The following is a 57531-nucleotide window of genomic DNA, read 5'->3' on the forward strand; positions in this document are numbered from 1 at the left end:
GATTCGTCGGCGGCGTCAGACGTGTATAAGAGACAGCCTCCGAGTCGCCCGCCGCGGAGAAGGCCAACACCGCCGTCCCCGTCCGCCCGCAGCCGAAGGATACGTTCACTGGCGCCGCCGACGCGCTCCAGCGCACCGCGAAGGTGTCGGGCGCGCCCGCGGGTGACCACGGCAAGCTGATGAAGGAGTACCTCACCGGCGCCCGTCCTCCGCCGGCGGACTTCGAGCAGGTCATGGGTTACAAGCCCTACGCCATCCAGACGAAGCACGGCCAGCGGATGCAGGACCCGCACGGCTACGCGTCGGCCCCGGGGCGCATCGGCCCGGACAAGGAGTTCGACCCGGCCGCCAAGACGCACGACTACGGCTACGACCTGCTGCGCTACTACGACAAGAAGGGCACGCCGCTCGGCGACGACGCGCGCAAGGCCGCCGACGCCCTCTTCCGCAAGGACCTGTTCGACTACGCCAACGACCAGAAGGGCCTGGGCGACCGCTTGAAGTTCCGGGCCTGGGCGCAGATCTACGCCACCGCGGTGGAGCTGAACTCCAGGGTCCAGGGCTACGGCCCTCCGTGACGGGCCGCCGCGCTCACTGCATGCCGTAGCGCCGCAGCTTGTCGTAGAGCGTCCGCAGGCCGATGCCCAGCCGCTGGGCCGCGCGCTTGCGGTTGCCGCCTTCCGCCGCGATGGCCTGCTCGATGGCCATCCGCTCCAGCTCCTCCAGCGTCGTGTCCGGCACCCGTCCGCCTCCGTCTCCGGAGGCGGGTGCCGCGGACGAAGCCACCTCCGCCGCCGGAGCCGCCGCGCCCGAGGGGTCCAGCCACAGGTGCCGCGGCTCCACCACCGGCCCGTCCGCGAGGATGGCCGCGCGCTCCAGTGCGTTGCGCAGCTCGCGCACGTTGCCCGGCCACGGGAAGGACACCAGCCGCTCGGAGGCCTCGGGTGACAGCCGCAGCCCCGGGCGCCCCAGCTCCTCGCCGATGCGCTTGAGCAGCAGCTCCGCCAGCGGGCGCAAATCCTCGCGCCGCTCGCGCAGCGGGGGCAGGCGGATGGGGAACACCGCCAGCCGGTGGTAGAGGTCCTCGCGGAACTCGCCCCGCGCCATCATCGCCTTGAGGTCGCGGTTGGTGGCGGCCACCCAGCGCACGTCCGCCTCCAGCGTCCGCGTGCCCCCCACCCGCTCGAATCTCCGCTCCTGCAACACCCGCAGCAGCTTGGCCTGCAGCTCCGCCTTCAGCTCGCCCACCTCGTCCAGGAAGAAGGTGCCGCCCTGGGCCAGCTCGATGCGCCCGCGCCGCTGGGCCACCGCGCCCGTGAAGGCGCCCTTCTCGTGGCCGAACAGCTCGCTCTCCAGCAGCGTCTCCGTGAGCGCCGCGCAGTTGACGGCCACGAAGGGCCCGTCGGCGCGCTCGCTCCACTGGTGCAGCGCCCGCGCGGTCACCTCCTTGCCGGTGCCGCTCTCGCCCGTCAGCAGCACCGTGGCCTGCGTGGGAGCCACCTTGCGCAGGGCCTCCACCACCGGCCCCATGGCCGGCGCGCCCCAGCTCAGCACCACCTCACCCGCGACGTGGCGGGCCTCCGCCTTCAGGTTGAGCAGCGCGCGCCGCTCCAGCGCGCGGGCCACCGTGAGGCGCAGCTCGGCCGGGCTGCTCACCGGCTTGGTGAGGTACTCGAAGGCGCCCGCCTTCATCGCCGCCACCGCGCTCTCCACGGAGCCCACGGCGGTGAGGACGATGACCTCCACGTCCGGCTGCTCCTCGCGCACCTTGCGCAGGAGCGTCAGCCCGTCCATGCCGGGCATCTTCAGGTCCGTCAGCAGCAGGTCCACGCCCTGCTTCGCCAGGATGCGCGCCGCCTCGTCGCCGTCGGCGGCCGTCGTCACCGTGTGCCCCTCGAACTCCAGCGCCTCGGCCAGGAACGAGCGCACGCCCTCTTCATCATCCGCCACCAGGATTCGCGCCATGGCTCCGTCAGCTCCCCTTCATTGGAACGGTGAGGCGGAACTCCGCGCCCCCACCGGCATGGCTGCGCGCGCTCACCGTGCCGCCGTGCAGCTCCACGATGCGGCGGGTGATGGCCAGCCCCAGGCCCACGCCGCGCAGCCTCCCCGTGACGAAGGGCTCGAAGATGCGCTCCTCCTCCCCGGCGGGGATGCCCGGCCCGTGGTCCTTCACGGTGAACACGAGCGACTTCCCCTCCTGCTCCACGCTCGCCTCCACGCGCTGCCCCGCCGGGCTGGCCTGCACGGCGTTGCGCAGCACGTTCTCCAGCGCCTGCTGCATGCGGCCGGGGTCCAGCTTCCACTGCGTGCGCGCCGGGAGGTAGCGGGCCTCCACGCTCGTCTCCCCCGTGGACTCCACCGCCGCGCGCAGCACGTCGTTCGGGTCCGCGTCCGCGCGGTGCAGCTCGCCGCTGCGCACGAAGGCCAGCAGGTCATTCAGCAGCTGCTCCAGGCGGACGGCCTCGCCCACGACCCGGTTCGCCTTGGGGTGCAGCACCTCGTCGCGCTCCACGCGCTCGGCCAGGAGCTGCGCGTGTCCCTTGAGCGAGGCCAGCGGGTTGCGCAGCTCGTGGGCCAGCACCGCGGACATGGTGCCCAGGGCCGCCAGCCGGCGCCCCCGCTCCAGTTCCTCCGACAGCGCCTCGCGCTGCGCCAGCGAGCGGGTGAAGGCGAAGGCCAGCACGAGGATGCCCGCGCACGAGATGATGGCCACGCCCAGCAGCCGCTCCGAGCGCGCCTCCAGCTCCAGCGCGGTGAGCGGCTCGAACTCGTAGGCGATGCGCAGCGGGCGGCGCTGCTCCTGCGCCCGGTCCGCGGCCTCCGGGGGCGCGGGCGTGGGCACCACCGCCCCCGTCTCGCCCGGTCCCGGCTCGGGACGGGACCGGCGGATGCGATGGACGAACCGCGCCCGGCCATCCTCCAGATAGAGCTGCGGACCCGCGTCCAGGGGGATGCCCTCGATGGAGCCCTCTCCCGCCGAGACCAGCACCCGCGAGTCCTCCATGATGGCCACATAGCGAAGGCCGCCGGCCTGATGAGCCTCCAGGAAGGCGTCCAGGTCCGCCTGTGTCGGAAGCCCATGGCTGTGGCGGAAGGCCTCGATGCCGGCGCCCGTCAGCACGGTCGCCATGCCGCGCGCCACCAGGGAGTACGCCTCATTGGCCGTGCTGCGGCTGAACAGCGCGGCGGACAGCAGCACCGCGCACATCAACACCGCCGCCGCCCACGGCATCCAGGGACCACGCGGGCGCCACCGGGCCGGGCCGCTCATCGGCGACCTCCCTCGCGGTGTTGCCAGCTCCAGGGGACTGTCTCGCACACTGCGAACTCTGCATGGGGAGTGCGGAATCCGCACTCCCTTCCCATCCGGCCCCCTGGCCGGTGGCTTCCACCGCGTTCCGTCATCTCCGCCCACGTCATGCGACTCTCTCCAGGGGAAGCGAGCGCGACCCGGAGGCCGCGAGCCGGGAGGGCGGGCGAGCGCACCGGCCCGCCGCGTCCCTCGTCCATCCCCCACCACTGCAATGACGGGGCCCACGTGTTCGCCCCTGGACGGCGCCTCGGGCGCGCGGGGCCCGCATGGCGGGACGTGCGGAATCCGCACCCAGGCTGCTGTTCCCGCAGCGGCCCTTGGACTTTTACTTCAGATTTCAATGGGTTGAGCGCTGGCAGGCCGTGTGCAATCACTCTGTCCGGTATGAGAAAGCTCCCGAGAACGTGGTTCATGAGTAGGCCCCACCGGATGCCGGCCCTGGCCCTGGGCGTCCTCGGGCTGGCGGTGACTCCCGAGGTGGCCCTGGCGCAGGCGCCCGCGGCGCAGCCGACGCCCTCCGCGCAGGCCGCGCCCTCCGCCGGGCAGCCGGCCCGGGCGGCGCCCGCGGTGGAGCTCGAGGCGCGAGCACAGCAGCCGCTGCCGAGCGTCACCCTGGAGGAGGCCATCGCCCGGGCGGTGAAGGTCAATCCCCAGGTCGCCCAGGCGGCGGGGACCGTCACCACCTCCAACGCGGCCGAGCGCAGCGCGTTCGGCGCCTACCTGCCCACCCTGTCGGCGAACGCCAACGGCTCCCTGGCGAGCACCCAGCGGCTGGACCCCACGACGGGCGCCGTGCTGTCGGGCTCCAGCGATACGTACAGCGCGGGCCTGTCCGCCGGGTGGGACGTCTTCACGGGCTTCCAGCGCAGCGCCACCCGCCGGCAGACGCGCGCGCAGACGAACGCGGCCGAGGCGCAGCTCACCGCGCAGCGCTCCACTGCGGTGCTGGACGTGCAGCGCTCCTTCTTCGAGGTGCTGCGCGCGGCGGGCCTGGAAGAGGTGGCGCGCTCCCGAATCGAGCGGGCGAAGCAGAGCGCGGACGCCGCGGAGCGCAGGCTGGCGGTGGGCTCGGCGACGCGCTCGGACATGCTGCGCGCGCGGCTGGAGCTGACGACGGCGCGCGAGTCCCTGCTGTCCGCGCAGACGCAGCGCCGGGCGGCGTCGCTCGCGCTGGGGCGCTTCATTGGCGAGGACGGCCCGGTGGACGCGAAGCCGCTGGAGAGCCTGGAGCCGAAGTCGCTGGCGCTCACCGACGAGGCGCTGACGGATGAAATCACCGCGCGGGCGCCGTCCGTGCTCGCGGCGGAGGCGAACCTGCGCTCCTCGGAGGCGGGTGTGGGCGTGGCGAAGTCGGACTACCTGCCCACGGTGCGGCTGTCCGCGGGCTACGACTGGTTCAACCAGGACCTGGCCCTGACGGGCGGCCGGACGAGCTGGTCCGTGCGGCTGGGCCTTTCCTACCCCATCTTCGACGGCTTCCTCCGCGAGGAGCGCGTGGTGCGCGCCAGGACGCAGGAGTCGGTGGCGCAGGTGCAGCTCGCGGACACGGTGCGCTCGGTGCGCTCCAGCGTCGGCCAGTCGCTGAGCCAGCTGCGGCTCACCTCGGACCGCATCACCTTCGCCCAGGAGTCCGTGGAGGTGGCGCAGGAGGACGTGAAGGTGCAGCAGGAGCGCTACCGCCTGGGGGCCACCACCATCCTGGAGCTGCTGACGTCCCAGGAGAGCCTGGTGCAGGCGGAGATCAACCTCATCGCCGCCCGCTTCGACTACCAGATTGCCCGCGCCGAGCTGGAGGCGCTGGCCGGGAGGCCGCTGTGAGCACGTCGACGAGCACCGAGGCGGGCACGGCGCCCGCGCAGGCGGCCGGCCGGGACATCTCGGACGTGGTCATCCGCGTCGAGGGACTGCGCAAGGAATACAAGATGGGCTCGGAGGTGGTGCGCGCGCTCCGGGGCGTGGACCTCACCATCCGCCGCAACGAGTACGTGGCCGTCATGGGCCCGTCCGGCTCGGGCAAGTCCACCTTCATGAACCTCATCGGCTGCCTGGACGTGCCCTCGGGCGGGCAGTACTGGCTCAACGGGCAGCCGGTGGCGGGCATGTCCGAGACGGCGCTGGCGCGCATCCGCAACCGCGAGCTGGGCTTCGTCTTCCAGAGCTTCAACCTGCTGCCCCGCGCGTCCGCGCTGGACAACGTGGCGCTGCCGCTCATCTACGCGCGCGTGCCCAAGAAGGAGCGGCGCGAGCGCGCGGCGGCGATGCTGGAGAAGGTGGGCCTGGGCGCGCGCATGGACCACCGGCCCAACGAGATGTCCGGCGGCCAGCGCCAGCGCGTGGCCATTGCCCGCGCGCTGGTGACGCAGCCGGCGCTGCTGCTGGCGGACGAGCCCACGGGCGCGCTCGACAGCCGCACGGGTGAGGAGATCATGGCCCTCTTCGGCGAGTTGCACACGCAAGGCCAGACCTTGATGCTGGTGACGCACGAAGCGGACATCGCGGCGTATGCGCAGCGGGTGCTGTTCCTGAAGGACGGCGTCATCGAGCGGGACGAGCGGAAGCGGGACTGAATCGGTCCGCGCCTTCGCGCGGCGACCTGGAATTGGAGGAACGTCGTGAGCAAGACGAAGAAGTTTGTCATCTCGGGCGCCGTGGTGGCCTTGCTGGGAGCGGGCGCGTACACCGTCACACGCGGTGACGCCGAGCCGCCCGCCCAGGAGCGCTCGGCCTCGCTCGCGGTGGTCGAGCGGCGGGACATGGAAGTGGTGGCCGAGTCCTCCGGACTCGTGGAGCCCCTGCGCGTGGTGGAGGTGAAGTCCAAGGCCTCCGGCGAGGTGCTGCGCGTCCACTTCGACACCGGCGACAAGGTGGAGAAGAACGCGCTGCTGGCGGAGATCGACCCGCGCGACGTGCAGAACGCGCTGGCCCAGGCCCAGGCGGACGTGGATTCCGCGCGGGTGAGGCTGAACACCACCGAGGCCCAGCGCCAGCGTCTGGAGGAGCTGCGCAAGTCGGGCTACGTCACCCAGCAGGAGTACGAGACGGCGGTGGACGCCGCCGCGAGCGCGCGGGCGGCGAAGGTGCGGGCGGAGACGAACCTGCAGCTCGCCCGCGAGCGCAGCGGCGACGTCACCATCCGCGCGCCCATCGACGGCACGCTGCTGGAGCGGACGATTCAGCCCGGGCTCATCATCGCCTCCGCGACGTCCAACGTGTCCGGCGGCACCACGCTCTTCAAGATGGCGGACCTGTCCATCATGCAGGTTCGCGCCAAGGTGGACGAGACGGACGTCGGGCAGATCAAGTCCGGCCTGCGGGCGCGCGTGACGATGGAGGCCTACCCGGGCCGCACCTTCGTGGGCGAGGTGGTGAAGGTGGAGCCCCAGGCCGTCGTCGAGCAGAACGTCACCCTCTTCCCGGTGCTCGTGCGGCTGGACAACAAGGAAGGGCTGCTGCGGCCTGGGATGAACGCGGAGGTCGCCATTGAAATCTCCCGCCGGCGCGACGCCATCACCGTGCCGAACGCGGCGGTGGCGAGCATGCGCGACGCCCGGACCACGGCGGTGGCCGTGGGCGTCTCCGAGGAGGCGGTGCGCGCGGTGATGCGGCCGCCCGGGGGCGGTGGCCAGGGCGGCGGCGCTCCGATGGGCGCGAATGGCCCGGGCGGCGACACGTTGGCGAGCGCGGGGCAGGCTCCGGCGGGCGCGGGCGGCGCGGGCTCGGGTGGTGACGTGGCGGCGAACGCGGGTCCGGCGGGCGGCGCGAACGCCAACGCGGGTGGCCAGGGCGGCGGCGCTCTTGAAGGCGCGGGCAACGCGGTGGCCGGGGCCAACGGCGCGGGTGCGGGAACGACGGTTCCCGCGGGCGGAGGCCGGGGTGGCCGGGGCATGCGCGAGGGCCGGCAGGCGCCGGGCGACACGCGGCCGGGCATCGTCTTCGTGCAGGGGCCGAAGGGGTTGGAGCCCCGGCGGGTGATGCTCGGGCTGAGTGACTGGGAGAGCTCCGAGGTGGTGAGCGGGCTGCAGCCCGGCGAGCAGGTGCTGCTCATCTCCGTCGCCCAGCTCAAGGCGCAGCAGCAGCGCAGCACCGAGCGGATGCGTCAGATGGCGGGCGGCATGATGGGCGCCCCGGGTGGCGGTGGTCGCGGACCGCGGTAGAGGGAGGTCAGGTCATGGGAGAAATCATCCGGGTCGCGTTCGACGCGGTCCTTGCCAACAAGCTCCGCTCGCTGCTGACGATGCTGGGCATCGTCATCGGCATCGCCGCGGTCATCACCATGGTGGCGCTCGGTGAGGGCGCGCAGCGCTCGGTGGCGCAGCGGCTGCAGACACTGGGCACCAACGTCCTCACGGTGCGCCCCGGGCAGGCCTTCCAGGGCGGCCTGGGTCGCGGCCAGGCGGCGATGTCCGTGGACGACGCGGAGGCCCTGCGGGCCAACCCGCGCGCCATCCAGGCCGTCGCCCCGGAAATCGAGGCGCGCTTCCAGGTGGAGTACGGCGCCGCCAACGCCAACCTGTCCGTGGTGGGGACGTGGCCGGCGTACTTCGACATCAACCAGAGCAAGCTGGCGCAGGGCCGCCTCTTCACGGATGCGGAGGACCGGGGCCGGCGGCGGGTGGTGGTGCTCGGCGCGCTGGCCGGTGCGCAGCTCGGCCTGAGGGACTCGTCGTCGCTGGTGGGCGAGAGCATCCGCATCCGCGGCATCCCCTTCGAGGTCATCGGCGTGCTGGCCGAGAAGGGCTCCCAGGGCTTCTCCAACCCGGACGAGAGCCTCTACATGCCCCTGTCCACCGCGCAGTTCCGGGTGATGGGCACGGACCGCATCCGCTCCATCTCCGTGCAGGCGGTGGACGAGCAGTCCATGGACGATGCGATGGCGGAGATCGACCTGACGCTGCGGCGCGAGCACCGGCTGCGCCCGGAGGAGGCGGCCGACTTCAACATCCGAGACCAGGCGTCGCTGCTCACCACGATGCAGGAGACGACTCAGACGTTCTCGATGCTGCTGGCGGGCATCGCCGCCATCTCGCTGCTCGTGGGCGGCATCGGCATCATGAACATCATGCTGGTGTCGGTGACGGAGCGGACGCGCGAGATTGGTCTGCGCAAGGCGCTGGGCGCCACGGGCATGGACATCCTGCTCCAGTTCCTCGTGGAGTCGCTGGTGCTGTGCCTGGCCGGCGGCACCATCGGGCTCTTGCTGGGCGTGGGCGGCGCGTCGGTGCTCCAGAGTGTCATGGGCTGGAGCATGGTGGTGGCGCCCGAGGCCATCATCGTGGCCATCGCCTTCTCCGCCACCGTGGGCGTGTTCTTCGGCATCTGGCCCGCGCGGCGTGCGGCGAGCCTCGCGCCGATCGAGTCGCTGCGGTACGAGTAGTGGCGGGCCGGCCCGCCGCATGTTGGCGGCGGGCCGGGCCCGTGGAACTCAGGGCAGCTGCGGGAAGTGGATGACCCGGCCACCCGGGCCCACGGCCCAGATGTTGGTCGGGGACACCAGGGCGATGTCGCGGAGGGGGCCCGCTGTGGGCGGGGTGTACTGCGTCACCCACGTGTTTCCCAACCCGTTATGACGGTGGATGCGGCCCGCTGCGTCCGTGACGTAGACCGAGGAGCGGTCTGGCGCGCAGACGCTGGTGAAGTTCGTGTTTGCAGGAGGCGTCACGAGGCTCCAACCAGCTCCCTGCCACCTCATCACGAGGTTGTTGTCTCCCACCGCGTAAGCAAGCGTTGGCGAGACCATCCAGACACTCCGGAGGCTGGAATTGCTCGGGCTTCCACCCGTGGGCAGGTCGACGTCGCTTGGAGTAGCTCCTCCGGAATAGGTCTCGAGCTGAGGGACACTTTGCCCATTGCTCTCCTGGCCCACTATGAACAGGCGCGTTCGGTCGAAGCCGTGAGCATCCCTGTAGAGGGGGGCGGGATTGGTGGGACTGTCGGCAGCCCTCACAGGAGCACCGCTCGTCGCCCAGGAGTGGAGCTGACCGCCCTCATCCACCACGTAGAGCGTCATCCCGCTGTCCTCGAAGCCGACAATGCCCGTGGCGTTGTGAGCGCCGGTCAGCGTGTGCTGCATGGAGCAGCCCGTCCCGTCATGCCGGGCCACCTGTCCGCCGCTGCCCGCGAGGAACACGCTCCCATCGCTGCTCACCCAGGCCGCATTCCAGGTGGTGGTAGCTCCACACTGGCCATCGAAGCTCGTGAACGACTCGTTCGCTGCGTTGCGACGGGCGAGGGCACCGTTCGCTCCGGCAATCCATACGGGATAGCCGCTGACGCTGGCCTTGCTGATGGCCACGGTGTTCCAGTCGCGCCCATTGAGAGCGGAGTCCGTTACCGGGTTCCACCCTGCCCCCATGCACACGTTGCCTTCATCCGAGTTGACGTTGCAATTGTTGTCACGGAAGTCGCAGACCTCTGTGCCACCACCCCTGTTGTATCGGTCGGTATCGTCGCAATCCGTGTTGCTGGTCGCGGAGCCAGCAGGAGGCATTGTCGGAGAACACGCGACCTGCGCCTGAGCGCCAGAGAGCGCGTCTCCATCGCCATCCACGTCGGGGGTGTAATAGGTGGTCCCCGTGGGCGCGTTGCAGCGGGTGTCGTCTTGCGCTTCGTTGCACACGTAGATGCCTGGGCAGGAAGCACCACAGGTGGCACCCAGCCGTGTCGGGCCGCTCTTGAAGGGCTCATCCTCGCCGTTCACGCAGTTGTCATCCACGCCGTTGCACTTCTCCGGGACGCCAGGATTCACCGCGGCTTCCGCATCGTTGCAGTCGAAGACGGCGGTGGGCGCCACGTAGCCCGCGGGCTGCATGCAGCCGGTCATCGTGGTGTTCGCGAGTCCGTAGTTGTCTCCGTCCGCATCCCGGTGCCACGTCTTGTTGAAGCCCTCGTCCGTCCCGCCGCTGCAGTTGTCATCGACTTCATTGCAGACTTCCTGCGCACTGGGATTCACCGCGCTGTTGGAATCATTGCAGTCGACGTTGCTCGACACGTACCCTTCCGGCCTGTTGCACTTCAGCCGTGTGTCCGTCATCGTCCCGAAGCCATCACCGTCTGCATCCCGGTAGTACCTGACAACCGCCAGCCCTTCGTCCGTCCGGTTGTCGCAGTTGTTGTCCTTGTCGTCACACGTCTCGGCCAGTCCTGGCTTGCGTGCGGCGTCGTTGTCATCACAGTCGTTGCTGGACGCAACGTGGTTCTCGGGGGCGACGCAGGCTCGCACCACGGGACCGGCGCCAACTCCGTCCCGGTCGCTGTCCAGGTAGTAGCTGTTCAGCGTCAACCCGTTGTCGATGCCCTCGACACAGTCGTTGTCCACGCCATCGCAGATTTCCTGATTGCCAGGTCGCCTCTCGGCGTTCCCGTCGTCGCAGTCTCCGCTCTGGGCCACGTGCTGCGCGGGCGCCGTGCAGCCCAGCACCACGTCTCCCCCGCCAACGCCGTCACCATCCCCATCCCGGTAGAAGCTGAGCTGTCGGACGGCCGCATCGTTGTCGACGCAGTCCGTGCCGCCCCCGGATGTCGGCACGTAGCCGTCACCGTCGGTGTCCACCGCGCTCAATGCGAAGGAGAACGTCTGCACCCCCGGCGTATCCAGCGTCACCTCTTGCGTCTTGCGCGCCACCTCCTGCCCTTTGCAGTCGCGCTCGTGCGCCGTGGAGATGACCTCCAGCGTTCGGCCCCACTCCTCCCGCCGGAAGATGCCAAAGACCGCCTTGCGCTCGGCGCGCTCCCACACGAGCTGCTCGCCGGTCAGCGACTTGGAAGCATCCGCCTTGTCGCGGACCTGCGTGATGATGCAGCCCGCCTTGAAGTCGAAGGAGACCTCCAGCCGGATGGCGGCCTGGTTCGCGTCAGGAGGGCCCTCGTCCTTCTTGCAGGAGGCGAGGACCAGCAAGGACACCATGGGTAGCATGAAGCGGCGCATAGGGCGGGCAGTCTAATCCCACCCGCCCCCAGGCCTGCCACTTCCCGTCCGGCTAGACCATCCACCAGCCGCCGTAGGGCTGGCGGATGAGGATGAGGTCCCCCGGCCAGTGGTCCTCGTAGACGCGGATGGTGCCCCAGATGGGGTCGATCCAGATGGTCCGCGCCGCGGGCGTGGGGTTCACGTCGCCCTCAACGGGCAGCGTGATGACCGGGGTCCCCTGCCGGTTGATGAACTGCACCGCGGGCATGCCGCCGTCCTCACCGCCAGACAGGCGCAGCAGGTAGAAGTCCGGCGGGAGCGGGGTCAGCTCGGGCATGGAGATGTACATGAAGGCCAGGTCGACGCCGGCCTCGATGTCCTCCGTCAGCGAGGCCCCCGCGAGAACGTTCGGGCCCTGGGTGCTGACCCGGACCTGCTCGCTGTCGAGGTCCAGGCCCATGCTCTGCGCTACGTCGGCGGGCTGCTACACGCACATATAGGACGTATCGTCGATGACGCTGTAGGCCGTCCGCACTCCCGTGCGGAACTTCGGCGAGAAGCAGCTGCATACCTCGGTGCCAACCAGGTTGATGAGCTCTGGCTCGGCGTAATACTCGATGGTGTACGAGCTGGCATTACACCACGTTACTTCCTGCTCCTGAGCGCCGAGCTCGGACGCATCCGAGTCCTCCACCCCGGGGCCGCAGCCGGTCAGCATTCCCACCGCCAGCACTCCACCAATGATTGCCGCGCGCATGTCTTCCTCCTGAGAGTGTATTCGCCATCTAAACCGCAACTGCCGGTTTATACGTGAATGCACGGAGATGGAACTCCCAGGTGGGTCGCCATCGGGCGGGCTCGGCGATATGCATGGGCGCCACCATGAACGTGCTCGTCACCGGGGCCACCGGCCTCATCGGCAACGCCATCGCCCACCGGCTCGCGGAACAAGGCCACCACGTGCGCGCGCTCGTGCGCGATGCCAACAAGGCCGCGCCCCTGCTGCCCGCCTCCGTGGAGCTCGTCCGCGGCGACATCACCGTCCCCGAGTCGCTTCCCTCCGCCATGCGGGGCGTGGAGCGCGTCTTCCACGCCGCCGGCATGCCGGAGCAGTGGCAGAAGGACCCGTCCATCTTCGACCGCGTCAACCGCCAGGGCACCGTCAACGTGCTGCGGGCCGCGCTCGAGGCGAAGGTGAACCGCGTCGTCTACACCTCCACCATGGACGTCTTCGCCGCCCCGCGCGGCGGCACCCTCGTGGAGACGAACATCGACACCGCGCCCAAGCCCACCTGGTACGAGCGCTCCAAGCAGGCCGCCGAGCGCGAGGCCGAGGTCATCCGCCAGCAGGGGTTGGACCTCGTCTACGTCAACCCCTCCGCCGTCTACGGGCCCAGCCCCGTGCACGTGGGCCTCAACTCGCTCTTCCTCCAGGTGCTCAACAAGCAGGCCCCGCTGCTGCCACCGGGCGGAGTCTCCATCGTCTACGTGGACGGTTGCACCGATGTGCACCTCGCCGCCGCCGAGCGCGGTGTCTCCGGGGAGCGCTACCTCGTCTCCGACGAGCACGTCAGCGTCGCGACGCTCGCCCGGGGCATCCTCCAGGCCGCCGGAGGTGGACGCCCGCCGCCCACCGGCCCCACCCTCCTCCTCCAGGCGCTCGCCACCGTCTCGGACCCGCTCGCCCGCGTCTTCGGCTTCACGCCGCTCGTCGCCCCGGGGCAGCTCTCGTTCCTGCTGTGGGACGCCCGCGTGGATGCGAGCAAGGCCCGCCGTGAGCTCGGCTTCCGCCCCACCCCGTTCGCCGAGGGCGTGGCGCGCACCGTCGCCTTCCTGCGCGAGCAGAAGCTCGTCCCCGCCGCCGCCTGAGCGCGGCGGCAGGGCGGTCCGGGCGACGACTACCTGGGGGTCACGCTCTCATTGCTGAGCGACACCGTGGTCGCCGTGCTCGTCACGACGATCTGGTCCGGGTCCTGGGCGGCGCCAGCGCTCGGGGCATCGGAGACCAGCACCAGCTTGTCCCCCACGGTGGTCACCGGGGCCGCCTTGACGCCATCCCCAATCGAAACGCCGTTGAACGGCATCTCGAAGGAGAAGTCGTTGTAGGGCTCCCTGCCGCTGCCCCCGCCGCTCTCGGCGGCATACTTGCACGGGATGTAGCAGTAGTTGCATTCGATGGGGCCTCCCATGCACAGCTTCAGGCACGCCTTCGGGGTCAGGTGCGTGCAGGAGGGGCGGCCGAGGCTCTCGCCCCGGGCGGCGACCGAGCCGCTGGCGAGGCCCTTCACGGAGGCCACGAGCCTGCCCTGCGAGTACAGCAGCGCCGAGTAGGTGGTCGGGTTGCCGTCCGCGTCGACGAAGCTCGCGGTGATGGTCTGCCCGTCCACTCGGCTCGCGACGGTGGCGGTGGCGACGACCTTGCCGTCCGCGACGTGCGTCAGCACCGTCGTGTCCTCGGCCTGACCGGAGGGCTCACAGCTCACGCCCGCGCTCCAGGCGCTGAAGCCCTCGGTGTCGATGGCCACGCCATCCGTGCCCGACGTGCTGGTGGCGTGGACGTTCAGCTCCTTGCTCTGCACCTCCAGCTTCGCGCCACCCACCGCGCAGTGCTTCAGCCCCGAGAACGTGACGCAGTCCTCGGCATGGGCCTGCGAGAGAGGAAGGGCGAGGGCGAAGAGGGCGGCGAGACCGGTCTGGGTCCAACGGCGGAACGAACGCATCAGCAGCTCCTGACACCTGTTCCGGAGGAAATCTCCGGCGGGGGGTGGGCGCCGCGTGTTCACATGCCGTGCCATTCCCACACCGACGCAGCCCGGGAGTCCGCGACGGGCCCGGGCGCGCACTTGTAGCGTGGAGCGTCACAGCGCGACCGGCGCTGTGGCTCACGTCGCTACAACCGCGTCCTCAGAGGTGCTTGTAGAAGAACGTCGTCGCGCAGAACTCGCCGTCGGGCATCAGCGCGTACTTCGGCACGACGCCCACCCGCTGCCAGCCGGCGCGCTCATACAGCCGCTCGGCGTCACCACCCGTCACGGTGTCGAGCACCAGCACCGTCTTGCCCTCGGCGCGGGCCACCTCGTCGAGCGCCGCCATCAGCCGCTGCGCGACGCCGCGTCGGCGGGCCCCTCGGTGCACGAGCATCTTGGCGACGTCCCCGCGGTGGGGCTGGTTCTCGGGCAGTGACGTCATCATCTGCACCGTGCCGATGATGCGGCCCTCCTCGTCCTCGGCGACGAGGAGCACGCGCTCGCCGCGCGCGACGCCCTGGGCCACGCCGCGCCAGAAGGCCACGGCCTTCTCGCGCGTCATCGGCAGCATGAAGCTCACGGAAGCGCCGCCCTCGACGCAGTCGATGAGCACCTCGGCCAGCCCATCGACGCAGGCCTCGGCCTCGTCGGCGGCGACGCGCCGTACCGTCACGTCTCCGGTCATCAGGTCCTCCGGTGGGGAGTGGAAGGCGGGGTCACCAGCGCCACGAGGTAGCGCGCCGGCTTGCGGGTGGGATTCCGGTAGACGATGGGCTGGTCCAGGCGCATGGCGAGGCAGTCGCCCGCCTCCAGGCGCCACTGCGCGTCACCCACCGTCACCTCCATGACGCCGTCAATCACCCAGACCTGCTGTGCGATGTCCGGCTCACGCGGAGCGCTGTCATAGGCGACGCGCTGGCCGGCGGGAAAGACGACCTCCACGAGCTGGAGCGGCGAGCGCGCGGCCGGCGAGAGGTTGCGGCGGATGTAGCCCGAGCCCGGGTCCGTCCACACGGGTTGCTCGGCCGCGCGCGCCACCGGCGAGGGCTCGGCGGCGGGCGCCGGGCTGTCCTCGAACAGCGAGGCGAGCGTCACGCCGAGGCCGGCGGCCAGCTTGTCGAGCACCACGGCGGTGGGACTGCTCTGGCCCCGCTCGATGAGCGAGATGTTCGAGCGGCTCACCCCACTGCGCTCGGCCAGCGCGTCCAGCGAGAAGCCCCGCTCGTCGCGGAGCTCCCGGATGCGACGCGCGAGGCGGGCGTTGATATCCATGGCGTCCAGTATACTGGAGGGCGTCCTCCAGTAAAGTGCCGTGCGTCATCGGCCGTCGTTCGCGCGTAATTCCTGTCGGGTAGTGCCGTGTCCGGGCGGCTCAAAACCTCTCACATCGGCCGGGGTGTTCGAGCGGATTTTCGTGTCAGGGGCCGGAGATACGGTGCGTTTCATCAATTGCTGGTCACGCCCATGACGACACGCGCTCGCTCGACACCTTCTCTCCGGCAGACCTCCACTCCGACCCCGCTTTCCCTCGCGCATGACGGAGTCATCCAACTCCAGACACCCGTTTTCAGGGATGTCGAATATTTGCGACTGAATGATTTCGTCAAAGGCTCACATGCACGCCGCAAGGTGTTCGCGGAGCGCCTCCTCACGCACTTGCATGAGCGAGGATTCTTCTACCTGGAGCGTCCCACCGCGCTGCTGGCGCGAGAGGGGCTGACCGAGGACTTCGAGCACTACGAGGCCGTGTACCAGCGGGCGCTGCTGGAGCACCCGCACCTGGGCGCCCTGATGCACGCGCCCACCGTCTTCCAGACGGGCTACAACGCCACGTGGTACCCGGAGTCGGCGTCGGTGCGTCAGTCCATCGAGGCCTTCATGGCCAAGCCGGCGCTGTGGAAGGACTTCCGCAAGCGGCCCGTGCCCGCGGCGGTGCGCGAGCTGCTGGACGCCTCGGAGCAGGCCTACCGCGCCTGCCACGTCGTCGCGCTCGTGTTGCTGGAGGCGCTGGAGCTGGGCTACGGGCTGCGGCCCGGAGGGCTCTTGCGCCTGTTCCGCAAGCACACCGAGGGCGCGGTGCGGTTCGTGAAGTACCACGCGCCCTGCCCCACCCGTGCGCGGCGCGTGCTGACGACGCACGCCTCCGAGCCGCATGCCGACAAGAGCTTCTTCACCTTCAACCTCGGCGAGTCCCGCCCGGGGCTGCTGTGGCTGGACGGGAAGACGCCGCGCCTGATGCCCAACGGCGACGGGCACTGGCTCGTCACCTCGGGCCGGTACTCGGAGGGGCTCACGCAGCGGCTGGAGCGGCCCGTGCGGTCCTTCCAGCACACCGTCATCAACGACGGCGAGCGCATCGTCATCCTCGGCTTCGTCACGCCCGAGGGCGAGCTGCACGACATCCCGGTGGACGAGTGGCCGCATCCTCCGCTGGCCTCCCCTGCCCGCTCGCGGCGCGCGTCGCGCTGAGGCGTTCCCTCCCGACAGGAGCGCCTCGCGCCATGCCCGCCCGACATCTGTTCTTCTCACCGCATCCGGACGACATCGCTCTCGGCTGTTTCGTGAGCCTCGTCCGGGTGCCCCCGGGCGCGCCCCGGGCCATCGTCACCGTCTTCTCGCAGAGCTGCTGGGAGTTCGTCCTCCCGGTGGTCCCCCAGCGGGCCTTCGCGGTGTCCACGCGGAGGCTGGAGGAGGACCTGCGCTTCGCGTGTGCCCACGGCGCGGACTGGGTGCCCCTCGGCTTCCGTGACACCAGCCTCCGCCTGCCGCCGGGCGCGGAGGACCGCTACCCGTCGGCGAGGGATTCACTCCGGCCCGCGGTGGAGGCCGCGCTGCGGCCCCTCCTGGACGACGAGGCGGTGTGCCATGTCCCGCTGGGCATCTCCGGGCACGTGGACCACCTCCTCGTGCGGGACGCGGTGCTGGCCCTGCGTGGAGGTCCCCGGGGGCTCGTGTTCTACGAGGACCTGCCGTACTGCGAGCGGCACAGCGAGGAGGAGATCTCCGCCTTCGTGCGCGGCCTGGGGCTGAGCCTGTCGCCCTGCCTGCTGGACGTGACGCGCGAGTGGCCCGCGAAGCTGCGCGCCCTGCGGCTGTACGAGAGCCAGATGGAGCCCGCGACGATTCCCTCCGTCGAGCGCCACGCCCGCCGGCTGGGCGCGGGACAGGGCCTGGCCGAGCGGGTGTGGAAGGCGGTGCGGGAATGAGCGGGATGACCTGGGAGGGGCCGCTGCTGGTCCACCTGTCGTTCGAGGCCACGCGGGCGCAGGGCGGCGTGGGCACGGTGCTGGACCAGCTCCTCGCCTCGGCGGCCTACCGTGGCGCCTTCCGGCGCACGCTGCTGGTCAGCCCGCTGGTGCGCCCGTGCGGCGAGGGCAGCTACACGCCGGGCGAGTCGCTGGCGAAGGACCTCGCGGCGCATGGCGAGGTGCTCTACAGCGGGCTCCGGCGGCGCAACCCCGTGGAGCTGTCGCGGCGCCTGCGGCCGGTCGAGGCGCGGCATGGCGTGTCGCTCGTGTACGGGCGGCGGCCCGCGCCCGGAGGGCCGGTGGAGGTGCTGCTGGTGGACCTGACGGACGTGCTCCGCGGCTACCGCGTCTTCATGCCCACCATGCCGCTGTTCCTGGAGCGGCTGCGCCGGTTGCTCGGCGTGGAGGTGCGGCTGGATGTCCGGGCGCCCAGGCCCGCGCCATGGCGCGTGGCCTCGTGGGCCACGCGTGTGCTCCGGGGAGAGCGGCTGGGGGGCACCACGCTCGTCAACCGGCTCTACCGGCATGGGGTGCGGCGCGGCTGGGTGCATGCGCCGCCGCTGGACCATGACGCGATGATGGGCATGGTCCTCGCCGAGCCCGTCTTCGACGCGGTGGAGGCCCTGCGTCCTCCCGGTGGGGCGAGCTGCGTCTTCCTGGCCCAGGAGCACCTGTCCCTGCCGCTGGCGTACAAGGCCCTGCTGGATGGCCGCGCGTGGAGCCGCACCGTGAACTACGCCGGCGAGGTGCGGACGCCTCGGGTGCTCGTGGAGTATGGCGACGCGCCGGGACAGGGGGCCTCGGACAACCGCTTCTACCAGGTGCAGCGCCTCGCGCTCGCCGAGGGACAGACGCTGGACGAGGTCTTCCCGGTGGAGGGCTGGCCGAGCTTCCAGATTCTGCGGCATGGCTCCCTGTGCGATGGAGTCGGGGCCGTCAGCCCTTCCGTCGCGGACGAGCTGCGCTTCGTGGACCGGCGCTTCCGTGCGCGTCCCATCACCGTCATTCCGCACGGCCACCGCGCCGTGGCGACGGACTGGGACGCGCGGCGGGAGAGCCGCGAGCGGGTGCTGCGCCACCTGCGCGAGCGGCTGGGCCATGACTTCCGGCTGGTGCTCACCCGCATCTCCCGCGACGAGGTGTGCAAGGGGTTGCAGCGGGACGTCACCGTCTGCGAGTCCCTGGCGGAGCGGCTCCCGCCGGAGCGCCTGCCCGCGGTGCTGCTCATCATCTCGGAGTGGGACGCGGCCCAGCCCTCCGACAACATCCGCGCGCTGCTGGAGCGGGTGGCGGCTTTCAACGCGCGAGGAACGGGGCTCCACATCCATGCCATCAACCAGGCGACGTGGCCCGCGGGCCTGGACTTCACGCGGGACGACCTGCTGCGCGCCACGGATGTCTCGTTGGGACAGTCCCTCTACGAGTCCTTCGGTCTGGCGCAGCTGGAGCCGCTGAGCTGCGGGGCGGTGTGCGTCATCTCTGGAGTGAGCGGAGCACGCCGCACGCTGGCGGAGCTGTGCGCCGACATGGGCATGTCCGAGCAGGCGCATCCGAACCTCGTGGTCGCGGACTACGCGTCCGAGGAGGACGGTGACCCGTCGTGGACCATCACGCACTGGAAGTCCCTTCGGGCGGATGAGCTCCAGGCGCTGGAGCGGCGGACGGCGCAGCACGTGGCGCGGCAGGTGGTGGAGCGCCTGCCGCGAGACGAGGAGGCCGCTCGCGGCCTGCTGGAGACAGGCCGCCAGCTCGCCGCGCGGATGCAGTGGGAGCCGCTCATCCGCGAGCAGCTCGTTCCCTTCCTCACCGAGCCCCTCCGTGTCGCGGAGGAGAGCGCAACAGGAGCTCGTCCATGAAGGCACGAACCTCCACTTCCGGAGCACCCCCATGAGTTCGTACTCCCCTGTGGCATCAACCATCGTCGTGGCCCATCCCGAGGATGTCGTGCGCCTGTTCAGCACTGTCGCGCCGGGCGCGAGCATCGCGGTGGTGGCCGCCGCCGACGAAGCGAATGACCTCACCCGCCGGGAGCTTCACGCGGTGGGCATGGCGCTCGGGGCGAGGAGCACCCGAATGTTGGCTCTCTCCGAGGTGGGGCCCTGGCTGCGTGAGCAGGCGGCGCTCGGCGCGGTGCGAGTCCATACGCACAGCCCGCAGGAGGACGCGCCACGGCATCGGGAGCTCTGCCTCGCGGTGGGCCGCGCGGTGAACCGGCTCCGCGTCCCCGCCCTGGGTGCACGCCCCACAGCCGTCACGGTGCTGGACGACCGCTCCTTCCACCAGAAGCTGGGGTTGCTCAACGCGCTCTACCGCGAGCGCCCCGACGGTGCCGGAGAGGCCTGCACCCTCCCCGTGCGCGATGGCCCCGGCATCGAGGCGTTCTGCGACATCCGCCACGCGGACGTGGTGCGCGCGCTGTCGCTGACGAAGCCCGAAATCTTCACGGAGCTGGAGGACCCGTGGGGCTTCACGCACTCGACCTACGAGCGCGAGCGCTATGCGCTCACGGCCCGGCTCCTCGGGGCACTGGCACGAGAAGGACGCGCGCCGCGGACGGTAATGGACGTGGGCGCGTGCGAAGGCCTGATGACGGAGCAGCTCCTGTCGCTCTTCCCCGAGGCGCACGTGCAGGCGGTGGAGTCCGAGCCGGGCTTCGTCTCGCGCCTGCGCGCGCGGCTGGGCGGCGAGGCACGCGTCCGCATCGTGGACGCCTCCGCGCTGGACGTGCCGCTGGAGGCGGACCTGGTGCTGCTGGCGGAGGTGCTCTACTACCTGCCCATGCCCCAGGGCCGCGAGTTGCTGGGACACCTTCGGGCCGAGCACGTACTGACCTCGTACGGCGGGCCCTTCGCCGAGGAAGTCCACGCGGACCTGCGGGCGCTGGGGTGGAAGACGGTGGCCGCGGACTCGCTGCCCGGGCGCATCGAGCCCATGGACGGCGTGTCCAGCCCGCTCCTGGTGCGTCGCGCGGGGACCCAGGTCCGGCTCTGGGCCCGGTGAGCTTCAGGGCTCCGCGGGAAGCAGCGGCCCCCGGAAGAGGATGGCTCCGGGGAGCGGGCGATAGCCGAACGTCTCGTTGAGGTGACGGATGGGCGCGTTGTCCAGGTGGTTCTCCGTGACCACCCGCTGGAAGCCGGCCCGCTGCGCACCGGCGAGCTGGGCCCGCTTCAGCGCGCTGGCGATGCCTTGCCCCCGCCACGCGCGCTTCACTCCCGTGAGGCTGTGGAAGGCGATGCCGCGCTGGCCGCGCTGGAGCACCGCGTAGCCCACGACCTCGTCGCCATGCAGGGCGATGAACGTCAGGTCATGCGTGTGGGGAGGGCGGTCCAGGTCCGTCGCCAGCCACTCCTCGAAGGAGCCCACGGCGTCCGGCCCCTCACCGGGGATGTCCGCGATGGCCTCCTGCGCCACCGCGTACATCCCACGCAACAGGTCCGGCCGCTCGGCGCGCGTGACGATGTGGATGCCCGGTGGCGGGCACACCTCCGGGAGCACGAGGCCTTCCAGCTCCAGCATCAGCTCGGTGTGCCGGGCCTGCTCGCGGTAGCCCCGGTGCTCCAGGTATCGCAACGCGTCCTCCTGGGACTCGTAGGCCTCCACCTCCAGCGAGTCCGCCCCGAGCCGCCGCGCCTCCGCCGAGACGGCGTGGTGGAGCGCCGTGCCCAGTCCCCGCCGCCGGTGCTCGCTCCTGACCCACAGGCCGGTCACCGCGCACGACGCCTCCCCTTCCCCACTGGGAGGCTGGAGGAACGCGGCACCCACGGCCTGTCCGTCCACACGCAGCACGTACTCCGTGCGGCCCTGGGCGCGGCTGCGGTAGCGGGCATCCTCGAACGAGAGCACGCCCCAGACATCCACCTCGTTCACGATGTCCACCCAGTCGCGCAGGGCGGCGTCGTCCTTCACGGTTTCAATGAGGGGCGGGCTCAAGAGCACTCGCTCTTCTACCGTGAACCCACGGCCTTGAGGTACGGGAACGCCGGAATCGTGAGCTGCAGGCGCGCACGCTGGACGGTGCCGAAGTGGGTCGGCAGGCCGAGCTCGGAGAAGACCTCGCCCATGACCCGGGGCCGGTCGAAGCGCTCGTACAGGGCCCTCACCGCGTCCTCCGGCGCGGAGGCCGGGTGCGCGATGGACTTCGACGACAACCGGAAGCGCCCGTCCTGCCCCCGGATGTAGCTCTGCTGCATCGTGCTCGCCCGCTCGAAGGTCGTCTTGAGGAACGCGTCATTCAGCTGCTGCTCCGACTTCCGGGGCAGCAGCGAGTCCTGGCGGCGCAGATAGAACCAGAGCATCGGCGACTTCTCGTGCATCAACAGGTTCGACACGCGCCACCGGTCCAGGTCCGGCATGGCGTCGTAGACGCGCTGGATGTCCGGGTCCGTGAAGCCCATCTCCCAGAAGATGCTCTCGGCGCGGTACTTCGCGTAGAGGCTGATGCAGGGCCGCACCAGCTCCAGGTTGCAGCCGCCCGCCATGTCGGCCAGCGAGTCCACCGTGTAGCTGTGCTCGACCGGGTTGATGAGCAGGTCCGCGAAGTCCGACTCCTCCCAGTCGCGGTGGCGGCTGATGAACCGCGCCATCGTGTTGTCGACGGCGAACCCCGCCGCCAGCCGCTTCGCCACCGCGTAGTCGTTGGACGACAGCCCCTGCGTCATCAGCCGGATGGCCTTCTGGAAGGCGCTGGTGATCGTCCGGTGGAAGCGGTTGTACACGAGCAGCTCCATCAAGCCGTCGCGCTTGAGGGCCCGGGACAACCTCGCCAGCGCATGGGCCGGCTCGTAGGTGTGGTGAATCACGCCCGTGCAGACGATGAAGTCGAACTGCTCCACGTAGGGCGCGTCGTTGATGCTCTCCAGCCGCAGTTCGAGGTTCTTCACGCCCAGGTCGGCCGCGTTGGCCGCGCAGATTTCAATCGACTTCGTCGACAGGTCCGTGCCGAGCACCTTCGCGTTCGGGAACAGCAGCGCCGTCAGGAGCGCCTGGTTCGTGCCGCAGCCCGCCACCCAGATGTTGGCGTCCCGGGGCACGGCGGTGTGGCCGAAGTCGCCCACCTCCTGGCTGACCAGCGTCCGCTCGAAGTCCGGGTCCTGGAGCGTGTCGAACTTCGACGAGTTCCACGGCCACGGGAAGCGGCTGTAGAACTCGCCGACCTTCTCGTCCACGGAGGTGATGGACTCCGCGTTGACGAGGTTCTCCTCGTCGCTCTTCTTCGTGGCCGCCGCGGGCGTCGTGCTCGCTCCAGGCCCCGGAATGAACCGGGGGAGCGGCGCCTCCTCCGTCCTTGCGCCCGTGGCGATGCGAATCTCCGCGTTGGCCCGCGCCTGCTCGATGCTCCGGGCCAGCGCGGCGACGGTCCGGTTCTCGAAGATGCTGCGCATGTTCAGGTCCACCCCGAGCGCCTCGCGAATCCGCAGGATGATCTGGTTCGCCAGCAGCGAGTGGCCGCCCATCTCGAAGAAGTCGTCGTCGACGCCAATCTCCGCGAGCCCGAGCGACCTGCGCCAGATGGCCGCGAGCTCCGTCTCCGTTGGCGTGCGCGGCGGCGCGGACATGCTCCGCATCCGTGCCTTCACCTCGTCGAGCCGGGGCAGTGCCTTCGTGTCGACCTTGCCGTTGGGCGTGAGGGGCCACCGAGCAACGTGGACGAAGTACTGCGGGAGAAGCTCCTGGCTCAGCTGCGTCCCCAGGAAGCTGCGGAGCGCGGACGCGTCGATGGCCTGCTCCGAGGCGTAGTAGGCGATGAGCGCGCTGGCGCCCGCATCCGTGCCGAGCAGGACCACGCTGTCGCGCACCGCCGGGTGCCGGTTCAGCAGGCTCCTAAGGCCCTCCAGCTCGACGCGGTGGCCGTTGAACTTGATCTGCGAGTCGTTCCGGCCCTCGAAGCCCAGGCGTTCGCCGGGCAGCCAGCGCGCGAGGTCTCCTGTCCGGTACAGCACCGCGTCCTTCTCGAACGGGCTGGGGACGAAGCGCTCGCGGGTCGCCTCCGGGTTGCCGAGGTAGCCCAGCGCCAGACAGTCTCCGCCGAGGTACAGCTCGCCCGTCACGCCCTCCGCCACCGGAGTCAGGCGCTCATCCAGCACCCAGGCCCGGGCGTTCGGCGCCGGCCGGCCGATGGGGACGAAGTCCTGGACATCCGAGCCAGGGTTGAACCGGTGCACGATGCACCCCACCGTTGCCTCCGTGGGGCCGTACTCGTTGAACAGCTCCAGCCCGGGGCCGAAGCTCTCCAGCGCCTGCCGCGCCAGCCGCGTGTCCAGGCTCTCGCCGCCAACGATGAGCCGCCGCACCCGGCTGCCCGGATGCTTGCGCGTGACGAGCAGCGACAGGTGGCTGGGCGTGAGCTTCACGGTGTCGACACGGTTGTCCTCGATGGCGTCCATCAGCGCCGCGCCCGCCGAGGAGCCCGGATAGGCGATGAGCGTTCCACCGGAGACGAGCGGCACGAAGAGCGACGTCACGGTGAGGTCGAACGCCAGGGACGAGTACAGCGGGAACGTTGCGGCGTCGTTGCCCACGTACAGCTCGCGCGCCCACCCGATGTAGCTCGCGAGCGCGCGGTGGGGCACAAGCACGCCCTTGGGATTCCCCGTCGTGCCCGACGTGTAGATGACGTAGGCGGCGTCTTCGGGAGAGACGTGGGCTTCAGCGTCAGACGGCGCGCTGTCGTGCCCCGTGGGAGAGATACAGCGCACCGGAAGCCCACGCAGACGCTCGCCGAGCTCGGGCTGCGTGAGGACGAGGGACACCCCGGCGTTCTCGATGACGAACTTCGTGTAGTCGAGCGGCCGCAGCGGCTCCAGGGGCACGTAGGCGGCGCCAGCTTCGAGACACCCGAGCACCGCGATGACCAGCTCGATGGAGGGTGTGAGGAGGATGCCGACCCGGGAGCCGGGCCCCACGCCTTGTCGCCGGAGCGTGGCCGCCAGGGCCCGCGCGCGCGCCGACAGTTGCTCATAGGTGACGCTCGTGTTGCCGGAGGCCACCGCGACCGAGCTGGGGGTTCGCTTCGCCTGCTCGGCGAAGAGCCGGTGGACGGGCTCGGGACGGGCGAAGCGCGGGTGCTCTCTCTGGGTCGTCATGCGTGCGGCTCCACGAAAATGGGTCGGTATCGATAACGACGGGGGGCGGACTTCTTCCCGGGCCAGTGCCTCCGAGCGCATCATTCCTCCCGCCCCGCGAAGGGGTGAAGTCGCACCGCCCTGTGAGAGCCCCCACCCATGCGCCTCAGACATCCCCTCCTGTCCGTCCTGGCCGTGTTGTTCCTCGCCGTCCTCCCCCGGTGCGCGCCGCCGGACACCGCCGACGCGCCCTCCCCCGTCTCCGAGTCCTCCCAGGCCCTCACGCCGGGCGGCGGGCTCCGGTTCATGACGTACAACATCAAGCACGGTGAGCTGAGCAGCCTCGACAGCATCGCCAGCGTCATCCGGGGCCAGGCGCCGGACCTCGTTGCGCTCCAGGAAGTGGATGTCCTCACCAACCGCGCCGGCAAGGTGGACCAGGCCGCGCGGCTGGGACAGCTCACCGGCATGAATCACGCCTTCGTGCCGTCGCTGCTCAGCTACGACGGCGGGCAGTACGGCCTCGCCGTGCTGTCGCGCTACCCCATCCGCTCCGTGCAGCGCATCCCGCTGCGCTCGGCCGCCGAGCAGCGCGTGCTCGGGCTGGTGGAGGTGGAACTGGACGCGACGCACGTGGTGCCCGTGGCCGTCACCCACTTCGGCACCACGGGCGCGACGGAACGTCTCAACCAGGCCGACGACGTCAAGGCCGCCCTCGCTGGGAAGCCGTGGGCGCTGCTCGGCGGAGACCTCAACGCGTCCCCTTCCGAGTCCGGCATCACCAGCTTGAAGACGCTGCTCACCGACGCGTGGACGCGCGGCGGCTCGGGCAATGGCTACACCCATGACGCGAGCTTCCCCACGCGCCGCATCGACTACCTCTTCCTCGGCTCCGGGTGGACGTCACCCGTGACGGCGGCCGTCGTGGGCGCGTCGTCCCAGTCGGACCACCGGCCCGTGGTGGCCACCCTCATCCTTCCCTGGAGCCAATCGCTCTTCGGTGACCGCGCGCCCGCCAACCCTGTCGAGGAAGCCGACACCCGCGCCGTCGAGCTGGGCGTGCGCTTCCGCAGCAACGTCCCCGGCACCATCACGGCGCTGCGCTTCTACCGGGGCACGGGCAACGCGAGCGGCTATGTCGCCCGCCTCTGGACGGGCACGGGCACCCTGCTGGCCCAGGTTCCCGTGAGCGACGGCCGCATCCCGGGCTGGCAGGAAGTCACCCTGCCCACGCCCGTGCCCATCAGCGCCAACACGCTCTATGTGGCCTCGTACTACACGTCCAACGGCCGCTTCGCGCGAGACCCCTCCGGCCTCGCGAGCGCCGTCACCAGTGGCAACCTGACCGCCCCCGCCAGCGCGAGTGTGGGCGGCAATGGCGTGTATGCCTACGGTTCGGGCGGCTTCCCGTCCAGCAGCTACAAGGACACGAACTACTGGGTGGACGTCCGCTTCGTGCCGTCGCCCTGAGCCGGTGCGCTCGCGCCGCTTCGAAGGTGAGGCGGCGTGGGTGGCCTGCGATCTGACGGGGCAATTCCAGACATGGGAGTGCGCCGCAAGTGCCACTACGGCAACAAGTCCCAGCGGGGCACCGAGGTTGGCATTCGCTGTCATCGAGAAATCGAGAACCCGGACACCGTCACGCTTCCCTCTCGCCATCCTTGAAGGAGCTGAGTGCGAGCGATAGAAGGCGCGGCGCCATCTGAAAGACAGATGGACCCAAACTGAATCAGGGGCAGACCCATGCTGAAGCGATTGTCGGTGGTGTTGGCGGTGGTTGCGCTGGCCGCCTGCGGAGACGTCCAGGAGCAGGAAGACGCAGTGCAGACCGAGGAGCTCGGCGCCACCGAGTCGGCGCTGAGAGTGTGCTCCCTCTCGTGTCCGAGCGGCTACTACCCGACGTGGTACGGCTGCGACTACAGCTGCGGCGGCTCGTGCAGCTTCGGCTCGAATAATTCGGTGAACTGCGAGCCCATCGGTGGCTCGTTTACCCAATGCGGTCTTTCATGCCCGAACGGCTGGCACGTGACGTACAAGTCGTGCACCTCCTCCTGCGCCGGCTCGTGCAGCTTCGGCTCGTACAACCAGGCGCACTGTGAGCCCAACATCAATTCATTTGATGCGTGCGCCCTTTCATGTCCGACCGGCTGGCGCGTGGAGTCGAAGGCTTGCAGCCCCACCTGCGGCGGCTCGTGCAGCTTCGGCTCGTACAACCAGGTGTATTGCGTGCCCGCCTGACAGGCGAGATGAACACGTAGTGCGTCGAGGTTGGAGGCGCTCCTCGAGTGGCGGCGTTGCACCAGCGACGCCGCCGGGCGCCTGCGCGCACTGGTCGACGAAGCCCGCCCGGGAGCACCCTCCTCCCGGGCGTGCCCGTTCCCCGCGTCAGGGTCCCACGCGCCAGGCATACGCCGCGGGTGTCGCGTCCTGGTTGCCCGCGAGGTCCCTCGCCCGGACCTGGAGCACATGCTCGCCCGGGGCGAGGTTCGCGAAGGTGACGGGGTCGGCGCAGCGGGCGAAGGCGCCGCCATCCAGCGCGCAGTCGTAGAAGACGTTCGTCTCGTTGGCGAAGAAGTCGAAGGTCGCGGTGGCCGGGGCGCCGGTCAGCGGAGGGCCGGAGGCGATGCCGGTCTCCGGCGCCGTCAGGTCGATGTTCCACGAGTAGCGCGCGGGCGACGCGTCATGGTTGTTCATGGGGTCGCGTGCGCGGACGTGGAGCGTGCGCCAGCCCTGGGCCAGGTTGTCGAAGGTGACGGGATTGGTGCACGGCGTGAAGACGCCGCTCATGTCGAGGCTGCACTCGTAGGCGACGCCGGCTTCCGTGGAGCCGAACGAGAAGGTCGCGCTCGAAAGGCGCGTGAGCCCCGGGGGCTTGTTGACGATGGACGTGTCCGGCGGCCCGTTGTTGATGGTCCAGGTGTACGTCGCGGGCGTCGGGTCCACGTTGCCAACCGAGTCCCGGGCGCGCGCCTCCAGGGTGTGCGGCCCATCCGGCAGCCCGGAGAGGACGAGCGGGTCGCTCGCCAGTGCCCAGTCCGAGCCGTCCAGCCGGTACTCGAAGGTGACAGGCGACTCGGGGGAGCTGAAGTCGAACGAGTCCGTGCGCGCCGTGGACAGCTCGGGAGGCTTGTAGGCGAACGCCGTGTCTGGCGGCATCAAGTCCACCGTCCACTGCCACCGAGCAGGATTCGGGCTCCTGTTGCCCGCGGCGTCCACGGCTCGCACCTCCAGCACGTGCGTCCCATCCAGAAGGTCCAGCAGCACGTAGGGCGACCCGCAGGCGGTGTACACGGCGAGGTCCACCCGGCACTCGAACGTCGCGTCCGGTCCATCGGTGGTGAACGTGAACTCCGCGACCCTGCTGCGGGTCCGCTGCATCGGTCCGGTGACGATGACGACCTGCGGTGCCACGGTGTCCACGAGGAAGTGGCGCGGCGGCGACGAGAGGCTGGGATTGCCCGCGCGGTCCATGGCCCGGACCGTTACGACATGGGCTCCATCGACGAGGGGCTGGGTCGCGGTGAATGACCACGTCCCGTTGCTGGCCACCGGGGTGGCGCCCGCGAGCACCAGGTCCAGGTAGACTTCGATGACCGTCCCCGGCTCCGCCGCACCCGCCAGGGTCGGCCTCTGCGTGTTGAGGATGGCGGCCTCCGCCGGAGTGTTCACCACGGGTGCCAAGGGCGATGTCACGTCGATGTGGAAGGTGACCTGGGTGGACGCGCTCATGTTGCCAGCCTGGTCCACGCTGGTGACTTGCAGCACGTGACTCCCTTCCGGGAGGTCCATGGGCGCCACGAAGCTCCATGCTCCCTGCGAGGAGGCGATGACGGTCTGCGACATCGGGATTGCATCCAGCGAGAAGCGCACGAGGGTTCCGGGCTCCGCCATTCCCTGAAAGATCGGCCGTCGCGTGCGGAGGAACGCATCCTGCGCGGGAGCGGTGATGACAGGCGCCACGGGGACGAGCCGGTCGACGACCCAGTCGTAGACGGCCGGGGTCGGGTCCACGCCGCTCGTGGTACGGGCCCGGACCAGGAGCCGGTGCGCGCCATCGCTCGGGGTGGTCACGGTGAACGGGTTCGGACAGGTGGCGAAGGTGGGAGCGTTGTCGACCCTGCACTCGAACCACGCGCCTTGCATGTTGGACTGGAACGTGAAGGTCGCCGACGCGGAGTTGGAGAGCGGCAGAGGCCCGGACACGATGTCGGTCTCCGGCTCCGCCAGGACGACGTTCCAGGTGTACGTGGCCGGCGTCCCGTCCACGTTGCCCGAGGCGTCCCGCGCCCGGACCTCCAGCCGGTGGCTGCCCGCGGTCAGCTCGAAGTAGGTGGAGTTCTGGGAGCAGACGGTGAAGGCCGGCGCGCCATCCAGCCGGCACTCGTAGCGCACGTTGGCCTCATTCGACTGGAAGAAGAAGGTGGCCGAGGAACCCGTCTGCCCGGCGGACACGGGGCTGAGCACCGTGTCGGGCGCGGTCGTGTCGGTCGTGTTGTAGGACCCCGTGAGCGTCACGCTGCCTGTGGGAACGCTTCCGTCCGCGCGCAGGAGCGCCACATGCCAGAGCCCGGAGCCGGCGTTGCTGAGCTGGCAGAGCGAGTCGAGCGTCGTGGGGTTGTGCAGGCAGTCGTACTGAGTCGTCGTGGGAGGCGCCTCGCGCCGGACATACAGGCCGGACCCTGAGTGGGTGCGGACGGCGCGGACCGTGAGCCTGTTGACCGGCTGGGGGACCTCGAACATGCACCGGAAGTCGGAGCCCGCGTCCCCGCTCAAGATATGGGCCACGCCGTTCTGCAGCACGCAGGTCGGCTCCTCGCGGCACACACTCAGGGTGGCGCCCGCGTAGGAGTCGAAGCCCAGCACCATCACGTGCCACGTCCCGGAGGCGGAGGTGGACACCGCGCAGGCCTCGTCGTTGCCCGTCCCGAACGGAGCACAGTCGTAATCCACGTCGGTGGGCGGCTCGTCGCGACGCACGTAGAGGTCCGCGTCGCCCGTTCCTCCCCCGAGCCGGAACGTGACGCCGGATGGGCCCGCCGGGAGGTCGAAGGAGTAGAAGCGCGCATCCCCGGGCTCTCCGGAGAGGTTGCCCACCGTCTGGCAGCGCGGCGGAAGCGTCGGGAGGCTTCCTCCGTCGCTGAGGAGCGCCTCGGGCACGGACGCCTTGCCCGCCATCAGGGCTCCCGTCTCACGCCATTCTCCGGTAGCCGAGGGCTCCAATGGGGACGAGGACTCCTGCTGACAGGCACCGAGCAGGAGCAGCACGCCGAAGAGCGCGAACAACGGACGCGACAGACGAGTCATGGAACCTTCCGGCATCTACGGGAGGAAGAAAGGGAAGACGGGCGCCCCCGGGCCAGGGAGCGCCCGGCCCGGGAGGCTTTGTTGGCGGGGCGTGCGCTAGCGGCGGGCCGCCGTCTTGCGCGCCGGGTCGTTGAGGTAGTCCTGGTGCCAGGCCTTCGGCAGGCGCGCGAGCAGCTCGCCCTTGTCGGGCCGCCGCCGCTCCAATTGGTCCTGCATGGAGCTGTCACCCACCAGGTAGCCGTTGGCGAAGAAGGTGCGCTGCCGCTCGCCGAGGCGCGTCAGCTCCGCGTCCGTGCCCAGGGTCAGGTTGTAGACCTGACCCTCGGAGGCCACGCGCTCGACGGCGGCGAGCGTCGTCACGCCACCGCGAGCGCGTACCCGGTCGCCTCGCGTCAGCGCCTCGGCGGCGACGACGCGCCCGTCCTCGGTGACGAGCGGATGCTTCGCGGTGACGCGCACCTCGCGGCCGCTCGCGTCGCGCAGCAGCACCAGCGGGCGCGACTCGCCACCACGAGACACGGTGTTGACCGTCAGCACGAGGCCCGCGTCATCGGCGACGACCCGGTCGCCCACCTTCACGTCCTGCACGGGCACGCTCTTGCCGTCCGCGCGCAGGATGCCGGTGCCCTCGGCGAGGCAGCTGAACTTGAAGTCGATGACGGGCTCGTAGAGCAGGAAGCCGTGCCGCCGCTCCAGGACGCGGTTGCCGCGCGAGTCCCGCTTCCCGCAGTCCGCGCGCACGGCGATGTCCACCGCGAGCGCCACGTTCTGCTGGTTGCCCAGGCAGTTGGGCCCGAAGCTGACCAGCGTGCTGAAGGAGCCGGAGGGGCTCGGCATCATCGGGAAGCCGCTGACCTCCAGCGTGGAGCCGGGGGGGATGTTGCGCGCCTGGCACCGGCCGCCGGTGTCCTTCAGGATGAGGGACGCGTTCGAGTACGTATGGGAGAAGATGGTGCACGCCCCATTCGACGTGCTGCCCGGGGAGAACGTACCGGCCAGCGGCACGTAGAGCTGGCTCATGTTGTACGAGGGCGCCGCCGCCCAGTAGTTGCCGCTCGCGAGCCAGCGGTTCTTGTTCTTGGACTCGGTGCGGTCCACTGCGGCGACGCCGGTGGGGTTCACCCCACCGCTGCGGCCGTACAGGACGAAGTCCCCCGTCTCCGGGTCCAGGATGCCGGAGGCGTAGTCACAGTCCAGGTGACTGCCGGAGACGGCGCCGCGCTCCAGGCAGACGCGGATGGCGTTGTCCGACAGCTCCTCGCCGATGAGCTCGCGGGGATGGTCGAGGGTGATGGCCTCCGAGGTGAGCGCGGGCGCGACCTCCTGCCCCACCGCGGTGCTGACGCTCTCGCCGGTGGCGTCGTTGAAGGCGAGCACGTACGAGTCGACGTAGAGCTGCCGCCCCGAGGCCAGCGAGAAGGTGTGGTTGGCGGACCCGCTGCTGAAGAACGTGCCCCCGGCGTACTCCTCCGCCGAGCTGCCGCCCACGTGCTGGAACACCGTGCCGTCCGCCGTCGTCTCGTAGACGGCCACGTCCGCGTAGACGTAGTCCGCCCCGCCGACGCACGAGGCCAGCGTCTTCGCGTCCACCACGATGCTGCCCTGCCCCGCGCTCTTCAGGATGGGCAGCAGGTGGCCGCACCACTCGTCATCCAGTTCCAGCGCGGCCCTGGCCGTCTTCAGCCCGCGCGTGGGCGCCCCCGTGGCCAGCGCCTTCGCACGCTCCAGGCGCGAGAAGAGTTCCGGGGAGTTCTCGGGCGTGTTGCCCGCGGCACGCAGCCGGTTCATCACCGAGCGGTACTGGGCCGGGTCGGACAGGTCCAGCCGCACGGGCTGGCCCTCTCGCTCCAGGAGTTTCGGCGCCATGCTCCGGGCGTCGGCTTCCAGTCGGGGCTTGTCGGCCAGGGCGTCGGCGGGCGCGGTCTGCTTCCGGCCCTCGGGGCTGCACCCCGCGCCCAGCAGGCCGGGCGTGGCGACGAGCAGCAGCAGGGGCCAGCCCAATGCGATGCGAGTGCTCATGCGTGTGTGCTCCGGTGGTGCCGGGTTGCCCGCCACGGCTCGAGCCAGCTCTCGTCATGAGAGCGCCCGCCGCGGCGCGAACCTCCCGTCCGGGAAGCACCCCGGCCCACGAGGCAGACCTCTGGACGGGAACGCCCGGCACCTCCCCGGACCACACCGCTTCGCGATGTGACCTCGACGTTCCGTCTCATACTCAGTGTATGAGATAACGTTGACTGTTTGAAATAGGCTTTCTCGATTTACACGACTGGCACAAGTTAGCAGCGGGATTGCAGGCGCAACCCGGGTGCTCACATGTCTCACTTGTGGAGCGCCAGCCCCTTCACGGCCTTGTCGACCTGCTTCCGGTCGCCGCGCACGGCGAGGCCCACGAGGTCGAGGTCCTCCGGATTCTCGGCGCGGAGCGCGGCGCGGTTGGCCTCGTCATGGCCGGTGGAGAACATGGCTCCGACGTAGACGGAGGCGGACAAGCCGCGTTCAACGGCGGCGCGATGCGCGTCCTGGAGCTGTGCGCGCGTGGCGCTGAAGACGAGCATCGGCTGACCGAGCAGCCGGGTGTAGCGCCTCCCCGCGGCGTCCTCGTAGGGCTCGCCCAGGGCCTCCGGCGCCGACGCGGCGATGCCGGTGGCGAGGAAGGCGGTGACGTTCAGCTTCTGCCACGTGGCGAGGTCGTCGCGCACGATGAGCGCGACCTTGGTCGTGAAGTTCTCGGGCATGGTCCTCTCCGCTGTTGGAACGCATCGTCAGCGGGGCGAGGACCTCCCGTCTGGAACGTTCGTGCACATCGCGCGGTAGGCGGCCGGGGTCAGCCCGAAGGCCCTGCGGAACCAGCGGCCCAGGTGACTCTGGTCGGCGAAGCCTACCGCGGCGGCGACCGAGGCAGGGGACTCTCCCCTGGCGAGCCGCTGCCGAGCGGCGGTGAGCCTCAGCTGCACGAGGTACGCGTGCGGCGGCAGCCCATAGGCCTTGCGGAAGGCCCGCGACAGCTGGAAGCGGTCCGCGCCGCAGCGCCGGGCGAGCTCGTCCAGCCCGACGTCGTCCTCCATCTGCTCACGCAGCAGCTCCCGGGCGCGGCGCGCGGCGCGGGTGGCCTGCTCCCCCACCCTGACGACGCGGGACGCGCCGAGGTGCGGATTGAGCGCCGCCGCCAGGGCATCCAGCGCCTCGTCCCTCGCGAGCCGCGCCTCCGGCAGGTGCAGCGTCCAGAACGCCCGGAGGATGGCCGTCGCGAGCCGGGGTTCATCATTGAGGATGGCGCGGAAGCCGGCCGGGTGGCTCGGGAAGCTTCCGTCCGCCGCGCGGGTGCAGCTCTGGATGAGCCACGAGGGTCGCAGGTAGAGCATCACGTACGTGAAGCCCTCCTCGCCCCGGGCTTGCCCGTCATGAATCTCGCCGGGCTCGATGAGGATGACTCGGCCCGGGGTGCTGCGGTGGACCGCCCGCCGGCACGAGAACTCCTGGAGCCCCTGCTCCGTCACGCCGACGAGGTACTCGTCATGGAAGTGCGGGTCATAGGCGTGGCCGTTGAAGTGGGCCCGGATGGTCTCGATGCCGGTGGACGCGTCGTGGGACAGGTCCACCCAGTCCTGGCCGGGCTCGTGGCGGCGTCTCATGGGGCGCACGCGTGCTCTCACCTCACCGCCGGAACCGCGCGGCGGCCTCCCGCTCGTAGGCATCGACGTCATGGTAGTAGCGCTCGACGTCGGCGTGCATGGCGGGCTGGGTGTAGACCTCCGGACGCGGGTGCTCGATGACGTCCACGATGACCTTCGTGGCATCCTCGACGCTCTGGGCACCGGGCAGCACGCGCGAGTCCGGGCCTCCGCCGAGCGCGTTGGTGCCGAACTCGGTGGCGACGACGCCCGGCATCACCACCGTCACCATGATGCCCGGGTGCGACTGCCGCAGCTCCATGCGCAGGCACGCGCTGAGTCCGTTGAGCGCGTGCTTCGCAGCGCTGTACGCCGAGCGGAAGGGCGCGAGCGGCAGGCGCGCCAGCCCGCTGGAGATGTTCACCACCTGCCCCGCGTTGCGCGACTGGAAGTGGGGCAGCACCACCTGCATCCCGTAGAGCGCGCTCTTCACGTTGTCGCGCCACATGGAGTCCATGTCCTCGTCGGTCAGCTCCATCACCGAGCGGGTGATGCCGCGCCCCGCATTGTTCACCCAGACGTCGATGCGGCCGAAGCGCGCCAGCGCCGCGTCGCGCAGCCGCTCCATGTCGGAGCGCCGGGTGGCATCGGTGACCACGGTGAGGGACTCGCTCCCCGCGCGGGCCGCGGCGGCCTTCAGCTCCAGCTCGCGGCGAGCGGCCAGCACCAGCTTCGCGCCCTTCGCTCCCGCCTGCCGCGCCAGCTCCGCGCCGATGCCCGCGCTCGCTCCCGTGATGACGATGACCTTGTCCATGAACGCTCCCGCTCCTGAGTGAGCCAATGGCTGGAATGTAGTCCCGCGAGCCGCCCCACACGGGGGGCGAAGACGCTCACCCGGACGTGCGGACACGACCTCTGTCCATTACTCACTCCGGCGCCCGCTCGCAGCCCTTCGCCGTGGTACCCTCCCCTCGCGCTTCACTCGTGGGACCTGCCCAATGCCGTTCCGGTTTTCCTTCTTCGCGATTTTCATCGGGCTCGCCGCCGTCTTCGGCCACGTGTACCTGTACCGCCGGCTGGCCCGGCCCCTGCTGCACGGTCGCCTGCCGAGGCTCCTGGCCAAGGTGGTGCTCGTCCTGCTGACCCTCGTGCTGGGCTTCCGGCGCACGCTGCTGGACGCGCTGCCGGAGGGGCTGGAAGGCCCGCTCACCGTGGCGACGTACTCGTGGATGGGCGTGGCGCTCTGCCTCGTCATCGCCCTGCTCACGGTGGACGGGGCCCGCGGGCTCGCCGCCCTCGCCCGGCGCGTCCTCCCTCCCCCGAACCCTTCCGAGCGGGCGGCCCCCTTCCGGGCCACGACTCCGGACGTGGCGCCCGTTCCCGCGCCGGCTGTCGACGAGGACCGGCGCCGCTTCCTCGCGCGCACGGTGGCGGGCGGCGCCTTCGTGGCGGGCGGAGGGCTGGCCGCGTACGGAAGCTGGCGGGCCTTCGCTCAGCCCCAGGTCACCGAGCTGGCGGTGCGGATTCCGAAGCTGCCGAAGGCGCTGGACGGGCTCAGCATCGTCCAGCTCACGGACATCCACGTGGGCCACTTCATCCAGCGGCGCTTCATGGATGAGCTGGTCCGTCAGGCCAACGCGCTGAAGCCGGACCTCTTCGCCATCACCGGAGACCTGGTGGACGGCGACGTGCCGTCGCTGGGCCCCCATGTCGCCGCGCTGCGGGACTTGAAGTCGCGCTACGGCAGCTTCTTCGTCACCGGCAACCACGACTACTACTCCGGCGACGACGAGTGGACGGCGTTCCTCGAGTCGCTCGACATCCAGGTGCTGCGCAACCGGCACGTGCGCATCGGCGACGCGGGCGGCTCGCTGGACCTGGTGGGCGTGGACGACTGGAGCGGCGGCCGGCGGCGGAACAAGCCGGGCTATGACCTGGACAAGGCGCTCATGGGGAGGGACCCGGACCAGGCCGCGGTGCTGCTCGCGCACCAGCCGGCGAACTTCAAGACGGCGGCGGAGCGCGGCGTGGACCTGCAGATTTCGGGGCACACGCACGGCGGGCAGCTCGTGCCGATGACGCTCTTCATCGGCCTCGCCTGGGAGCACTCCGCGGGGCTCTACCGGCACGCGGACTCGCACATCTACGTGAGCCGCGGCTGTGGCTTCTGGGGCCCGCCCATGCGCGTGGGCAGCCCGCCGGAAATCGTGAAGCTCGTGCTGACGACGTGACGCCCCGGGGCCCTCAGGCCTGGGGCTCCAGCTCCACCCGGTGGAGCGCCGCGCCCGTCAGGTCGTGCAGGGCCACGGTGAGCGCTCCGCTCTTCCCGTCGATGCGGACGCTGCCGAAGTACTGCTGCCCGTCCCAGGGGGCCGCGTTCATCACCGTGGCGGGGCGGTGCCAGCGCACCTCGGGGCCGAAGGTGTCGTCCAGCGGGTTGGGGCCGAAGGTGCCCGCGTGCAGCGGCCCCGCGACGAACTCCCAGAAGGGGTCGAAGTCGCGGAAGCGCGCCCGCTCCGGGTGGTAGTGGTGCGCGGCCGGGTAGTGCACGTCCGCCGTGAGGAAGAGCACGTTGCGCACCCGCCGGGCCTTGAGGAAGGACAGCAGCTCGGCCAACTCCAGCTCGCGGCCCAGCGGCGCCCCGGGGCCGTTGGCCCACGCCTCCATGTGCTGGGGGCCGTCCGGGACGATGAGCCCCAGGGGCATGCTGGTGGCAATCACCTTCCACGTCGCGGTGGACGCGGCCAGGGCCGCCTTGAGCCCGTCGAGCTGCGCGCGGCCCAGGAAGACGGACTCCGCGCCGGGGCGCTCCTGGCGGTTGATGGTGTTGGGCCCGCGGAAGGCGCGCACGTCGGGGATGAAGATGTCCAGGTGCGGGCCGTAGGCGAGCTGGCGGTGGATGCGGCCCTCGGCGCGCGCGGCGCCGCCCACGGGGGCGTACTCGAAGAAGGCCTGCCGCGCCCGAGCACCCAGCACGCCCGCGTCCGACACCTGCGTGTAGCGCGGGTCATCCGCGAGGCTGCGCTCGGGGTACCAGTTGTTGCGCACCTCGTGGTCGTCCCACTGGTACGCGATGGGCACCTCGCGGGCGAAGGCGCGCAGCTCCTCGTCCAGGAAGTTGTAGGCGAAGTTGCCGCGCAGCTCCTCCAGCGTCTCGGCCACCTTCGACTTGGCCGGGGTGACGCGGTTGCGCCACACGCGGCCGTCCGGGAGCTTCACCTCGGGCAACAGCGGGTTGTCCGCGTAGATGGCGTCGCCCACGTGCAGGAAGAAGTCGGGACGCAGCGCGCGCATGGCGCCATAGCCGCGGTAGCCGCCCCACTCGGGGTTGATGCCCCAGCCCTGCCCGCACACGTCCGCGCTCCACGTGAAGTGGAGGTCGCGCGCGCTGTCGGGCGCCGTGACGAAGCGCCCCTGCCACGCCTCGCCCGCGCGGCCTCCGTCCTCCGCGAGCACCCGCACGTGGACCTCCCGCCCCGGCGGCAGCCCCGTGAGGTCCACCACGCCAGTGAAGTCGGAGGCCTCGCTCAAGGCCGGGCCCTCCACGCGGTGCACGCCCTTCGACAGGCGGGCGTCCTCGCTCCACTCCACCACCAGGCGCGCGGCCCGGTCCGCCCTGCCCCACACCGTCACGGCCCCGGCGCGCGCGTCTCCGAGCTGCGCGCCCAGCGGGAGCCCCGGCCCGGGACGCGGCGCGGGCGTGCGGCGGGACGTGGCCGGCGCGGCACAGCCGGCGGCCGCGAGCACGAGTCCCTGGAGCACGGTGCGGCGGGGAAGGACGGGCATGGCGCGGGCCTCCAGTCGTGAGGGGCCGCGCACGTTAGCAGCGGCCCGCAACCGCCGCGTGACTCAGTCCCAGGTGAAGTCCTCCCTGGGGAAGGCCTGCCCCGGCGACGTACTCCACATCGGGCCGGGGGAGCCGATCCCCGCATCCGCACTGGGAGTGGGCGTGCCGGTCAGACACCGGGCAATGGGCCAGAGCGCATGGAGGAGGAAGCCTGACATGCGGCCGGGCCTGGAAACCAGGGGGGCAGGCTCCCGAGCGAGCGGCGGCAGACGAGGGACTTCGGGTATGCTCCGCCGCCATCAGGACCCGTGAGGGTGGGTCCGCCGGATGCTCTCCACTGGCAGTTCTAGATTGGTCCTGGGGCGCAACACCTGGGACCCGCGCGAAAGGTTCACGCACATGAAGCGGCTCGGAAAGGTCGGTCTGGTCCTCGGAGTTCTCGCCCTGGGCGGCGTTGTCGGCTGTAAGGACGAGAAGGCGGAGGCCGCCAAGGCGCATCGCATCAAGGGCAGCGACCACATGAGCAAGAAGGAGTGGAAGGAGGCGGCCGCCGCGTACGCCCTTTCGCTCGAGGCCGACCCCAAGCAGGAGAAGGTCTGGGAGAAGAAGGCCTTCGCCCACATGCAGATCGGCGAGATGGACGAGGCCTCCAAGTCCGTCATGAAGATGATGGAGATGAAGACCACGCCGGCCGAGAAGGCGGAGCTCTACCGGACGCTGGCCAGCATGTACATGGCGACCAGCCTGGAGGACGCCGAGAAGTACTTCAACGAGGCGCTGAAGCTCGACGCGAAGGACGAGGCGTCCCTGGGTTGGATCGCCGAAATCTACGCGCAGCGCGGCGGCGCCCGCTCCATGGCGGCCCCCATCGTGAAGGCGGACCTGGAGAAGGCGCTCACCTATTACGATCAGGTGCTGGCCATCAACGCCAACTCCTCCAACACGGTGCTCAACAAGCGCGTGGTCACCTCCCGCCTCATCGCGTACGAGCAGCAGCAGAAGGAGATGGCGCTGGCCGAGGCCGCGGAGAACGCCAAGGACAAGACCATCGTCGCCGAGGCGAACACCCGCGCCGAGGAGCACCAGAAGCGCATCGACGAGTACCAGGCCCGCATCGGCGAGCTGAACAAGCAGTTCGGTGAGATCCAGAAGGCCCTCAAGGCCTCTGGCGCCGCCCCCGCCCCCGCCGGCGCGCAGGCGACGACCAAGCAGTAACCGTCACGTCACGAGCGCCGTACGCGCGAGGGCCTGGGACCGCGAGCCGGTGCCGGGCCCTTCGCTTTTTCACGGTGCATCGCACTTACCTCCAGGTGAGTGTCGACTCATCGAGCCTTGCAGAATTCTTCCTGCCTCCGTCACCGCGCACGGCCTACGCTTTGACGTTCAACAAACTCGCAGGGAGAAGGCTGTATGGACATCCGAGCAGCGGTGGCGGTCGCGGCGGGCAAGCCGCTGAGCATCGAGACGGTGCACCTGGAGGGGCCGAAGGCGGGCGAGGTGCTCGTGGAGCTGAAGGCCACCGGCATCTGCCACACGGATGAGTTCACGCTGTCGGGTGCGGACCCCGAAGGGCTGTTTCCCGCCATCCTCGGCCACGAGGGCGCGGGCGTCATCGTGGACGTGGGCCCGGGCGTGACGTCGGTGAAGAAGGGAGACCACGTCATCCCGCTGTACACGCCCGAGTGCCGCCAGTGTAAGTCGTGCCTGTCGCGCAAGACGAACCTGTGCACGGCCATCCGCGCCACTCAGGGCAAGGGGCTGATGCCGGACGGCACCAGTCGCTTCCGGCTGGGCAAGGAGGTGGTGCACCACTACATGGGCACGTCCACCTTCGCGCAGTACACGGTGCTGCCGGAGATCGCCGTCGCGAAGATTCGCGAGGACGCCCCGTTCGACAAGGTCTGCTACATCGGCTGCGGCGTGACGACGGGCATCGGCGCCGTGGTGTACACGGCGAAGGTGGAGGCGGGCGCCAAGGTGGTGGTGTTCGGCCTGGGCGGCATCGGGCTGAACGTGGTGCAGGCGGCGCGCATGGTGGGCGCGGACCAGATTGTCGGCGTGGACATCAACCCCGCGCGCAAGGCCATGGCGGAGAAGTTCGGCCTCACCCACTTCGTCAACCCGAAGGAGGTGGAGGGGGATTTGGTGCCGTACCTCGTCAACCTGACGGGCGGCGGCGCGGACTACAGCTTCGAGTGCATCGGCAACGTGAAGACGATGCGGCAGGCGCTGGAGTGCTGCCACCGGGGCTGGGGCGAGAGCATCATCATCGGCGTGGCCGGCGCGGGGCAGGAGATCAGCACGCGGCCGTTCCAGCTCGTCACCGGGCGCGTGTGGAAGGGCAGCGCCTTCGGCGGGGCGCGGGGCCGCACGGACGTGCCCAAGATCGTCGACTGGTACATGGAGGGGAAGATCAACGTCGACGACCTGATTACGCACACGCTGCCGCTGGAGGACATCAACAAGGGCTTCGACCTGATGCACAAGGGCGAGTCCATTCGCAGCGTGGTGAAGTACTCATGACGGCTGCTCCCTCGCTCATCAGCGAGCACCGCTGCTTCGGCGGCACGGTGGGCTTCTACCGCCACGCCTCCGAGGCGTGCGGCGGGGAGATGCGCTTCGGCGTCTACGTCCCGCCGCAGGCCCGTGAGCGCAAGGTGCCCGTGCTGTACTACCTCGCGGGCCTCACGTGCACGGAGGACACGTTCCTCATCAAGGGCGGCGCGCAGCGCATGGCCTCGGAGCTGGGGCTGATGCTGGTGGCTCCGGACACGAGCCCTCGCGGCGCGGGCTTCCCGGGAGAGAGCGATGCCTGGGACTTCGGCGTGGGCGCGGGCTTCTACCTCGACGCCACGCAGGCGCCGTGGTCCTCGCGCTACCGCATGGGCACGTACGTCACGAAGGAGCTGCCGGCGCTCATCTCCACGCACTTCCCGGCGCGGTCGGACCGGGAGGGCATCTTCGGGCACTCCATGGGAGGCCATGGCGCGCTGGTGTGCGCGCTGAGGAACCCCGGGCGCTACCGCTCCGTCTCGGCCTTCGCGCCCATCGCCGCGCCCATGCGCGTGCCGTGGGGACAGAAGGCGTTCCGGGGCTACCTGGGTGAGGACACGGAGGCGTGGCGCCAGTACGACGCCACCGAGCTGCTGCGTGCCTCGAAGACGCGCCTGCCGAAGCTCCTGGTGGACCAGGGGACGAGCGACAAGTTCCTGCAGGAGCAGCTGAAGCCGGAGCTGCTGCGGGAGGCCTGTGAGGCGGTGGGCCAGTCGCTCGAGCTGCGCATCCACGAGGGGTACGACCACGGGTATTACTTCGTCTCCACGTTCATGGAGGACCACCTGCGCCACCATGCGGCGACGCTGAACGCGTAGGCTCTCCTGCGCGCGGAGGCGCGGCATGGCGGTCTTCCCATTCCACACCCCGGGCGGCGTTGGCTCGCCGCTCGGGATTCCCATCCTGCTCGGAGTCTTCGGGGTGGGGGCCCTGGGGCTGGCGGTCTTCGTTCTCACGGGGAACGAGGCCCCGCCGGTGGTGGAGCTCTGTCCCCTGCTGATGAGCGCGCTGTGTGCCTATGTTGCCTGGTCGAGCTACGGCAACGAGGTGCGGGCCCGAGAGGCCATCGCGGCGGACCTGCGCGAGGGCATGCGGTCCGAGAGGGTCCGGGCCGCCGTGGAGCGCTTCCTGTCCGCCACGGACGTGCCGCTGCGCATCGTCGTGCGCGAGCACCTGGAGGACCCTCATCGGAGCGGACAGCGACTCTTCGAACAGCTCCGCTCGGAGGGGAAGCTCGACGCGCGGGGTGTCCTGTTCGTCTTCTCGGTGAAGTGGGCCGGGCGCTCGCTGCCCGGGCGGTAGGCGCGTCTACCGCCGCTTGCGGCCGCCTCCGAAGAGGGCCAGCAGCACGCCGCCCGCGAGCGCCGCGCCGCCGCCCGCGACGTAGAGCGTGTTCTCCTCGGTGTTGCGACCGGTGATGGCCTGCATGGCGCGCTCGGAGAGGGACTCCCTCGCGCGCAGCCCCGTCCACAGCAAGATGCCGCCCGCGACGGCGAGCATCACTCCCACGAGCCGGATGAGTCCCACGTTGCCTCCTTGCGGTGCGCGCGGAGCATAGCCGCTTCGCACGGGAGTGCCGCGGTGCATGTGGCAAGGGGACATGGGGACGCGGCCCCGTTCTCGCGTAGCAGGAATGGAGGTCCGACGGAGGCAGGCCGCCCTTCCCGCGCGAGGCCCGGAACGGAAGTTCCGTTCCGGCAGGGCCGCTTGGCGGACACAGGTGCTCCTCGCGCGAGGGGGCTGGAATCGAAGTTCCATTGGTGCAGAGGTTGGAACGAACGTTTCGTTCCGGCATGGCTGCAGCCCGGCGGACTCCGGCAGCCCTTCGCACGAGGGGCCCGGAATGGAAGTTCCACTTCCCAGGAGCCAGGCAGCTCTTCCCGAACGGAGCCCGGAATGGAGATTCCGTTCCGGCATGCGGCCGGTCGCGCGAAGGCCGGAACGGAGGTTCCATTCCGGCTGGCCGCCTCTCGCGGGCGCGCGGCCCCGTCTCATGGTGGGACCGCCCGCCTCGCGAAGTACGCACGTCGGCCGGGAGCGCGGGACTCAGCGCTTCTTGCGCGCCGGGGTCTTGCTCCGCGTCCCACTCTTGGCGGCACGCGCCTTCGGCGTCTTCCTGGCACTGGCCTTGGGCGCCTTCTTCGCCGCCTTGGCCTTGGGCGCCTTCTTCGCCGCCTTGGCCTTGGGCGCCTTCTTCGCTGCCTTGGCCTTCTTGCTCGGAGCCGCGCTCTTCTTCTTCGCTGCGGCCTTCTTCCGGGCGGCCGCCTTGCGCGTGGCCCGCTTCGAGGGCGCCGCCCCGGCCTCCTCGCGCGTGGCGGGAGTCGGCTCGGCCGCGGTGCTCACGTGCTCGGGCGTGGTCGGCACGGTCTCGGCCTCGACGGGCCGCGTGCGGGCCTCGGGCCTCGACTCCGCCTCGACGGCCCGCGGCTCGGGCATCGCGCGCGTCTCAGGCGCTTCGGCCCGCGACTCGGGCACCGCGCGAGCCTCGGGCGCTTCGGCCCGCGACTCGGGCTCGAACGTCCGCTCCTCGGTGGGCTCGGGCCTCGGCCTCGGCGCGGGGAACCTCGGGCCAGGACCCTCGGGCCGGTGCGGTCCGGACGACTTGCCGTGCGCCGGGCCGCGGTGCTCCACCCTGCCCCGCTTGCCCTGAGCGGCCAGCGCCCGGATGCGGTCGAACCCGGGATGCGGCGACCGCGAGGCCTCGTCACCCGTGGCTCCACCCGCCGCCTGCCACGGCGCCGGAGCGGTCGTGCCCTGCTCGGCCGCCGGGGACGACTCGCCTTCCGCCGGGCGGAACGCGGGCGTCTCGGGCCGCACGAACATCCGGCGCTTCGGACCGCCCTTGCCCGCGGCCTGCGCCGGACCGGGCCGCCTCGTCTCTTCCTCGCGCCACGGACGCTGGAACCGCGAGCCGTCGCGCGCCGGAGCCGCCTCCTCGCGACGCCCGTCGCGCACGAAGCGCCCGCGCGGACCCGCGCGCTGGGGCTCCTGACGCCCACCCTCCCGGGCGGCCTCGCGCTCCCGGCGGCCGAGACGTCCCGCCCGCTCACGGCCATGCCCGCGAGGCGCCTCTTCCTCCCAGGCCCGCTGATGCCGGCGCGGCCCGCCCTGCTCGGCGCGGGACAGCGGCGCCTCGTTCTCGAACTGGAGCGCGTCGAAGTCCATCTTCCGCGCCGTGACGTTCACCGACGCCAGCCGCACACGGAGCTTCTGCCCCACGCGCACCTTGCGCCCGTTCGCGTACACCAGCGCGTGCGTCTGCTTGTCCAGCTTCCCGCCGGGGCCGAGCGTCTCCGCCTTCACCAGCCCCTCGACGTGCTCCTCGTCCAGCTCGACGAAGAAGCCGAAGTCGGTGATGGCCGCCACCGTCGCGGCGAACTCCTCCCCCACGCGGTCCTTCATCAGCAGGCACGCGTAGAAGGACACCACCTCGCGCTCCACCTGCATGGCCGCGCGCTCCCGCTCGGAGCACTGCATGGCCATGTCCTCGAGCTGCGCCTCCTCGCGCTCCAGCATCGCCTCGGACGGCTTCTTCCCCTGCCGCGCCCAGTGCGCCTTCAACAGCCGGTGCACCAGCAGGTCCGGATAGCGTCGAATCGGCGAGGTGAAGTGCAGGTAGTGCTCGGCCGCCAGGCCATAGTGGCCCACGCGCGACGCGGTGTAGACGGCCTGCATCATCGAGCGCAGCAGGAGCTGGTTCAGCGCCCGCTGCTCCGGGTGGCCCGCCAGCTGGCTGATGAACGCGTCCAGCTCCTTCGACGGCACCCCGTCCTCGAAGCGCAGCTTGAAGCCATACGCCTCCGCCAGCGTGGCGAAGGTGGCCAGCTTCTCCGGGTCCGGCTCGCCGTGGAACCGGTACACCGTGGGCAGGCCCTCGTCCTGGAAGAAGCGCGCCACCGCCTCGTTGGCGGCGAGCATGCACTCCTCGATGAGCCGGTGGCTGTCCTTGCGCTCGCGCTTCTCCATGCGCTCGGGCAGGCCGTCCTTGCCCAGCAGCACCTTGTGCTCGGGCAGGTCGAAGTCGATGGCGCCGCGCTCCTTGCGCATCGCCATCAGCGCGCGCGCCAGCGCCATCAGCTGCTCGAAGTGCGGCTTGAAGGCGTTGCGGTGCGGCACGTCCTTGCCGTCCAGGACGTCCTGCACCTCGTTGTACGTGCACCGCGCGGCGCTGCGCATCACCGCCGGGTACAGCTCGTACGTGCGCCGGTGGCCGCGGCGGTCGAACGTCATGTCCGCCACCATGCACAGCCGGTCCTCTTCGGGCCGCAGCGAGCAGATGCCGTTGCTCAACCGCTCCGGCAGCATGGGCAGCACGCGGTTGGGCAGGTACACGGACGTGGCGCGCCGCAGCGCCTCCGCGTCGAGCGCGCTGCCCCGCCGCACGTAGTGCGTCACATCGGCGATGGCCACCACCAGCCGCCACCCGTCGCCGTGGGACTCCGCGTAGACGGCGTCGTCGAAGTCGCGCGCGTCCTCGCCGTCGATGGTGATGAGCGGCATCGAGCGGAGGTCTCGCCGGCCCTCGCCGCGCGCCTCCTCCTCCGTCACCCTCACCTCGTAGCGGTCCGCCTCGTCCATGGCCTCCGGAGGGAACTCATCCGAGAAGCCCTGGGCGAACGCGGAGCTGAGCACCTCGGCGCTCGGCTCTCCGGGCTTGCCGAGCGAGCCGGCCACCTCGCCGAACAGCCCCCGGTCCGGGTCCAGCAGGTGGGCGCCCACGCCCAGCCGGACCTTCACCAGGTCGCCTTCCTGCGCCATCTGCGTGAAGGGCACGCGGATGGGGCCCGGCAGGCTGTTGTCCGAGGGGTACACCAGCGCGTGGCGGCCCTGCTCCACGTACGTGCCCACGGCCAGCTCGCGGCGGCGGTCCACCACGCGCACCAGCCGGCCCTCGTAGCGGCCGGGCCGGCCCGACACCTCCACCACCACCCGGTCATTGTCGAGCGCCCGCTGCGCCTCACCCGGCGGCAGGAAGATGTTCTCCCCGTCCCCCGTCAGCGGGTGCACGAAGCCGTAGCCGTCGCGGTGCATGTGGAGGATGCCCTCCACCGTGTCCAGCGCCTCGCCCTCGAAGCCGCCGCGGCGGCCTCGCGAACCGAAGCGCTCGTCGCCGCCTCCCCGGCGGAAGCGGTCCCTCCCCGGCGCCTCGCGGCCGAACGGGCCCTGGCGTTCCCGGCCCCGGCCGAAGCGGTCCGCGCCGCGGCCGAAGTCCCGTCCCTGTCGCTCCGGGCTCCGCGCGCGCGGGCCCGGTCCACCGGAAGCTCGCGGGCCCCGGCCGAAGTCATGCTCGCGACCCTGGGGGCCCCGCGCTGGCCGCACCCACTCCGAGCGAGCAGGCGTCTGGCCGCGCTGCTGCCAGGGGCTCGGCGGGAGGGCGTCCTCTCCATTGCCGTCATGGCGGGAGGGCGCGGGGGCCTCCATGGGGAGGAAGCGCTTGCCCTCTTTCTGGATGTGGCCCTGACGCACGAGCTCGCGCAGGGTGCGCTTGAGTTCCGTCTGCTGGCCGGGATTCAGGCCCGCGAGACGCAGGAGCTCCTTGATGCCCAGGGGGTGGTCCGCGTCGGCGAGAATCTGTCTGAGTTGGTCTGGAGAAAGGCTCACGGGAAGGGTCGCGGCTCGGCCGCTACGGGAACGGGTAAGCCCGGAGTGCCCGGACGGGAACCCCCCGCCGACCGGCCGCTTCCCGGAGCCTGCTCCGGGCGGCGACCCTCAGGGCTTGACCGTGACGTTGATCTTGAAGGAGCGGTCCACCTGGCTGGGCGAGAAGGCCTTGGCCAGGAAGAACTCCACCTCGAAATTGCCCGGGTTGCGGGGTGTGAAGAAGAACTCGCGGGTGGCCGGCCCCTCGTTGGTGCCGGGCTCGAAGTTGGCCTCGCGCAGGCCCACGCGCTTGGCCACCGTGGGCTCGATGGCCCAGGTGAAACCGGGTTGCTCCGGCAGCCGCACGGTGAGGCCGTGGTTGAGCTTCACGTCCACGGACGTGGGCACCTCGCCCTCGATGTGGACCAGCTCCATCTCGTCGCGGGACACGGCGCGGGCCTCGGACGGACGGGGCTCCACGTTCTCCGCGGCGATGCGCCCGCCCCAGCCGGACGTCTTGTCCACCACGCCCATGACCTGCAGCGTGTGGCCCACGTGCTTGCGCAGGCCCTTGCCGGCGGCCTTGCCCTCGATGATGAAGGACACCTGCTGGCGGGTGCCGCCGTTGGACACGACGAGCACGTACTCCTCGCCCGTCATCTCCAGGTTGCCGCGGACGGCGGCGAAGCCCTTGATGCCCGCGCCCATGCCGGCCGCCGTCGCCATGGAGACCTCGCCGGGCGACAGGTAGCGCAGCCGTGGCTCGGTCTCCGCGGGCGGCGTCTCCACCACCTCGGCCTCGGGCTTCTTCGCCGAGTACTTGCGCACGTCCACCACGCCGCCGTGGTTGGTCGTCTTGCGGATGAGACCGCTGACGGAGACCTTGTGGTCCACGTAGGCCGGGAGGATTTCCTGGTCCGGCCCCTGGAGGAGGAAGGTCAGCTCGCGCTTGTCGCGGCCGACGACCACCAGGTGCGGCATCTCGTTGGTCACCACCAGGCGGCCCTTGAGGCTGCCCTCGCCCATGACGCCGCGGCCCTCGCCGGCGGTGAGCAGCTGCTCCATCTCCCGCTTGGTGAGCGGCTCGCCCGGGGGCGGCAGCTTGGTGGCGCGCGGGCGCGGCTTGTCCACGGCGGGAGGGGTGAAGGTGGCGCCCGCCTTCGCGCCGCCCTTGGCTCCCGTGGCCGCCTTGCCAGCCGGGGCGGCCTTGGCGGCCGGAGCGGCCTTCTTCGCGGCAGGGGCCTTTTCCGCGGCGGGCTTCTCCGCGGGAGCCTTCTCGGCGGCGGCCTTCTTCGCCACCGCCTTGGCACCGCCCTTCGCCGCATCGGACGCGACCTTCACCAGCTTCGTCGCCACTTTCGCCACCCGCTTTGAGGCGTTCTTGATCAGATCCAGCCGGGCGGTGTTGTCCTTCTTCGCAGCGGGCTTTGCGCCAGCCTTGCCAGCGGGAGTCGTCTTCTTGGCCCCGGACTTGGGCTTGGCCATCGACGCAGTCTCCTTGAGAGTTCCCGTGTCCTTTCAACGGGTTGGCGGGCCGCCCCGAGGGGGCAGGCAAGCCTCGCGATCACGGTTGCTTGTAACGATGATCAGATGGGCTGTCAAACTAACACTTGATTTTCTCACGGAGTTTGTCCGCGAACCGCACCCGAGCCGCGAGCGCGGCGGGTGGCTATAAGCCCCGGCATGAACGACGCCGCCCCATTGCTGTCCGTCGAGGAGGCCCGAGCGCAGGTGCTGTCCCTGACCTCTCCGCTGCCGGGCGAGTGGGTGCCCCTGGAGGCCGCCCTGGGCCGGGCGCTGGCCGAGGACGTGACGGCGCAGCGCACCCTGCCCCCCTGGGACAACTCGGCCATGGACGGTTACGCGGTGCGCAGCGCGGACCTGGCGGGCCCCGCGCCGGTGCGGCTGGCGGTGCTGGAGACCGTCTACGCGGGCGCGACGCCGAAGCGGGAGGTGGGGCCGGGTACGTGCGCGCGGATCATGACCGGAGCCCCCCTGCCGCCCGGGGCGGACGCGGTGGTGATGCGCGAGCGCACGCGGCCGGTTCCCGACGGCGGGGTGGATCAGGTGGACATCCTGGAGCCGGTGGGGCCGGGGAACTTCGTGCGCCCCCGCGGCGAGGACGCGCGGGAGGGCCAGGTGCTGCTGCCCCGGAGCACCCCGCTGGGCATCCCCGAGCTGGGGCTGTTGTGGGCCCAGGGGCTGGCGTCCGTACCGGTGCCCCGGGCGCCCCGGGTGGCCATCCTCTCCACCGGCGACGAGCTGTGCCGCGCGGACGAGGCGCCCCAGGGCCGCATCGTGGACACCAACGCCCCGTCCCTGGCGCTGGCGGTGCGGCGCGCGGGCGGGGTGCCCACGCTGCTGGGCATCGCCCGGGACACCCGCGATTCGGTAGAGGCGGCCCTGTCCCGGGTGGACGGCTTCGACGTGGTGCTCACCAGCGCCGGCGTGTCCGTGGGCGAGCGGGACTACGTGAAGGAGGTGCTGGCGGCCCTGGGTGTGGAGCAGCACTTCTGGCGCGTGGCCATCAAGCCCGGCAAGCCGCTGGTGGTGGGCCGGCGCGCGGGCACCCTCTTCTTCGGGCTGCCCGGCAACCCCACCTCGTCGCTCGTCACCTTCGAGCTGTTCGTCCGCCCCGCCCTGCGCCGGCTGTTGGGCCACGCCGACGTGGAGCCCGGCCGGGTGCCCGGTCGCCTGGACGGCCGCCTGTCCAAGCCCGCCGGCCTGGCCCACTTCGTCCGCGTCACGGCCGCCTGGAGGGAGGGCGGGCTGTGGGCACGTCCGCTGGCCACCCAGACTTCCGGTGTTCTGAGGTCGGCTGCGACGGCCACGCACCTGCTGCACTTTCCCAGAGAGGCCAGCAGCCTGGCTCATGGGGACCCCGTGGAGTTGCTTCCGCTCTCTTGGGTGGCCTGAGGAACGTACGACCGGCCGGTGCATCCTAGCGCTACGAGAGCGTTCAAAAGCACTGAGGCTGCCTTGACTTGCGACCGTGGGGACTCCAAAGAGGGAACCCTGCACCGGAGATTGAACGAAATGTCGGACACTCGCGCACCCCAGGTTCTTCCGACCCGAAAGCACACGCAGCACCTGGAACGGTTCTCTGAGGCGGACGTGCCCACCGAGCGGGGGCCGCTGCGGACCATCGTCTTCCGGGACAAGCGCAACGGGCGGGAGCACGTGGCGCTCGTGGTGGGCGAGGTGCAGGGCATGGAGGGCGTGCCGGTGCGCATCCACTCCGAGTGCCTGACGAGCGAGGTCTTCGGCAGCCTCAAGTGCGACTGCCGCCAGCAGCTGGACCGGGCGCTGGACTTCATCACCCAGGGGGGCCTGGGGGTCGTCCTGTACCTCCGCCAGGAGGGCCGGGGCATCGGGCTGGGGAACAAGATCAAGGCCTACGCCCTGCAGTCCAAGGGCCTGGACACCTACGAGGCCAACAGGCAGCTGGGCTTCGCGGACGATTTGCGCACGTACGACATCGCGGCGGAGATGCTGCGGAACCTGGACGTACGCTCGGTGGACCTCATCACCAACAACCCGCTGAAGATCGCGGGCATGGTGGAGGAGGGCATCCCCGTCCGGCGTCGAATCGCTTCCCGGACGGAGCACAATCCGCATAACGTCGACTACCTCAGGACAAAGCGCGAGCGTACGGGGCACCTGATTGAGCTCTTCGCCGAGGACGACGACACGGAAGCCAAGGCCGGCTGAGAAGCCGCCCGCGCGGCGGAGCAATGCCGTCGCGCGCAATCAGGCCCGCGTGCCTTTCGAGGTGCGCTTCTGGGGAGTGCGCGGTTCCATCCCCTCCCCTGGCCCGCAGACGAAGCGCTACGGAGGCAACACGCCGTGCGTGGAGCTGCGCTGCGGTGACGAGCTGCTCATCTTCGACCTGGGCTCGGGCGCGAGGGCGCTGGGTGACTCCCTGCTGGCGGCGAAGAAGCCGGTGCGCGCCTCCATCTTCATCTCGCACTACCACTACGACCACCTGCAGGGGCTGCCCTTCTTCGGCCCCATCTTCGTGCCCACCAACTCCTTCACGCTGCATGGCTCGCCCCGCAACGGGCAGACGCTGAAGGAGATTCTCGGCGGGCAGATGGTGCAGCCGTACTTCCCGGTGACGGCGGAGGGCACGTTCCGGGCGCAGCTGACGTACCGGGATTTGTCGACGACGGAGACGCTGGAGGTCGGCCCGGCGACGGTGCGGATGCTGGAGCTGAACCACCCGGGCGGCAACCTGGGCTACCGCGTGGACTGCGGGGGCCGCTCGGTGGTGTACGCCACGGACATAGAGCACGGCAGCGCGCTGGACTCGGGCTTCTTCGACTTCGCGCGCGGGGCGGACCTGCTCATCTACGACGCCATGTACACGGAGGACGAGTACCACGGCCGCTGCGGCGGGCCGGCCCGCACGGGCTGGGGTCACTCCACGTGGCAGGCGGCGGTGCACGCGGCGGACGCGGCCGAGGTGAAGACGCTGGTGCTCTTCCACCACGACCCGTCGCGAGACGACGCCGGCATGGACAAGCTGCTGCGTCAGGTGCGCAAGCACCGCCCCGAGGCGATTGCCGCCAAGGAGTCCATGGTCCTCAAGCCGTAGTCGCGGCCACCGCGCGCTTCACCGTCTCGCGCAGGCCGCGGAAGGGCAGGCGCTGGAGGGCGGTGGGGACGTCCACCCACTCGAAGGCGTCGTGCTCGGGGCCCAGGCGCACCTCGGCGTCCGGGGCGCAGTGGACGGCGAAGCCGTTCTCCTCCACCAGCTTCGGCGGCAGCATGTTGCCCAGCGCGAAGGCGTGGCGGTAGTGCAGGTCCGTGGGCGTCAGGCGCAGCCCCGTCTCCTCCTCCAGCTCGCGGGCGGCGGCCTGGGCCGGGGACTCGCCGAGCTCCAGGCGGCCGGTGAGGACCTGCCAGAAGCCGCCGCGCGCAGGGGTGCGGCGCACGAGCAGCACGCGCGCCTCCGGGCCGTGGCCGCGCACCACCGCGACGCTCACCGTCCGCATGGGCGCGGGCGCGTCCACGCGCTGGCTGTCGAAGACGGCGCAGAAGCTGTCGGCGATGGCGTCCTCCACCTCGGCCATGGGGACGGGGCGGCCCAGCTCGCGCTGCATGGAGGTGACGCCGGCCTCGCGGATGCCGCAGGGGACGATGAGCTGGAAGTGCTCCAGGCGCGTGTTCACGTTGAGCGCGAAGCCGTGCGTGGTGAGCCAGCGGGAGAGGTGCACGCCGATGGCGGCGACCTTCCGCGTGTCCGGGGCGCCCTCCTCGCCAATCCACACGCCGGGCCACTTGGGGATGGGGCCGGCGGTGATGCCCCAGCGGGCGAGCACTTGCATGATGGAGCGCTCCACGTCGCGCACGTAGCGGCGCACGTCGTGGCGCTCCTTCGGGAGCAGGAAGAGGGGGTAGCCCACGAGCTGGCCGGGGCCGTGGTACGTCACGTCGCCACCGCGGTTGGTCTCGAAGACCTCGACGCCCTCGGAGGCGAGGCGCTCGTCGGTGGCGACGATGTTCTCGCGCTTCGCGGCGCGGCCCAGCGTGAGGACGGGCGGGTGCTCCAGGAGCAGCAGCACGTCGCCGGACAGGCCCTGGCGGCGGGACTCGCTGAACAGGCGCATCAGCTCCAGGCCGTCCTCGTACTCCACCCGGCCGAGCCGGTAGACGGTGATGCTGTTCACGGGCTCCCCTTCCTCCGGCCCTTGCGCGTGGGAGCGGGCTTCGCCTTGGGCTCCAGGCTCCACGTGCCCGCGGGCACCCGGTTGAGCAGGGCGTGCAGCTCATGGCCAGCGCGCGGTGAGCGCTCGGCCTCCGCGGCGAAGGTGGCGAGCACGTCCTCGGCGAGGGAGACCGCCGGCTCGCGCAGGGCCAGCCGGCGCCGGGCGATCTCCACGTAGTCGGCCCGCTTGGGGGTATGCAGCGGCAGGAGCACCTGCACGTGCTCCAGCAGTCTCACGGGCAGGGTGTCGTTCACAGCGCGGCTCAGCGCGTCCGTGGTGGGCACCGGCACTCGGCCCGAGTCATTGCGCAGCACGGGGCCTCGGGCGTCCGGGCAGAGGCCGCGCGCGCTGAGGATGACGGTGTGCCGTGGGGACCGGTCCAGGAAGGCGGCGAGTGCCGCGTGGGCGGTGGCGTCCAGGCGGTCCACGTCCTCGAGGAGGAGCGGCTGCGACGCGGGAGCCTGCTCCAGCGCGGAGAGGGAGACGAGCACGCCCCTGCCCTCCCGCTGGAGCTGCTGGAACCAGATGCTCTTGCCGCAGCCCTCGGGGCCCACGGTGAGCAGGCAGCGCGCGCCGGCCTGGAGCGCGCTGTCGAGCAGCTCACGGGCCTCAGTCTGGCCGACCAGCTCCATGAATGCACCGGGAAGCTCCGTGGGACGCGGGCGCGTGGCTGACGCTACCGGGGTGACTTCGCCCAGGAGGGAGAACGACTCGGACAGGCAGCCCTTGCAGATGAAGGCGCCAGCGGGGCCGGCGACGAGGTCACCCACCTCCGCGCGGGGGCGGCAGCAGAAGGAGCACCACGCATCCAGCGACGCGTCCGCGCGCGTGGGGCCCCGGTCGATGAGGCGCTTCTCGCGGCGGCGCCGGGGCGCGGTGTCCTCGGAAAGGGCGTCCGAGCTCCCCTGCCCCTCCTCGCGAAGTCCCAGCGCGTCTGTCCCGCGCTCGAAGACCGAAAGCCGCTCCGGCGCGACCGCGCTCATGCTCGGCCTGGACAGCGGCGGCTCGGACGCATCCACCGACGCAGCCGCCTTCATGGCCTCCACGGGAGGCAGCCCGGCTCCAGCCTCACGGGCCACCTCCGTCACATCCACCGACGTGGCGACGCGCGCGAGCTGGGCCTCCAGCCGCTGCAGGTCCTCCACCACCTCGGTCTCGATGACCCACGTCTTGACCTCGCTGCCCGGCTCCTTCTCCCGGTCCGCGGCCATGCCGGCCTCGCGCAGCGCGTCCTCGATGAGCTGCTGCCTGTGCACCCGCTCCCGCAGGGGCTCCGCGTCCAGCGAGCGCTCCAGCTCCGAGTCTAGCCGTGCCTCCTCGGCATCCTCGTGCCTCGGGCGGGCACTCCGCGTCTCCGGCATCCACTCCAGCCGGTTCATCTCTTCCGCGAGGTCCTGCCGGCTGCCGTCCAACTTCCGCGCATGTCGCAGGAGCTGCAGCGCGCGCTGCGTGTTGCCCGCCTTCCGGTAGATTTCCGCCGCCTTCTGGAGGCACTCCACCGCGCGCTGGACGTCCCCCTGAATCTCGGCGGACTGGGCGGCGCGGAGCAGGTCGCGTGGGTTGTCGGACATACGCGACAGAGCCTAATCGTCTCGCGGCACCGGCGCGCGGCTCCCCAGGACGGAGAGCAGCTCCGAGCGCTGCTCGGCCAGGTGCCAGGGCAGCCGGGCATACACGCCCTCGAACATCGACTCCGCCTGTACCGGGGGCGTCGCCTCGGCTTCGTGAATCGCGGCGGCCACCTCCGCCGACAGCTCGTCCAGGAGCGCGGCCTCCCGTGTGGCATCCCAGAGCCCCGCCGCTTCCAGCCGCGCCCGGGTGCGCACCAGCGGGTCCTTCGCCCGCCACCGCTCCACCTCCGCCGCCTCGCGGTAGCGCGACGGGTCGTCCGCCGACGAGTGCGCCCCCACGCGGTACGTCTCCGCTTCGATGAGCGTGGGCCCCTCCCCTCGCCGCGCGCGGGCCACGGCGACGGCGGTGGCCGCGTACACGGCCTCCACGTCGTTGCCGTCCACCTTCACGCCCGGCATCCCGTAGGCGGCGGCCTTCTCCGCCACGGTGGCGGTGGCCGTCTGCGCGCGGAAGGGCACGGAGATGGACCACTGGTTGTTCTGGCACACGAACACCACCGGCACCCGCGCCACGCCAGCGAAGTTGAGCGCCGTGTGGAAGTCACCCGTGGAGGTGGCGCCGTCGCCCAGGTAGGCCAGCACCACCGTGTCCTCGCGCTGGAGCTTCGCGGCCCACGCGGCGCCCACCGCCTGCGGGAGCTGGTTGCCGATGCACGACGACCAGCTCACCTGATTCACCGAGCGCCCCGCCTGGTGCGAGGGCATCTGTCGCCCCCGGCCCACGTCGCCCGCGTTGCCGAAGCACTGCGCCAGGTACGTCACCAGCGGGAAGCCGCGCAGCAGCATGGCGGCGCCCTCGCGCAGCGCGGGGAACACCCAGTCGCTGGGACGCAGGGCCGCCGCGCTGCCGATGCACGCGGCCTCCTGCCCCGTGCACACGCCGTAGAAACCCACGCGCCCCGCCCGCTGCAGCGTGGCCATCCGCTCGTCCACCACGCGGATGCGCGCCATCGCCCGGTAGAGCGCGACGAGCGCCTCGGGCGACAGCGCACCGGCCTCGGCCTCCTCTTTCGCGAGCGGGGCCGCCATGACGCTCACCTCACGACATGGCCAGGAACAGCAGGTCCGGCTTCTCCAGGTACTTGATGACCTCGTAGACGAAGTCCGCCGCGACGGAGCCGTCGATGACGCGATGGTCGCAGGACAGCGACAGGTTCATCATGTCGCGCACCACCACCTGGCCGTCCTTCACCGCCGGGCGCTGCTTCAGCTTGTGCACGCCCATGATGCCCACCTCGGGGTGGTTGATGATGGGCGTGGCGAACAGGCCGCCGCTCTGGCCGAGCGACGTAATCGTGAAGGTGCCGCCGGTCAGCTCCTCCATCTTCAGCTTCCGCTCGCGCGCGGCGGCGCCCAGGCGGGCCGTCTCCTGCGCCAGCTGGCCCAGCGTCAGCCGGTCCGCGTCCTTCACCACCGCCACGGTGAGGCCGTCCGGCGTCGCCACCGCCATGCCGATGTTGTACTCGCCGCGCACCACCAGCTCCTGCGTGGCCTCGTCGAAGTTGGCGTTGAGGTGCGGGAACTTCTTCAGCGCCGCGATGGTGGCCTTGATGATGAACGGCAGGTAGTTGAGCTTCGTCTTGTCACCCGCCGCCGCCAGCTGCGCGTTGAGCCGCGCGCGCAGGGCGACGAGCTCCGTGGCGTCCACCTCCTCCACGAAGGCGAAGTGCGGCATCGTGAACTTCGAGCGCACCATCTTCTCGGCGATCTTCTTGCGCAGCCCGCGCAGCGGAATCCGCTCGTCCGCGCGGCCGGAGGCCACCGGAGGCGCCGCGGGACGCGCCTGCTGCGGGGCCGCGGGCGCCACCACGTTCTTCTGCGCGCCGCCCTCCAGCGCCGCCATGACGTCCGCCTTCGTCACCCGCCCCTGCGGACCGCTGCCCGCGATGGCCGACAGGTCCAGCCCGTGCTCGCGCGCCATGCGGCGCGTCACCGGCGTGGCCAGCACCTTGGTGGCGGAGGCCGGAGCGCCGTTGCTCGCCGCGGCGGCAGCGGCCGGAGCCGCGGCAGCCGCCGGAGCGGAGACGGGCGCCGCCGCCGCGCCGTGCGCGCCATGACCGGCGGCCTGCGCGGGCGCCGCGCCTTCAATCTCCAGGGTGACCAGCAGCTGGTGCACCTTGGCCATGTCGCCTTCCTTGCCGTGTGTCTTCACGACACGGCCCGCCTTGGGGCTGGGGACGGTGACGGTGGCCTTGTCCGTCATGACCTCGGCGAGCACCTGGTCTTCCTTGACCGTGTCGCCTTCCTTCACGTGCCACTTCACCAGCTCGCCCTCCATCACGCCTTCACCGAGGTCGGGGAGCTTGAATTCGAAAGTCGCCATGGGGTCGTCGTCTTTCCGGGAGGGATGGGGTGTAGGTCAAGCCACGAATCGAAAAGTCTCGTCCACGCCGGCGAGGATGCGGGGGGCCAGCGGGAGGTACTGCTGTTCCAGCGCGTAGGGGAACGGCGTGTCCCAGCCCGTCACCCGCTTCACGGGCGCCGCCAGGTGCACGAAGCAGCGCTCCTGCAGCAGGGCCGCCACCTCCGCGCCGAAGCCACAGGTGCGCGCGGCCTCGTGGACCACCACCACCCGGCCCGTCTTCCGGGCGCTCGCCTCCAGCGTGGTGATGTCCACCGGCCACAGCGTGCGAAGGTCCACCACTTCACACGAGATGCCCGCGTGCGCCGCGGACTCCGCCGCCTCCAGGGCCTCCGGCACCATGGCGCCCCAGGCCACCACCGTGACGTCCGTGCCCTCGCGGCGCACGGCGGCCGACTCCAGCGGCACGGTGTAGTCGCCCTCGGGCACCTCGCCCTTCGCGGCGCGGTACAGGCGCTTGGGCTCCAGGAAGAGGACCGGGTCCTCCTGCCGCAGCGCCGAGAGCAGCAGGCCCTTGGCGTCATACGGCGTGGAGGGCACCACGACCTTCAGGCCCGCGGTGTGGATGAACAGCGCTTCCGGGCTCTGCGAGTGGTAGTGCCCGCCCTTCACCCCGCCGCCGTACGGCGCGCGGATGACGACGGGGCACGGGTACTCGCCGCCGGAGCGGTAGCGCAGCTTCGCCAGCTCGTTCACGATCTGGTCGAACGCCGGGTAGATGAAGTCCGCGAACTGGATTTCGGGCACGGGCCTGAGGCCGTACAGCGCCATGCCGATGGCCGCGCCAACGATTCCGCCCTCGGCCAGCGGCGTGTCGATGACGCGCTCGGGGCCGAACTCCTCGTGCAGCCCGAGGGTGGCGCGGAACACGCCGCCCAGCCGCCCCACGTCCTCGCCCAGCACCACGACACGGGCGTCCGCGCGCATCGCCGTGCGCAGCGCGTCGTGGATGGCCTGGACGAGGGTCAGGGTGGCCATGGCCCGGCTAGCCGAGGCGCTCGAGGCGCTCGCGCTCCATCAGGCCCTTCATGAAGAACTCGGCCGCGCGGTAGCTGGAGCGGACAAGCGGACCCGACGCGACGTAGAGGAAGCCGTAGGACTCGGCCAGCGTCTTGTACGCCTCGAACTGCGCGGGCGTGACGAAGCGCTCCACGCGCAGGTGGTACTGCGACGGCTGGAGGTACTGGCCCAGCGTCAGCACGTCCACGCCCACGTCGCGCAGGTCCTTGAAGGTCTGCTCCAGCTCCGCGTCCGTCTCGCCCAGGCCCACCATGATGGACGTCTTGGTGTAGATGCCCTCGGGGCGGTTCTTCAGGTACTCCAGCACGCGCAGCGACTGGCGGTAGTTGGCGCGGCGATCGCGCACGGTGGGGGTGAGGCGCTCCACCGTCTCCACGTTGTGGGCCACCACGTGCGGCTTCGCCTCGGCCACCGTGGCCAGGTCCTTCTCCACGCCCTTGAAGTCGGGGATGAGCACCTCGACGATGGTCTTCGGGCTCTCCTTGCGCAGCTCGCGGATGGCGGACGCGAAGTGGCTGGCGCCCCCGTCCGGCCGGTCGTCACGGTTCACCGACGTGACGACGATGTACTCCAGGCTCATCTCCTTCACGGCCTGGGCCAGGTGGATGGGCTCCATCGGATCCAGCGGCGGCGGCGCGCCCACCTTCACGTGGCAGAAGCGGCAGGCGCGGGTGCACACCTCGCCCATCAGCATCACCGTGGCGGTGCCACCACCCCAGCACTCGGCGATGTTCGGGCAGCGGGCCTCCTCGCACACCGTGGCCAGCTTCGTGCGCTTCACGATGGATTTGACCCGCTCGTACCCCTCGCCATGCGGCAGGCGCACCTTCAGCCATTCCGGCTTGCGGGTGGTCTCAGTCACCTGGGGAAGAGGGAACCGGTCGGGAGTCGCCATGGGTCGCGGGCCTTCTATGGTTTGGGCGGAAGACGTTCAAGGGGAAGCCTCTAACGCGAGGCGTCACCCCCTGCCAGCCGCTTCCGTGTTGTCGTCTCCCTACTAATGCCCTCGCGGCGGGCAGGCAGCCCAGGCGGGGCAGGCACCGCCACGCCCGGATGCCCAGGCTGAAGGCATGGCCGCCATCCACTTGGGGACCAGCGGGTACGTCTACAAACACTGGAAGGGACTGCTCTACCCCACCGGGCTGCCAGCCAGCCGCTGGCTGCCCCGGTATGCGCGGGTCTTCACCACCGTGGAGCTCAACGCCACCTTCTACCGGTTGCCCACCGTGGAGGCGGTGGACTGCTGGCGAGACGCGGTGCCGCCGGGCTTCCTCTTCGCCTGCAAGGGCAGCCGCTTCCTTACCCACATGAAGAAGCTCACCGATGTGGGGCAGGGCCTGGAGCGGTACTACACCCCGGTGCTGCGGCTGGGCCGGAAGCTGGGCCCCGTCCTCTGGCAGCTGCCGCCCCACATGACGAAGCCGGACCCGGAGCGGCTGGACCGGTTCCTCGCCGCGCAGCCTCGCGGCGTGCAGCAGGTCATCGAGTTCCGCCACCCCGCCTGGTACCACCCGGAGGTGCTGGAGGTGCTCCGCCGCCACCGCGCCGCGCTGTGCGAGCACGACCTCGTCCAGGCCCCGGAGCCCGCACCGAAGCCCACCGCCCCCTTCCGCTACGTGCGCTTCCACGGCGGCGCGAGCACCCGCTACGCCGGGCGCTACGGGCGCGAGGCCCTGAAGCCCGCGGCGCGTGAC

General features: G+C 70.9%; 45 protein-coding genes and 1 pseudogene (1 of these 46 only partly in view). 21 read left to right on the forward strand and 25 right to left on the reverse strand.

All coding sequences use genetic code 11. The features are described 5' to 3' along the window. Positions 1–38: 38 nt before the first annotated feature. Positions 39–578 (forward strand): annotated as a pseudogene (locus tag HG543_RS09765) (hypothetical protein); the annotation flags it as partial. A gap of 13 nt (positions 579–591) precedes the next feature. Here the strand turns inward: HG543_RS09765 and HG543_RS09770 are convergent. Both HG543_RS09770 and HG543_RS09775 read right to left on the reverse strand, forming a co-directional pair. Next, positions 592–1965 carry a sigma-54-dependent transcriptional regulator gene (locus HG543_RS09770; RefSeq protein WP_169344436.1) on the reverse strand — a complete coding sequence of 458 codons (1374 nt, stop codon included), beginning with the start codon at positions 1963–1965 and terminating at the stop codon, positions 592–594. A gap of 7 nt (positions 1966–1972) precedes the next feature. Beyond that, entirely contained in the window at positions 1973–3274 is a 1302-nt protein-coding gene (locus HG543_RS09775) for a sensor histidine kinase (protein WP_169344437.1), read from the reverse strand. A 453-nt stretch (positions 3275–3727) separates the two neighbouring features. Between HG543_RS09775 and HG543_RS09780 the strand changes: the two genes are divergently transcribed. The 4 genes from HG543_RS09780 to HG543_RS09795 all read left to right on the forward strand — a co-directional run bounded on the left by HG543_RS09780 (position 3728) and on the right by HG543_RS09795 (position 8690). Further along, positions 3728–5134: a TolC family protein gene (locus HG543_RS09780; protein ID WP_246356884.1), complete on the forward strand. Its 1407-nt coding sequence runs from the start codon at positions 3728–3730 to the stop codon at positions 5132–5134. Positions 5135–5238: 104 nt separating this feature from the next. After that, positions 5239–5883 carry an ABC transporter ATP-binding protein gene (locus tag HG543_RS09785; protein WP_171818643.1) on the forward strand — a complete coding sequence of 215 codons (645 nt, stop codon included), beginning with the start codon at positions 5239–5241 and terminating at the stop codon, positions 5881–5883. Positions 5884–5928: 45 nt separating this feature from the next. Beyond that, a complete protein-coding gene (locus HG543_RS09790) occupies positions 5929–7470 on the forward strand; it encodes an efflux RND transporter periplasmic adaptor subunit (protein WP_169344439.1) in 1542 nt (513 codons plus the stop codon). 14 nt (positions 7471–7484) lie between these two features. Continuing rightward, a complete protein-coding gene (locus HG543_RS09795) occupies positions 7485–8690 on the forward strand; it encodes an ABC transporter permease (protein ID WP_169344440.1) in 1206 nt (401 codons plus the stop codon). Positions 8691–8738: 48 nt separating this feature from the next. On the opposite strand, the gene HG543_RS09800 is transcribed toward HG543_RS09795, so the two are convergent. From HG543_RS09800 to HG543_RS09810, 3 genes are all read right to left on the reverse strand, one after another. Beyond that, positions 8739–11219 carry a putative metal-binding motif-containing protein gene (locus HG543_RS09800; protein WP_169344441.1) on the reverse strand — a complete coding sequence of 827 codons (2481 nt, stop codon included), beginning with the start codon at positions 11217–11219 and terminating at the stop codon, positions 8739–8741. A 73-nt stretch (positions 11220–11292) separates the two neighbouring features. Further along, the gene (locus HG543_RS09805; RefSeq protein ID WP_169344442.1) at positions 11293–11682 is read right to left on the reverse strand and encodes a hypothetical protein; all 390 of its coding nucleotides are present in this window, start codon (positions 11680–11682) and stop codon (positions 11293–11295) included. Positions 11683–11706: 24 nt separating this feature from the next. Continuing rightward, entirely contained in the window at positions 11707–11979 is a 273-nt protein-coding gene (locus tag HG543_RS09810; RefSeq protein ID WP_169344443.1) for a hypothetical protein, read from the reverse strand. A gap of 113 nt (positions 11980–12092) precedes the next feature. Here HG543_RS09810 and HG543_RS09815 point away from each other — a divergent pair, with 113 nt between their 5' ends. Further along, positions 12093–13091: an NAD-dependent epimerase/dehydratase family protein gene (locus HG543_RS09815; protein ID WP_169344444.1), complete on the forward strand. Its 999-nt coding sequence runs from the start codon at positions 12093–12095 to the stop codon at positions 13089–13091. A gap of 29 nt (positions 13092–13120) precedes the next feature. Here the strand turns inward: HG543_RS09815 and HG543_RS09820 are convergent, their stop codons facing one another. The 3 genes from HG543_RS09820 to HG543_RS09830 all read right to left on the reverse strand — a co-directional run bounded on the left by HG543_RS09820 (position 13121) and on the right by HG543_RS09830 (position 15241). Continuing rightward, positions 13121–13942: a hypothetical protein gene (locus tag HG543_RS09820; RefSeq protein ID WP_169344445.1), complete on the reverse strand. Its 822-nt coding sequence runs from the start codon at positions 13940–13942 to the stop codon at positions 13121–13123. A gap of 184 nt (positions 13943–14126) precedes the next feature. Continuing rightward, entirely contained in the window at positions 14127–14654 is a 528-nt protein-coding gene (locus tag HG543_RS09825) for a GNAT family N-acetyltransferase (protein ID WP_169344446.1), read from the reverse strand. Continuing rightward, positions 14654–15241 carry a helix-turn-helix domain-containing protein gene (locus HG543_RS09830; protein WP_169344447.1) on the reverse strand — a complete coding sequence of 196 codons (588 nt, stop codon included), beginning with the start codon at positions 15239–15241 and terminating at the stop codon, positions 14654–14656. The genes HG543_RS09825 and HG543_RS09830 overlap by 1 nt, the downstream gene beginning before the upstream one ends. A 384-nt stretch (positions 15242–15625) precedes the next feature. Between HG543_RS09830 and HG543_RS09835 the strand changes: the two genes are divergently transcribed. The 4 genes from HG543_RS09835 to HG543_RS09850 are packed head-to-tail and all read left to right on the forward strand — an operon-like array spanning position 15626 to position 20217. Next, entirely contained in the window at positions 15626–16438 is an 813-nt protein-coding gene (locus HG543_RS09835; protein WP_169344448.1) for a 2OG-Fe(II) oxygenase family protein, read from the forward strand. A 32-nt stretch (positions 16439–16470) separates the two neighbouring features. Continuing rightward, positions 16471–17175, forward strand: a complete 705-nt coding sequence (locus HG543_RS09840) for a PIG-L deacetylase family protein (RefSeq protein WP_169344449.1) — start codon at positions 16471–16473, stop codon at positions 17173–17175. After that, the gene (locus HG543_RS09845) at positions 17172–19073 is read left to right on the forward strand and encodes a glycosyltransferase family protein (protein ID WP_169344450.1); all 1902 of its coding nucleotides are present in this window, start codon (positions 17172–17174) and stop codon (positions 19071–19073) included. The genes HG543_RS09840 and HG543_RS09845 overlap by 4 nt, the downstream gene beginning before the upstream one ends. A 31-nt stretch (positions 19074–19104) precedes the next feature. Next, entirely contained in the window at positions 19105–20217 is a 1113-nt protein-coding gene (locus HG543_RS09850) for a class I SAM-dependent methyltransferase (protein WP_169344451.1), read from the forward strand. A gap of 3 nt (positions 20218–20220) precedes the next feature. Here HG543_RS09850 and HG543_RS09855 read toward each other — a convergent pair whose 3' ends face one another. Both HG543_RS09855 and HG543_RS09860 read right to left on the reverse strand, forming a co-directional pair. Next, positions 20221–21147 carry a GNAT family N-acetyltransferase gene (locus HG543_RS09855; protein WP_169344452.1) on the reverse strand — a complete coding sequence of 309 codons (927 nt, stop codon included), beginning with the start codon at positions 21145–21147 and terminating at the stop codon, positions 20221–20223. Positions 21148–21161: 14 nt separating this feature from the next. Continuing rightward, positions 21162–24299, reverse strand: a complete 3138-nt coding sequence (locus tag HG543_RS09860) for an amino acid adenylation domain-containing protein (protein ID WP_169344453.1) — start codon at positions 24297–24299, stop codon at positions 21162–21164. Positions 24300–24437: 138 nt separating this feature from the next. Between HG543_RS09860 and HG543_RS09865 the strand changes: the two genes are divergently transcribed. Further along, positions 24438–25748, forward strand: coding sequence for a DUF4082 domain-containing protein (locus HG543_RS09865; protein WP_246356885.1), 1311 nt, complete (start codon positions 24438–24440; stop codon positions 25746–25748). Between the two features lie 273 nt (positions 25749–26021). Next, complete coding sequence (locus HG543_RS09870) at positions 26022–26516, forward strand: hypothetical protein (RefSeq protein ID WP_169344454.1); 495 nt, start codon at positions 26022–26024, stop codon at positions 26514–26516. Between the two features lie 147 nt (positions 26517–26663). On the opposite strand, the gene HG543_RS09875 is transcribed toward HG543_RS09870, so the two are convergent. From HG543_RS09875 to HG543_RS09895, 5 genes are all read right to left on the reverse strand, one after another. Further along, positions 26664–29582, reverse strand: a complete 2919-nt coding sequence (locus HG543_RS09875; RefSeq protein WP_169344455.1) for an Ig-like domain-containing protein — start codon at positions 29580–29582, stop codon at positions 26664–26666. A gap of 96 nt (positions 29583–29678) precedes the next feature. After that, positions 29679–31601, reverse strand: coding sequence for a Hint domain-containing protein (locus tag HG543_RS09880; protein ID WP_169344456.1), 1923 nt, complete (start codon positions 31599–31601; stop codon positions 29679–29681). Between the two features lie 299 nt (positions 31602–31900). After that, positions 31901–32317: a DUF2000 domain-containing protein gene (locus HG543_RS09885; RefSeq protein WP_169344457.1), complete on the reverse strand. Its 417-nt coding sequence runs from the start codon at positions 32315–32317 to the stop codon at positions 31901–31903. 27 nt (positions 32318–32344) lie between these two features. Further along, on the reverse strand, positions 32345–33214 hold the full coding sequence (locus HG543_RS09890) for an AraC family transcriptional regulator (protein ID WP_169344458.1): 870 nt from the start codon (positions 33212–33214) through the stop codon (positions 32345–32347). A gap of 22 nt (positions 33215–33236) precedes the next feature. After that, positions 33237–34007: an SDR family NAD(P)-dependent oxidoreductase gene (locus HG543_RS09895; RefSeq protein ID WP_169344459.1), complete on the reverse strand. Its 771-nt coding sequence runs from the start codon at positions 34005–34007 to the stop codon at positions 33237–33239. Between the two features lie 184 nt (positions 34008–34191). Here HG543_RS09895 and HG543_RS09900 point away from each other — a divergent pair, with 184 nt between their 5' ends. Beyond that, the gene (locus tag HG543_RS09900) at positions 34192–35424 is read left to right on the forward strand and encodes a metallophosphoesterase (RefSeq protein WP_169344460.1); all 1233 of its coding nucleotides are present in this window, start codon (positions 34192–34194) and stop codon (positions 35422–35424) included. 13 nt (positions 35425–35437) lie between these two features. Here HG543_RS09900 and HG543_RS09905 read toward each other — a convergent pair whose 3' ends face one another. Further along, positions 35438–36979 carry an alkaline phosphatase D family protein gene (locus HG543_RS09905; protein ID WP_169344461.1) on the reverse strand — a complete coding sequence of 514 codons (1542 nt, stop codon included), beginning with the start codon at positions 36977–36979 and terminating at the stop codon, positions 35438–35440. 400 nt (positions 36980–37379) lie between these two features. Here HG543_RS09905 and HG543_RS09910 point away from each other — a divergent pair, with 400 nt between their 5' ends. The 4 genes from HG543_RS09910 (at position 37380) to HG543_RS09925 (ending at position 40835) form a co-directional block, all read left to right on the forward strand. Beyond that, entirely contained in the window at positions 37380–38195 is an 816-nt protein-coding gene (locus tag HG543_RS09910; RefSeq protein WP_169344462.1) for a tetratricopeptide repeat protein, read from the forward strand. 195 nt (positions 38196–38390) lie between these two features. Beyond that, complete coding sequence (locus tag HG543_RS09915) at positions 38391–39503, forward strand: S-(hydroxymethyl)glutathione dehydrogenase/class III alcohol dehydrogenase (RefSeq protein WP_169344463.1); 1113 nt, start codon at positions 38391–38393, stop codon at positions 39501–39503. Further along, positions 39500–40351 carry an S-formylglutathione hydrolase gene (fghA, locus tag HG543_RS09920; RefSeq protein ID WP_169344464.1) on the forward strand — a complete coding sequence of 284 codons (852 nt, stop codon included), beginning with the start codon at positions 39500–39502 and terminating at the stop codon, positions 40349–40351. Before HG543_RS09915 ends, fghA begins: the two co-directional genes overlap by 4 nt. Positions 40352–40376: 25 nt before the next feature. Continuing rightward, positions 40377–40835: a hypothetical protein gene (locus HG543_RS09925; protein ID WP_169344465.1), complete on the forward strand. Its 459-nt coding sequence runs from the start codon at positions 40377–40379 to the stop codon at positions 40833–40835. 6 nt (positions 40836–40841) lie between these two features. On the opposite strand, the gene HG543_RS09930 is transcribed toward HG543_RS09925, so the two are convergent. The 3 genes from HG543_RS09930 to HG543_RS09940 form a co-directional block, all read right to left on the reverse strand. Beyond that, complete coding sequence (locus HG543_RS09930; protein ID WP_171817804.1) at positions 40842–41060, reverse strand: DUF3185 family protein; 219 nt, start codon at positions 41058–41060, stop codon at positions 40842–40844. Positions 41061–41579: 519 nt separating this feature from the next. Then, positions 41580–45134 (reverse strand): ribonuclease R, encoded by a 3555-nt coding sequence (gene rnr / locus HG543_RS09935; protein ID WP_169344466.1) that lies wholly within the window; start codon positions 45132–45134, stop codon positions 41580–41582. A 108-nt stretch (positions 45135–45242) separates the two neighbouring features. Next, a complete protein-coding gene (locus HG543_RS09940) occupies positions 45243–46598 on the reverse strand; it encodes a protease inhibitor I42 family protein (RefSeq protein WP_169344467.1) in 1356 nt (451 codons plus the stop codon). Positions 46599–46796: 198 nt separating this feature from the next. Between HG543_RS09940 and HG543_RS09945 the strand changes: the two genes are divergently transcribed. From HG543_RS09945 to HG543_RS09955, 3 genes are all read left to right on the forward strand, one after another. After that, positions 46797–48029: a molybdopterin molybdotransferase MoeA gene (locus HG543_RS09945; protein ID WP_169344468.1), complete on the forward strand. Its 1233-nt coding sequence runs from the start codon at positions 46797–46799 to the stop codon at positions 48027–48029. A 120-nt stretch (positions 48030–48149) separates the two neighbouring features. Further along, positions 48150–48824: a GTP cyclohydrolase II gene (gene ribA / locus HG543_RS09950; protein WP_169344469.1), complete on the forward strand. Its 675-nt coding sequence runs from the start codon at positions 48150–48152 to the stop codon at positions 48822–48824. Between the two features lie 49 nt (positions 48825–48873). Further along, positions 48874–49710 (forward strand): MBL fold metallo-hydrolase, encoded by an 837-nt coding sequence (locus HG543_RS09955; protein WP_169344470.1) that lies wholly within the window; start codon positions 48874–48876, stop codon positions 49708–49710. Here the strand turns inward: HG543_RS09955 and lipB are convergent. Genes lipB through lipA form a run of 6 tightly spaced genes read right to left on the reverse strand, consistent with a single transcriptional unit; the run spans position 49700 to position 56732 of the window. Then, positions 49700–50785, reverse strand: a complete 1086-nt coding sequence (lipB, locus tag HG543_RS09960) for a lipoyl(octanoyl) transferase LipB (protein WP_169344471.1) — start codon at positions 50783–50785, stop codon at positions 49700–49702. The genes HG543_RS09955 and lipB overlap by 11 nt on opposite strands. Further along, entirely contained in the window at positions 50782–52395 is a 1614-nt protein-coding gene (locus HG543_RS09965) for a ClpX C4-type zinc finger protein (RefSeq protein ID WP_171818371.1), read from the reverse strand. Before HG543_RS09965 ends, lipB begins: the two co-directional genes overlap by 4 nt. Before the next feature lie 12 nt (positions 52396–52407). Then, positions 52408–53484: a thiamine pyrophosphate-dependent dehydrogenase E1 component subunit alpha gene (locus HG543_RS09970; protein WP_169344472.1), complete on the reverse strand. Its 1077-nt coding sequence runs from the start codon at positions 53482–53484 to the stop codon at positions 52408–52410. Between the two features lie 10 nt (positions 53485–53494). Then, positions 53495–54778 carry a dihydrolipoamide acetyltransferase family protein gene (locus HG543_RS09975; protein ID WP_169344473.1) on the reverse strand — a complete coding sequence of 428 codons (1284 nt, stop codon included), beginning with the start codon at positions 54776–54778 and terminating at the stop codon, positions 53495–53497. A 36-nt stretch (positions 54779–54814) separates the two neighbouring features. Next, on the reverse strand, positions 54815–55795 hold the full coding sequence (locus HG543_RS09980) for an alpha-ketoacid dehydrogenase subunit beta (RefSeq protein ID WP_169344474.1): 981 nt from the start codon (positions 55793–55795) through the stop codon (positions 54815–54817). Between the two features lie 7 nt (positions 55796–55802). Then, entirely contained in the window at positions 55803–56732 is a 930-nt protein-coding gene (gene lipA / locus HG543_RS09985) for a lipoyl synthase (RefSeq protein ID WP_169344475.1), read from the reverse strand. 175 nt (positions 56733–56907) lie between these two features. Between lipA and HG543_RS09990 the strand changes: the two genes are divergently transcribed. Further along, on the forward strand, positions 56908–57531 hold the 5' portion of the coding sequence (locus tag HG543_RS09990) for a DUF72 domain-containing protein (RefSeq protein ID WP_169344476.1). 171 nt of this gene lie beyond the right edge of the window; only the first 624 of its 795 coding nucleotides appear in the window; it begins with the start codon at positions 56908–56910; its stop codon lies beyond the right edge, outside the window.

Source organism: Pyxidicoccus fallax, from assembly GCF_012933655.1.
Classification (GTDB): domain Bacteria; phylum Myxococcota; class Myxococcia; order Myxococcales; family Myxococcaceae; genus Myxococcus; species Myxococcus fallax.

Bases quoted from the DNA above. Each gene is read 5' to 3' on its own strand.
- HG543_RS09895 (WP_169344459.1), bottom strand. From the start codon at position 34,007: ATGGACAAGGTCATCGTCATCACGGGAGCGAGCGCGGGCATCGGCGCG.
- HG543_RS09890 (WP_169344458.1), bottom strand. From the start codon at position 33,214: ATGAGACGCCGCCACGAGCCCGGCCAGGACTGGGTGGACCTGTCCCAC.
- HG543_RS09850 (WP_169344451.1), top strand. From the start codon at position 19,105: ATGAGTTCGTACTCCCCTGTGGCATCAACCATCGTCGTGGCCCATCCC.
- HG543_RS09925 (WP_169344465.1), top strand. From the start codon at position 40,377: ATGGCGGTCTTCCCATTCCACACCCCGGGCGGCGTTGGCTCGCCGCTC.
- HG543_RS09795 (WP_169344440.1), top strand. From the start codon at position 7,485: ATGGGAGAAATCATCCGGGTCGCGTTCGACGCGGTCCTTGCCAACAAG.
- HG543_RS09780 (WP_246356884.1), top strand. From the start codon at position 3,728: ATGAGTAGGCCCCACCGGATGCCGGCCCTGGCCCTGGGCGTCCTCGGG.
- HG543_RS09870 (WP_169344454.1), top strand. From the start codon at position 26,022: ATGCTGAAGCGATTGTCGGTGGTGTTGGCGGTGGTTGCGCTGGCCGCC.
- HG543_RS09980 (WP_169344474.1), bottom strand. From the start codon at position 55,795: ATGGCCACCCTGACCCTCGTCCAGGCCATCCACGACGCGCTGCGCACG.
- HG543_RS09975 (WP_169344473.1), bottom strand. From the start codon at position 54,778: ATGGCGACTTTCGAATTCAAGCTCCCCGACCTCGGTGAAGGCGTGATG.
- HG543_RS09915 (WP_169344463.1), top strand. From the start codon at position 38,391: ATGGACATCCGAGCAGCGGTGGCGGTCGCGGCGGGCAAGCCGCTGAGC.
- HG543_RS09775 (WP_169344437.1), bottom strand. From the start codon at position 3,274: ATGAGCGGCCCGGCCCGGTGGCGCCCGCGTGGTCCCTGGATGCCGTGG.
- HG543_RS09970 (WP_169344472.1), bottom strand. From the start codon at position 53,484: ATGGCGGCCCCGCTCGCGAAAGAGGAGGCCGAGGCCGGTGCGCTGTCG.
- HG543_RS09940 (WP_169344467.1), bottom strand. From the start codon at position 46,598: ATGGCCAAGCCCAAGTCCGGGGCCAAGAAGACGACTCCCGCTGGCAAG.
- HG543_RS09825 (WP_169344446.1), bottom strand. From the start codon at position 14,654: ATGACCGGAGACGTGACGGTACGGCGCGTCGCCGCCGACGAGGCCGAG.
- HG543_RS09770 (WP_169344436.1), bottom strand. From the start codon at position 1,965: ATGGCGCGAATCCTGGTGGCGGATGATGAAGAGGGCGTGCGCTCGTTC.
- HG543_RS09800 (WP_169344441.1), bottom strand. From the start codon at position 11,219: ATGGTGTCCTTGCTGGTCCTCGCCTCCTGCAAGAAGGACGAGGGCCCT.
- HG543_RS09860 (WP_169344453.1), bottom strand. From the start codon at position 24,299: ATGACGACCCAGAGAGAGCACCCGCGCTTCGCCCGTCCCGAGCCCGTC.
- HG543_RS09785 (WP_171818643.1), top strand. From the start codon at position 5,239: ATGGGCTCGGAGGTGGTGCGCGCGCTCCGGGGCGTGGACCTCACCATC.
- HG543_RS09965 (WP_171818371.1), bottom strand. From the start codon at position 52,395: ATGTCCGACAACCCACGCGACCTGCTCCGCGCCGCCCAGTCCGCCGAG.
- lipA (WP_169344475.1), bottom strand. From the start codon at position 56,732: ATGGCGACTCCCGACCGGTTCCCTCTTCCCCAGGTGACTGAGACCACC.
- HG543_RS09845 (WP_169344450.1), top strand. From the start codon at position 17,172: ATGAGCGGGATGACCTGGGAGGGGCCGCTGCTGGTCCACCTGTCGTTC.
- HG543_RS09820 (WP_169344445.1), bottom strand. From the start codon at position 13,942: ATGCGTTCGTTCCGCCGTTGGACCCAGACCGGTCTCGCCGCCCTCTTC.
- HG543_RS09910 (WP_169344462.1), top strand. From the start codon at position 37,380: ATGAAGCGGCTCGGAAAGGTCGGTCTGGTCCTCGGAGTTCTCGCCCTG.
- HG543_RS09900 (WP_169344460.1), top strand. From the start codon at position 34,192: ATGCCGTTCCGGTTTTCCTTCTTCGCGATTTTCATCGGGCTCGCCGCC.
- HG543_RS09830 (WP_169344447.1), bottom strand. From the start codon at position 15,241: ATGGATATCAACGCCCGCCTCGCGCGTCGCATCCGGGAGCTCCGCGAC.
- fghA (WP_169344464.1), top strand. From the start codon at position 39,500: ATGACGGCTGCTCCCTCGCTCATCAGCGAGCACCGCTGCTTCGGCGGC.
- HG543_RS09805 (WP_169344442.1), bottom strand. From the start codon at position 11,682: ATGGGCCTGGACCTCGACAGCGAGCAGGTCCGGGTCAGCACCCAGGGC.
- HG543_RS09880 (WP_169344456.1), bottom strand. From the start codon at position 31,601: ATGAGCACTCGCATCGCATTGGGCTGGCCCCTGCTGCTGCTCGTCGCC.
- HG543_RS09905 (WP_169344461.1), bottom strand. From the start codon at position 36,979: ATGCCCGTCCTTCCCCGCCGCACCGTGCTCCAGGGACTCGTGCTCGCG.
- HG543_RS09810 (WP_169344443.1), bottom strand. From the start codon at position 11,979: ATGCGCGCGGCAATCATTGGTGGAGTGCTGGCGGTGGGAATGCTGACC.
- HG543_RS09840 (WP_169344449.1), top strand. From the start codon at position 16,471: ATGCCCGCCCGACATCTGTTCTTCTCACCGCATCCGGACGACATCGCT.
- HG543_RS09875 (WP_169344455.1), bottom strand. From the start codon at position 29,582: ATGACTCGTCTGTCGCGTCCGTTGTTCGCGCTCTTCGGCGTGCTGCTC.
- HG543_RS09865 (WP_246356885.1), top strand. From the start codon at position 24,438: ATGCGCCTCAGACATCCCCTCCTGTCCGTCCTGGCCGTGTTGTTCCTC.
- HG543_RS09945 (WP_169344468.1), top strand. From the start codon at position 46,797: ATGAACGACGCCGCCCCATTGCTGTCCGTCGAGGAGGCCCGAGCGCAG.
- HG543_RS09815 (WP_169344444.1), top strand. From the start codon at position 12,093: ATGGGCGCCACCATGAACGTGCTCGTCACCGGGGCCACCGGCCTCATC.
- ribA (WP_169344469.1), top strand. From the start codon at position 48,150: ATGTCGGACACTCGCGCACCCCAGGTTCTTCCGACCCGAAAGCACACG.
- HG543_RS09885 (WP_169344457.1), bottom strand. From the start codon at position 32,317: ATGCCCGAGAACTTCACGACCAAGGTCGCGCTCATCGTGCGCGACGAC.